The organism is Paraburkholderia nodosa DSM 21604 (assembly GCF_000519185.1).
Taxonomy (GTDB): Bacteria; Pseudomonadota; Gammaproteobacteria; order Burkholderiales; family Burkholderiaceae; genus Paraburkholderia; species Paraburkholderia nodosa.
Genome location: NZ_JAFA01000003.1, coordinates 336,162 through 392,790, shown reverse-complemented (window position 1 = coordinate 392,790; position 56,629 = coordinate 336,162). Strand labels below are relative to the sequence as shown.

Sequence of the window (56,629 nt, the reverse complement as noted above, 5' to 3'; positions counted from 1 at the left end):
GTTCATCGACTCGAGCAGCGCCGTAAACGCGCTCGGCACACCCGACATTTCGAGGCCCACGTCGAAGCCTTCGGTCATGTGCAGTTCGTTCATCACGTCGCGCAGCGACTCGCGCGCCACGTTCACGGCGCGCGTCGCGCCCATCTTGCGCGCAAGCTCGAGCCGGTAATCGTTGATATCCGTGATGACGACGTTGCGCGCCCCCACGTGCTTCGCGATCGCCACGGCCATGATGCCGATCGGCCCCGCGCCCGTAATCAGCACGTCCTCGCCCACGAGGTTGAACGAAAGCGCCGTGTGCGTGGCATTGCCGAACGGATCGAAAATCGCGGCGAGATCGTCGGAGATCTCGGGCGGAATCTTGAACGCGTTGAAGGCCGGAATCACGAGGTATTCGGCGAACGCACCTTCGCGGTTCACGCCCACGCCCGTGGTGTTGCGGCACAGGTGGCGCCGCCCCGCGCGGCAGTTGCGGCAAAAGCCGCAGGTGATATGCCCTTCGCCCGACACGCGGTCGCCGATCTGGAAGCCGCGTACCTCCTGGCCCATTTCGACGATCTCGCCCACGTATTCGTGGCCCACGTGCATCGGCACCGGGATAGTCTTCTGGGCCCAGTCGTCCCATTTCCAGATATGGATGTCCGTGCCGCAGATCGCTGTCTTGCGGATCTTGATCATCACGTCGTTATGGCCGACTTCGGGCTTCTTCACGCGCGTGAGCGTGAGTCCGGGCGCGCGTTCGAGTTTGGCGAGTGCTTTCATTTGATTCGCAATCCTTGTTAAATCACACCGAGCCGCTTGCCTACGTGCGCAAACGCTTCTACGGCGCGCCCGATCTGCGCGGACGTGTGCGCGGCGCTCATCTGCGTGCGAATGCGCGCGCGGCCTTTGGGCACGACCGGATACGAAAAGCCGATGACGTAGACGCCCTCGTGCAGCAGCGCGTCGGCCATTTTCGAGGCGACCTGGGCGTCGCCGAGCATCACCGGAATGATCGGGTGCTCGCCGGGCACGAGCGTGAAGCCGAGCGCGCTCATTTCGCGGCGGAACTGCGCGCCGTTCTCGCGCACCCGGCGGCGCAGCTGCGCGCCTTCGTCGCTTGCAATCAGTTCGAGCACCGCAAGCGTGGCGGCCGCGATGCTCGGCGTCAGCGTGTTCGAGAAAAGATAAGGGCGCGAGCGTTGGCGCAGCAAGTCGACGACTTCCTGCTTGGCCGCGATATAGCCGCCCGACGCGCCACCCAGCGCCTTGCCGAGTGTGCCGGTAATGATGTCCACGCGCTGCGGGACGCCGCAGTGCTCGGGCGTGCCGCGCCCATGCTCGCCGATGAAGCCCACCGCGTGCGAGTCGTCGACCATCACGAGCGCGTCGTAGCGGTCAGCGAGATCGCAGATGCCCTTGAGGTCGGCGATGATGCCGTCCATCGAGAACACGCCGTCGGTGGCGATCAGCTTGTAGCGTGCGCCGGCTTCGTCGGCTTCTTTCAGCCTGGTTTCGAGGTCCGCAAGATCGTTATTCTTGTAGCGGTAGCGGCGCGCCTTCGAAAGGCGCACGCCATCGATGATGCTCGCGTGATTGAGTTCGTCGCTGATGATGGCGTCTTCTTCGCCGAGCAGCGTTTCGAACAGGCCGCCGTTCGCGTCGAAACAACTGGAATAGAGAATGCAGTCTTCGGTTTGCAAAAACGTGGCGAGCGCGCTTTCGAGCTGCTTGTGCACGGTTTGCGTGCCGCAGATGAAACGCACCGACGCCATGCCGAAGCCATCGCGCTCGAGGCCGTCTTTCGCGGCGGCGATGAGCCGCGCGTCATTGGCGAGGCCGAGGTAGTTGTTCGCGCAGAAGTTGAGCACGTCGCTGCCGTCTGCGAGCCGGATGTCGGCCGACTGCGGCGTGGCGATCACGCGCTCGTTCTTGTAGAAGCCATCGGCGCGGATCTGGTCGAGCGTCGCGCGCAAGTGGTCGAGATACGGGGTACGCATGAATCGTGCTCCTCACTTCGCTGCGGCCTGCCGCAGTCTTGCTGCGACATGCCTGCGGGTTGCCTGCGGTTTGCTATAGTCGCCGTCAGCCGTTGGCGAAAATTTCCTTTATTTCGAACCCAAGTTCGATATGTCGAACGCACTCTAATCGATGAGGCCGTGAATGGCAAGCACCCGCAAACCGCGCACCGCCCCGGCGGGCACCGTTGCCGACGCACCGGCGTCGGCCGCATCCGCTGCAACCAACGTACCGGCTGCATCCGCCGTACCTGCCACCGTGCCGCCGCGCGTGGGCGAGCAGATCCAGCGGCTGCGCACCGAGCGCAAGATGACGCTCGACGACCTCTCGCGCGCCGCGGGCGTCTCAAAATCCATGCTATCGGAAATCGAGCGCGACAAGGCGAACCCGACCATTGCCGTGGCCTGGCGGCTCACGAACGCGCTGGGCGTCAAACTCGATTCGCTGTTCGCCGCCCCGAAGGCGCCCGAAGCGATCGCCGTGGCCGGGCCGCACGACATCCCGACGCTGCACGGCCACGACGCGGGTTACCAGTTGCGCGTGTGGGGGCCCATCGAGCTGGCCGGCCACTTCGAATGGTATGAGTTGACGCTCAAGCCAGGCGGGGCGCTGGTTTCGGCCGCGCACGAACCGGGCACGCGCGAGCATCTCACGGTGCTGCAGGGAAGCATCGAGGTCGAGGCGGCCGGCGCGACGCAGCGCCTGAGGGCCGCGGACACGGCGCGCTATATCGCCGATCAGCCACACGCGATCCGCAACGTCGGCAAGGGCGAGGCGCGCGCGCTGCTGGTGGTGATCCACGGCTGAAGGTCCGCCTCACCGCTCGCCCTGGCCGAACGGACGAGGCTGCGCAATTGGACTGACTACTGTATATTTATACAGTGAAAGTCCGACTGGAGCCGTCGATGTCCCTCCCCACCGAACTGCCGCGCGAGCCCGCTCTGGCGGCCTTGCGCTTTCAGGCCGCTGCGCGCGACCTCGAGCACATCGTCCGCAACATCGCGCAGCGCTATATCGCGCGGCAGGTGCCGCTCACCTGGCGCCTGCTGCATGCCATCGAGGCCGAAGCCCTGGCGGATCTCGGCTTCGCCTGCCGCCACGACGCCCTCATGCTTGGCCTCTTTCAGCGGCCGGGCGACCTCGCCTGGCCAGAAACGGACGAGACTGTCGACTTCGGACAATCCAACGCGCTGCCGGCCGTCTTCGCGTTCGCGGTCTCGGCCTACGAACGCGCCGCCCAAGGCGCGGAAGAATCGCGCCGGCAGGCAAGACGCAACGACGCTGTGCGGCGAGCGAGGGCTTGGGGTGGCTGATCGCAGGCCGGCGCGGGATCGCACGGAACAATAGCGGTGGCCAGGATCCCGCTATCGCTATAATGGTCGTGTAACGCAACTAACGGAATGATAGAGATGGCGTCCTCCACTTCCTCACGCGACCTCTTCGACCAGCAACGCCAGGACTGGCAACGCGACCCCGTCGCCGCGTTCGACGCCTGGCTCGCCTCGCAGGACTTGCGCCGTTCCTCTGCCGAGGTCTATCGCGTGCAATGGGGACGCTTTCTCGAATGGCTCGCGCTCAGGCGCAAAACGATCATGACCGTGGATACCGGCACGATCGCCGAATTCGTCGCAACCCTCGACGTGAAGAAGCCGCAACGGCTTCGCTACCTGCGGCTCATCGAGCGCGTGCTCGATCACGTGCGCGAAATCGAACTCGCCTCGACGAATCCGGCGCGCTTCATCGCCCAGGACGGCGAGGCCGCATGGCGCAACGCGCGCGAAAACGAGCCGACCGGCTTCCTTGCGCCCGCCGAGCGCGCCGCGATCGTCGGCCAGTTGTTCTCGCCGCTCGTCGAGCCATCGGCTGCGAAACGATGGCGCGAACGCCGCGACCGGGCGCTCGTCGCCATCTTTCTGGGCGGCGGATTGAAAACGGGAGACGCCATCGCGCTCACGCTCGATTGCGTGGCGATCGGCTCGGAGTGGGTCACGATCGAAGCCGCCAACCCGGCGTTTACGCGCGTCACGCGACTGACGCCATTTGCCGTCGACGTGCTTGGCGCCTGGCTCGAAGCGCGCCGCCTGGCCGGACTGCCCGGGCAGCTGGTGTTTCCGGGCTCCCCCTCGGGGCGCCCCATGCACAAGGCCACGGTGCTGCGCGCCATCGACGCATTGATGGAAGCGGCCGGCGTGGCGGAAACGCGCGCCGAGCGCGCGAGTCCGCAGACCTTGCGCAACACGTTCGCGGCTGACCTGTTCGAGCGCGGCGTGGATACCGATCAGGTAGGGCAGTGGCTCGGTTTCCTCCAACCGATCTCCGCGGGGCGGCTCCATCGCGCATGGAAAACGTGGGCGGAACGCGAGGCGTCCCCACACGTATCTACGCAAGGTGACGAGGCGTGAAACGCCACGTCGGCCGGCGATTGGGCGTTTAAGAGGCGCGTGCGCGCCTCCCGTAAAAGCTCACGTCAAGCCTGTTCGTGCGAATGCTTGCCCGCCATGAAGCGCGCGTACGCCGCAAGCTTCGACGCCCCCGTTCCCGAGGTGTGCTCACACTCCGGGCACGTGAATTCGAAACCATCGTCCACTTCGGACAATTCCGGTTCCCCTTCGTGGCAGTTAGGACAACGCGCCGGCAACGCGACGTAACCGTCGACCACGGTGCCAAGGCTCGCCAGTTCGGTTGCGCCCAGCCGGCCCTCGGCGGCGAGTGAACAAAGCAATGACGCGACCGAGGTGTCGAGTCCTTGCTGTCCGCGCAATGCCGTGACCTGGCGGGTGAGCCCGTCCACTTCGTCGGACCGTTCGCGCAGCACGGCGTCGAGCCGGTCGGCGCGGGCCTTGGCCGTCGCCAGCTGCTGGATGAAATCGAATTCCTTCTTGCTGGCATCACGCTGGGCCGCCTGCCAGGTCGACGACATCGAGCGCAACGAATCCAGTTCGACCAGCATCGGCTTGACGCGCCGTTCGGCCTCGGCGAGCGCGTCCTTGATCTGCTGTGCGTAGTGCTCGGTGCTCTTGCGCATTTCCTCGTGCAAGCCGTCGATGCGATCGCGCAACCCCGCGTTGGTGGTCTGCTCCGCCTCGACCCGTTTGCGCAGGGCGTCGTTTTCCGTCTCCAGACGCTGTACCAGCACTTCGCGGTTGCCGTGTGCCGCAACGCCCTGCGCGGACGCCGCGGCAAGCCGGCTTTCGAGCTCGCGCACCCGCTCATAGGCCGCTTCCACGCGCGCTTCGCTGCGTTGCAGCATCTCATCGGAGGCTGAACGACGGGCCTCGGCGTCCCGGGTCGCCTGCTCGGCATCGAGGCGGCCGGCTTCGAATTCCGTGCGTTCAGCCTGCAGGGCTTCGCCCGCGAGCGCGAGCGCCTCCTCGAAAAGCGCGCCCAGCAGCTCGCCGGCGCGCTCTTCCAGCGCGGGCGGAATCGCCCCGGCGCCCACACGCACTTTGGAGGTCGCGCGAATGCGTTGCCAGAAAAGCTCGATGTCCTTGGGGATGTCGCTGGCGCTCCCGGTTTGGGTCAGCTCACGGACGGCAGCCATCGAGGGCTTGATCTCAAAATCGAAGAACAAGCGTTTGCAGGCGTGTAAGGACAGTTCGTGCCTGCGTGCTCCGTTTTTGCGCAAATCCTCGATTTCTTCGCGGATTGCCTGGCGGTCCTGGTCTCGCATATTCGTCTTCTCGGCAGGGGAGTGAACGAATAATAACAAATTACGTTCTATTTGCTACGTTTTTACGGATCGAGATTGCCAGTGGTCGCGAAATGGCCCTCAAGAGGCCTTTTATCGCGTCGCGAGAGGAGATCAGCGTGGATCTTCCGTGAAACAAATCGAACTTTGTTTCATAAGCCCTTGTAAACGCGCGAATTTCTCTGCTAATTCTACTGCGATCCGTTGTTTCACGCGAGCCGCCTTGTGGACATGGCGTGGTGGTTGGTTTGGGATGTGGATATCTTGGGTAGCTCGCGGGGGGATTCTTGCTTGAGAGATATAAAAGTAAACACCCTTGATACCGGTTAAAAACGTTAACGCCATGGCAAATCCTTACCTGGCAGGGCTTTCCGGCCGAGCAGGTGAGGCTTTACGGGACCCTGGGTGAGCGCCTGCGGGACAGATGGGTGGCGGGCTTCGGGAACGCTGGTGAGCCGCTGCAGGAAAGGACGTGAGCGGGTTCGGGAGCGAGGGGATTCTTGACTTCCCGGCAAGGGTGAGGCGATACGGGAGGCCACGGCCGGGCAGATCACGCGCGGCCGGGCCCGGCTTCGATGTTACGGAAAATGCAACGGTGAGCGGATTCGGGAGCGACGATTGGCGCCATTTTTCAGCTAAATCGAGGGGCTGAAACACGTGGGGTGAGAAGAATCGGGAAAAAATGCGCATCGAAGGTGAAGTTTTTCGGGAGCCAACGCCCGAAATCGGGCGAAACGGGCGCTTTCGGGGCCCAGAGGTGAGCTTTTTCGGGAGCTTGCACGCGAGCCGTGCGGATCTGCCGACTGCTCGCAGGACGTTCCCGAGGACAATTCGCGACACAAGGTGAGAATTTTCGGGAGATTGCCGCAGTGCCGCGAAACGCGCAGCGGCCGCCCGCGCCTGGATGGCTAAGGTGAGGCTTTTCGGGAGCATTTTCTGGCATATTTCCTGCCCAAGGTGAGCAAATTCGGGAGAAAGTTGGCGTTCACTGCGCTGCAGACGCCGAGATGACGGGCTCGCGGATGATATTTCTCCCGGTTGGAATCCGGCATGGGTGAGATTATTCAGGAGGGTTTTCTCGGCAAACTCGCAGCTGGCCGAATCTCGCGTCTCGATCTGAGGTGAGGGAATGCAGGACCCGATATCGCCTGCCCCCGCCTGCGACGCATGTGGATAAGTCACGGAATCCATTGGTTTTTTCTTTTCGGCGCCACGAGCGGTGAGGACTTCCGGGAGGTGTCGTGACGGTGCAGCAAAGCCGACCCGGGATGCCAAAGGTGAGGGTTTTCAGGAGCGATTGCGGCGTGGCAGCCGCAGCGACGGCCTTCGGGAGCGGATCGATGAGTCTGGCTCGCGCGACGACAGGTGAGAATTTCCGGGATGCGTGGGGCACATATCGGCGCCCCGTCGATGATTTGGTGCTTCGATCGCCGGGTCGGGCAGCCTTGGACGCCACAATTGGGACCTTCCGATCGCTTTGTCCGGGCGGCGCGCCATGTTTTGCTGCAGTGCGATCGCATCATTGCGGATTTTTTAGCCGGCAACGGCTGGTCGCCAGGATTTTGCGACTACCCACGAACTTTTTTCACCGCGGCGTGAAAATATTTAAGGTGAGCGAATACGGGAGCCGATGGCAACCCTTGGCACTCTGCAGAAATACGGGATCCTGCCGGATCGTGCATGACGCAAAGCGCCCCGCTGGATGGGCGTCTGGCCAAAGGTGAGGCGATACGGGAAGGTGTCGCGGTGAGTGGCGTGCGCGAGATGCGCATCACCGGCAATGGTGAGGGAGGCCCTATAGACGCCTATCACCACAGACGGTATCCTTTCGCGAAATTCTCTCCTCGACCCGACGCATGGCCACGAAGCGCGTGAAAAAGACCGATGTGGTAAGCCCCAGCTCGGCGGAATTGCGCAAGGCCGTCGAGGCGATCGCGATCCAGCCGAAGAGCGGCAAGATCACCCTGCTGACCCGCAAGCTGTTCAACGTCCTGCTGGCCGTCGCCCAGCAGGCCGACGAGTCTGGCGATACCTACCGTGCGCTGCTGTCCGACATCGTCGCCAACTCGGCGTTCGATTCGAACGATACGGCGCTCGTGAAGGAGCACCTGCGCCGCATGGTGTCGGTGCAGGTCGAATGGAGCCAGGGCACGTCGAGCCAGAAGCCCGGCCGCAAGTGGGGTATCTCCACGCTGATTGCGGACGCGGAAATTCTCGAGGATCCGCAGACCCGCCGCGTCTGGGTGGAGTTCTCGTTCGCGCCGAAGATCAAGAAGAAGCTGCTGGATCCGGTCCAGTACGCGCGCCTGAGCCTGCAATTCCAGAGTCAGTTGCGCAGCAGCGCGGGGCTGGCGCTCTACGAGATTTGCGTGCGCTATCTGACCAACCCCAGCCATCTGACGATGCGCGAGACCTGGGAGTGGTGGCGCCCGATCCTTTCTGGTACCCCGGACACCGAAGCGGGCGACGAAGCCAAACGCGAATACAAGTATTTCAAGCGCGATTATCTGCGGCCCGCGATTGCCGAAGTCAACGCGGTGACGAACATCTTCGTCGAGCTGATTGAGCATCGCGAAGGGCGCCGGGTCGCCGAAATCCAGTTTCGCGTCACCGAGCGAAAACAGCCGATGCTTGCGCTCGACGAGCATCCGAATGTGTTCGACAGCACGCTCGTCGACCGCATGGTCAAGATCGGGATTCCGCTCAAGGAAGCGCAGTCGCTCTACGCCGACAGCGAGGAAAACCGCATTCGCGCCGCGTTGCAGCTGACCGAACAGCGCATGCGCAGTACGAGCCTGCCGCCGGTGCGCAGCGCTGCGGCGCTGTTCAAGGACGCGTTGAAGAAGGGCTATGCGCCGCCGGTGGAGACCGCGGCAGGCGCCACACCGGCCGTTGGCCGCAGCGCGGCGGCAGCGATCACAGCCGACGATCCGAAGGCGCGGCTGCTCGATGAATACGCGGCTTATCGGCGCAAGGAAGCGCGCTCGCTCTACGAGGAGCAGGGCGACATGGAGCGCGAACTGGCGCGTCAGTCGTTTGAGACGGATGAACTGCCGGGACTGGGCTCGCATTTGCGCGACGACTGGCGTCGTCGCGGGCTCGAATCGAAACTGGGCGATACAGCGTTTTTCGACTGGCTCGCGCGCAAGACCTGGGGCGAGCCGACCGACGGCGATCTGCTCGCGTTCACGTTGAGCCAGACGCGCGCTGCCTGAGCGTCAGGGGTGGCCGCCCCGTGCAATGCGGGGCGGTGGTGGCGAGGCCGTTTGGCCGATCGTGAGGCGTGAAACGATCTTGCTTCCATCGTCGACGGTCCGCCCAATGCATGGCAGCCGTCGACACATTTTCCAACCTTATTTCGTCTTCAGGATCTGCTCGATCTGCTGAAGAATTGCGTCGCGCCGATCTTTGGTGAGTCCCTTCAGGCGCAACTCGAGCCGGTCGTCGCCATATGACTTCAGGTCGCCGACGGCGACTCCATCCAGTTTGATCTCCAGCCGTTGCGCGTAGCGTTGCCGCCCAGCCGGTTTCGGGCTTTCCTGCGCGCTCGCCCGGCCTTTGACGATATCCGCCACCTGACGCGTGCTGAGGTCGTCGGCCACGATGCGGTTGATGAGACGCAGCGTGGCGTCGGTGCCGCGCGCGCCGTGATAGCGCCCGACCTGATAGGCCATGTTCGAGCCAAAGCGGTCCGTGCGCGCCACCATTTCCTGCATGACCGGTTCCGGCAACTTGCCGATCGCTAGCGCAACCGCCACCGTCGATTCGTCGAGGCCGAGGTGATCGGCAAGTTCGCGTTGACTCTGGAAATGCTTTTCGTCGATGAATCGCTTCCACACCACCGCGTTATCGAAAACGGTTTGCGAGTCGCGCTGGACGTTCAGGTCGTAACCGAGTTTGTAGCTCTGAATGCCGATCGGCAGGTCGACGACGATTGCCTTGACGACTTCCTTGTTCGCTTCTTTCAGTGCGCGCACGCGACGGCCGCCGTCGCTCACGTAGTAGCTGCCCGGCGTGGCGTAGTCGGGAATGACATGGATCGCCTGCTGCTGTCCTTGCTTCGCAAGATTGACTGCGAGTTCGGCGATCGATGCCTTCAGATAAAAGTGACGCGGATTGAAGGGGCTTGGCTTGATGTCCTTGAGGGGCAACTCGATGATCTGCCCCGGACGGTAGCCTTGGGCGATGCGCCAGGCACGGTATTCAACCGACTCGTGTTCGAGGCCGGGTGCGTCGTCGAGAATCGGTTCGACGGCAGGATCAAGGCCGGTCACAAGCGCAGGCTGACTCGAGCGCCCAGCTACTTCGCGCGTTTTTGGCTTGTCCTGGACGAGTCCGTCGATGGCGTTGAGGCGGTCGAGCGCAGTGCGCTTCTCGCTGCTCGTCGTATCAGGGCGAGCCTGAAAGCCTTTGGCGAATTGGGAGGGTTTCATTCAGGGTCCTTTATGCGCATAAAGTCAGGGGAGCATCGCCGCGATCTCGTCGGCGCATGCGCGCACTTCCACTGCGGCGAGGCGAGCGCCGCGGTCGTTCATTTGCAGAACTGTCTGGCCCAAGGCCATTGCCTGCTTGTACGCTTCACGTGTGGGAATCTGCGTTCTGAGCAGAGGGAAACCAAGCTCTTCGAGGGCACGCTTCAGCTCGCGGGTAAGCATGCGCTTCTCTTCGGTCTTGTTCAGCAGGAATACCGCGCGCAGATCTTCGTTCATGACCTGGGCCTGCTGGATGAGCTTCACGAGACCGACACTCGACCAGTAGTCAGCAGGGGACGACGAAGTCGGAATGACGGCGACGGTCGCGGCCAGCAACACCACGCCGGAGACCTTTTCCGTGATCGACGGCGGGCAGTCCACGACGATCACGTCATAGTCGTTGACGAACTTCTTGATCTCCCGGTGGATCTGGCCACCGGCTTCGGAGAGATTGACGACTGGGAACGGGATGCCGGTGTCACCATCGGATGACGCACTGGCCCAATGGACCAGCGTGTTTTGACCGTCGGCATCCACGACGAGAACCCGCTTCCCCTTCTCGTGAAAGGCCGCGCCGAGATGCATCGCGATCGTGCTCTTGCCGACTCCGCCCTTTTGTTGCGTGACTGCGATTATCTCTGCTGCCAATTGGTATTCTCCTTTTTGCTATTAGCTTGGGATTTTACCTGGAATGTTTTTCAGTTCAATGATTTTTGACGTAATTCGTGGCTGAATTAGCCATTCGGACAAGGTTTATGCGCATAAAGCCCGGGCGGGGGTATGGGGATACCACATAGCGGTCGCGTGCGGGATGGGATTCCGCCTCGGCGACGCCTTCGATGCGTGGTGTCGATCGGTGGCGTAACGGGCACACCGGAAGATGTCCATGCGCGCACCTCACCGCTTTATGCGCATAAAGTCCGCCTCACTCCATCGCAACGCCGTCTCGCACAAGCGCGACCCGAAGACCTCACCGCGAATCCCGCACGCGATCCCGTGGCAACAAGCCGTGCCAAGAGAGTCACGCCTCGTCGGCTGAAGCTCCCTACGCGCACCAGCGCGCCCCCCGGTAAAATCGCAGCGATTCCCCGGTCTCACTCACTGAGGCTCACCGCCCGCTCCCCTCTCGAACTTCCGACGTCATGATCACGATCTACCACAACCCCCGCTGCTCCAAGTCCCGCGCGGCTTGCGAGCTGGTCTCCACCGCGAAGGCGAACGAGCCAGTCGAGGTGATTGAATACCTGAAGCAGCCGCTCACCGTCGACCAACTGAAGACACTGCACGCGATGCTGGGCGGCCCGTTGCTCGACATGATCCGCACCGGCGAAACCGAGTACACGGAGCTCGGTCTCGATGCACCCGGCGTCACAGATGATCAGCTCTACGAAGCAATTGTGCGGCATCCGGTTCTGCTGCAGCGACCCATCGTCGTACGCGATGGCCGCGCCGTGATCGGACGCCCGACCGAAAACGTCGCGGCGCTGTTCGGTTGACATCGCCGGGATGAAGGCGTGGGGTTGCTCACGCGCCAAAAGCGAGCGAATCTCGAGCACGAGCACCCGCGTGCATGGATGAGGCGCAATCCTCGCCATGCACGCAAGAAAATTGCATCTTTGCTAACCTGCAGACGAATCCGACGCGAGGCCCGTGTTCATCGGCTCTCCGCGCAAGTTGTCCACAAGCTTATGCCCAAAATCTGTGGATAAATTCGCGTTACCCCGGGTTATCCACAACGCCTCGCCGATGCCGATATCGGGCAGGCCCGAGCGAGCGTGCGCGCATCGCCGGAATGTGCAGGCGTCTATGATGATGTTTCCTACCACTGCGCTTCGCGCGCGCTTCCGAGGAAACCGAAATGGCCTACAAGATCGCAGTTGTGGTCGGCAGTCTGCGCAAGGATTCATTCAACCGGCAACTCGCACACGCGGTGACTTCGCTGGCCCCCGCCGATTTTACTTTCGAGTATCTCGACATCGGGGTGCTGCCGCTCTACAGCCAGGAATACGACGCCGACTATCCCGAGGTGGCGCGCCGCTTCAAGCAGCAGATCGAAGCGGTCGACGCCCTGCTGTTCGTCACGCCTGAATACAACCGCTCGATTCCGGGCGGGCTGAAAAATGCGCTCGACTGGGGTTCGCGGCCGTGGGGCACGAATTCGTGGCGCGGCAAGCCGGGCGCGGTGCTCGGCACGTCGGTGGGGGCGACCGGCACCGCACTCTCGCAGCAACATCTGCGCAACGTGCTCGCCTATCTCGACGTCACGTTGCTCGGTCAGCCTGAGATGTTCATCAAGCACGACGCGAGCCGCATCAACGAGAAAGGCGAGATCGTCAACGAGGATACGCGCAAGTTCCTGCAGGGCTTCGTCGATACCTACGTGGCGTGGGTCAAGCGCCAGCTCGGCCGCTGACGCCTGATCACGATCCACGCCGCATTTGCGCGAGGGGCTTCAGTGCAACGTGCGGCGCTGCCCCGGCATGTCCTTGTGGTGTTCGGGCGTGTCTTCCTCGTACTCGAGGAATTCGTCCGGAATTTGCGGCGCGACGCCGGCTGCGGGTCGCGTCGCTTCGGGCGCGCCAGGAACGTCTACGCGATGCGCGCCCATCACCGCTCCGGCGCCGGGTGCGCTTGCCGATGTGAGCACGGTCGCCTCGGCTTCGCTCGTCGGTCGCATCGGTTCGACGGTGGGTTCGATGTTGGGATCGAGCGTCGGCTCAACGGAGCCTTGTTCGCGCGCGGCTTCAGTTTGCGCGGCACGGCGGCGCATGGCATCGGCGAATTCGGAGAGACCGAGTTCGTCGAGCGCAGAGTGCTCGCGCGCGACCGGACGGTCCGTCGCGGGCCACGCCCACGGCGTGCCGCGTAGCGCGACTTCCGTCGCGTGCTCCTCGCGCAGCGTCTCGTACGCGAGGTTGGCGTGCGCCTCGTCGCTCACGTGCACGCCGATGCGCACCGCTTCGCCCGGCGGCGGCGTCATGCCCGTCTGGGCCTCGGTGGTGCGACGCACATCGCCCGTCGACGAGAAAAAACTTCCCACGAGCCGCTCGATGCCGGCCAGCACGCCCTCTGTGCGCGCCGGCAGGTCGATGTCGCCCGCCGCGAAGCCGCGTTGCAGCAGCGCGTCCTGCGCGTGGCGTGCTTCGTCGTAGGTTTGGAAAACGCCGGTCACGGTCTGTTTCATGGCAGCCTCCTTCGCCAGATGGCGACGCCCGCTTACATCATGCGCCGATTGTGCGTGGCTCGTGCACCGGCTGGCGCATGGTGTGCGCGACGTCTAACCGCCTGATTCTGCGGGTCGTGCTGTCTGTCGCAAGCCTCGTGCCGCAAGGCGTGTCACCCGCGTCCTGTCATGCACGCGGGCTCGGGAGCGTCGCATCGTGCTCGCGCTTCGCACGCGCCTGGCGGTCCTCGCGAATCGCCTCCAGTATCTTCTCCAGCAGCGCGATATCGAACGGCTTCGACAGCACGCGCACATCGGCATTGCGCGTGCGCTCGAGCTCCTCCGCGTAGCCTGTCACGAGGATCACGGGCAGGTCCGGCTCGAGCCCCTGCAGGGCCTCGGCCAGATCGATGCCGTTCATCGTCCCCGGCATGTGGATGTCGGAAAGCACGAGGTCGAAGCGCGGCGTGGGCTCGCCCTCGGCACGCGGCGCTTCGACCCGTTCCAGCGCGCTCGCCGCGTCGCTCGCGCAGGTCACGCGGTGGCCCATCATCTGCAGGAGCGCCTCGGTGCCGGCCGCGACTTCGTCGTTGTCCTCCACGAGCAGCACGTTCAGCCCGTGGTGCACCTGGGCGCTCTCCTCGCGCGGCTCGCTCGGACGGGGCGCGGGCGGCTCGGCGAGCGAGCGCGGCAGATACAGATGCACCGTCGTGCCCGCGCCGATCGCACTGTCGATGGCGGCGAGTCCGCCGGTGCGCTCGCAGAACGCAAACACCTGCGGCAGCCCGAGGCCGGTGCCCGTGCCCTTCGACTTGGTCGTGTAGAGCGGCTCGAACGCACGCGCGAGCACGTCCGGCGGCATGCCCGTGCCGGTGTCTTCGAGGGTAACGTGCACGAAGTCGCCGTCGAGCGGGAAGCCTTCGCCGGGCCGGAAGCTGATGTTGCGCGCGCGCACCGTGAAGCGGCCGCCGTTGGGCATGGCGTCGCGCGCATTCACGGCGAGATTGATGAGCGCGAGCTCGAATTCGGCCACGTCGACGAGCACGGGCCACACGTCGTCGTCGACTTCGACGACGAGCGACACCTTCGCGCCGAGCGACGCGCGCAGCAGTTCGCGGGCCGCCGGCAGCCAGCGCCCGACGTGGATGGTCTCGTTGCGCAGCGGCTGCTTGCGCGCCACGCCGAGCAGTTGGCGCGTGAGCGACTGGCCGCTCTTGAGCGCGCGCTCGACCGCGGAGAGTTCGCGCTCGAAGCCCGCCGCGCCGCGCCGCCGCGCGATCTGCACGTTGGCGGAGACGATCATCAGCAGGTTGTTGAAGTCGTGCGCGACGCTGCCCACGAGGTTGCCGAGCGCTTCCATCTTGCGCGACTGCCGGTAGGCGGATTCGATCGAGCGGCGCATCGAGGCCTCGGCCTGCCAGCGCTCCCACGCCTCCTCTTCGGCGGCGAGGCGCCGCAGCGACAGCCAGATCACGCACCAGAGGGCAATCGACGGCGTGAACATCGAGATGATGAGCACGCTCAGGTGCCGGTACCAGGCCGTCCAGATCGCCGGCGTGCGATACGCGCAGGTCACGTAGACGGGGTACGCGCCCACGCGCCGGAACGCGAGGATCACGTTGCTGCCGAGCAGCGCAGAATGCATGCGCACGACGCCGGACTCGGTGCCGCGCAGGAGCGCGGCGCCCAGCGGCGAGTGCTGTGTGATCGCCGGGCCGTCCACGCGCGGCGGCGGATCGAAGGCGAGGATCGTGCCGTCGCTGCGCACGAGGCCGAGCGACATCGGCGAGTCGGGGCCGAGCAGGTCGCGATAGAACGAGCTGAAATAGCCGGGGCGCAGGGCGACCGAGACGAGACCCGCGAATCCGCCGGCGTCGTCGAGGCGCGCCACGCCCATGTTGAACACGGTCTCGCCGCTCACCTGGCCCTGCATCACGCGCGAGACGTGGTCGAGCACGCGGCCGTCGCGGATGCCGGTGAAGTCCTCGCGCGCGGCGATCGACATGGGCGGCGGCGGCGAATAGCGGCTGCTCGCGAGCAGGTCGCCGTCAGTCCCGAAAATCGACACCGCGGCCACCTGCGGATAACCGCCGCCGATCGCATCGAGTTTCTCGTGGATCTGCGGCTCGCTGGCGCGGATGCCGTCGTCGTTCAGGCCGCGCACGAGGTCGACTACGCGCGCATCGAGCGCCTCGTTCATGTCGAACACCTTGAGCGCGTGCTCTTCGGCCACGCGCACGGTGCGCAGCGTGGTGTCGGTGGCGTCGGCTTCGCGCGCGCGCAAGTCGTTGTACGCCATGGCGGCGACGTAGATGCACGGCAGCACGATCGCCGCGGCGAGCAGCGCGAGCAGCGTGCGTCGGCGCACCGTGAAGTCGTGGCCCGGCGCGGCCGGAAACGGCGCGTCGTCGGCAGGGGGCGGCTGGGCTATGCGTTCGTCTGGCCGCTCGGGCCGGTCAGCAATCATCGTACGGAAAAGCAGGGAAAAGGCGGCGGGGCAGTCGACATGATAAACGACCGCGATGACGCCCCGACGGCCGGCGCATCCCCGGCGCGCGGCAAGCAGGGTCCCACGAGTACGCCGCCAGGGGTTTTCCTCTCGCTGGATGCCGAATTCGCGAAAATCGGCAAAGCGCAAACGTACCACAAAGGGATAATCGACGTTCTTTATTTAGGGGGTGGATCATTTATTTCTAGAAATCAGCCGAAATGAGTCGATTTTGTTCGTTGATTGATTAACGGCGAGTTGCATTTGATTCAATTTGATTCGAGAATCGCGGACACGATAAATAACGCATTCGCATGAACGCCATGCCCGCCGTCACGGCGCATGGCCATGCTACGGGGTGGCTGCAGGCATGCAGACGAGGGCCTTCACGACCGGCGCACGGGTTGCCGGTATCCATTGGGCAGCGGCGCGGCCATGCGCTTTGCGTCGGCGCGCCAATGCGCGGGCCCGTTCATGCGTTATGCATTATTCGGCCGGTTCGCAATTTTCTTTGAAGTTTCCCCTAAAGTAATTGCCCGTGCCGCCGTTAATCCGTCGAAACGCACTCCGTCCAACGCACACTCATTCAGCATATCCATGTCCTTGCCCATCGTGATCGCCGATGACTCGCTGTTAGCCCGCAAGGTGCTCACGAAGGCGCTGCCCGAGGACTGGGACGTGGCGATTTCGTACGCATCGAACGGACACGAAGCGCTTGCCCATTACCGCGCCGGTCGCGCGGCTGTGATGTTTCTCGACCTCACGATGCCCGACCTGACGGGCTTCCAGGTCCTCGAAGCGTTGCAGCACGAAGACCTCAATACGTTCGTGATCGTCGTTTCTGCGGACGTCCAGCCTCGTGCCCGCGAGCGCGTGCAGGCACTCGGCGCGGCGGCATTCGTCGCAAAGCCGGTAACCCAGGAGGCGCTGCTGCCCATCCTGAAGGAGTACGGGTTGTATGCCTGATCGAGTGTTCACGGAACTCCAGCGCGACGCGTTGCAGGAGATCGCCAATCTCGGCATGGGGCAGGCTGCGACGCGACTGTCGGGGCTGCTCAATGCCTTCATCGAGCTGTCGGTGCCGCGCGTGCGCGTGGTCGCCGTCTCCGAGGCCGCGGAGGCGCTGCGCGAGATGACCGGTATCGACGGCCCGGTTGCGGCCGTGCGCCAGGGCTTTCGCTCGGAGATCAAGGGCGAGGCGCTGGTGATCTGCCGTAGCGGCGAGATCGCCGAGCTTGGCAGCCTGGTCGGCGGACCTTACGCCACGATCGGCGACGATGCCCTCACCGAGGAAGAGCTGATGTTCGACGTCGCCAACGCGCTCACGGGCGCGTGCGTGTCGTCGATGCTCGACCAGCTCGGACGCATGCCGGTGTTTTCGCAGCCCGGCCTGCTCGGCGAGGCGATCATGCTCGACGAGGTGTTCCAGCCGGGCCTGCTCGCCTGGGACGTCGCGCTGCTCGTCGAAGTCAATTTCGCGCTGGAAGACCAGCGCTTTCGTGCCCACCTCGTCATGCTGATGGCCGAGGAGTCGATCCATGTCGTGAGCCGGGCCATCGACGCGTTGTTACATAGCCTATGAACGAGCCAGCCGGGTTGCCAACACTAGCGGACCTCGTGGTCGAACGGGTGGGTTTCGGCATATTCGTAGTCGATCGCGACATGAACGTGCTGAGCTGGAACCGCTTTATGCAGGATCACAGCGGCGTGACCGCCGAGGACGTGATCGGCCACTCCATCTTCGAACGCTTCCCCGACCTGCCGCGCGCGTGGCTCACGCGCAAGGTGGAAAGCGTGTTCCAGCTGGGCAGCTTCGCGTTCAGCTCGTGGGAGCAGCGCCCGTATCTGTTCCAGTTCGACCATGACCGGCCGATCACGGGCGGTGTGGACTACATGCAGCAGGACTGCACCTTCATGCCGCTCATGCGCGGGCGTGACGTGATCGCCGTGTGCGTGACCATCTCGGATGTCACGCACGTGAGCGTCATGCAGCGCGAGCGCGAGGACGCTGTGGCCAAGCTGCGCGAATACGCCGACCGCGACGGCCTCACCGGCATCGCGAACCGGCGCTTTTTCGAAACGCGTCTCGCCGACGAATTCCTGCGCTGGCAGCGCTATGGCGGCGAGCTGTCGATGCTGCTGTTCGACCTCGACCACTTCAAGCGCATCAACGACGAGTTCGGCCACGTGGCCGGCGACACGGTGCTGCGCTCGATGGCGCAACGCGTGTCGGGCGTGGTGCGCAAGCAGGATGTGTTCGGACGCTTCGGCGGCGAGGAATTCGCGCTGCTCCTGCCGTGCACGCCGCTCGACGACGCGCTCTACGTCGCGGAGAAGATCCGCCGCACGATCGGTGACGAGCCGATCGAGGTGCAGGGCGTGATCGTGCCCGTGACGGCCAGCGTCGGCGCCGCCACCGCGCGCACGGGCGCGCCCGACTACGAGGGCATGATCAACGAGGCGGACGCCGCCCTCTACACGGCGAAGCGCCAGGGGCGCAACCGCTCGGTCGCGCTCGCCTGACCCCTGCCGGGGCGCAGGCCGCCCCCGCCTCGATCCGTCTCATCGCCCCATGCCCGGGGCTGTGCCCCTGTCTCCACTGCGGCCGCCCTCGGCGGTCCCCCTGGGCGGCCCCCCTCGGCGGGCCCCCCTAAAGGTTGATATACTTTTGCCCGTTTCCGGCCTTGCGCGCCTCCTGGCGAGCAATTTTAGGGTCGGGTGCCTCGCGCGTGTCCGCGCGCGCGGGCGACCCGCGGCAATGCGGGCCCGAATAGAGTCGAACGCCCGGTGAGGGCGCCCCCCAGCGGAGATCGTCTTGGCTGTTTCCAATCTCGTCGTGGACGATACACAACAAACCGACGCTGCCGCCGCTTCGTCGGGCAGCTCGTTTTATCTGGCGATGCGGATCCTGCCTCCCGCGCAGCGCGACGCCATGTATCAGGTCTACGCCTTCTGCCGCGCTGTCGACGACATCGCGGACAGCGACCTGCCGCGCGCCGAGCGCGCGGCGGGGCTCGACCAATGGCGCGCCGACATCGACGCGTGCTATGCCGGCACGCCGCGCGCCTCGCTCGCGGCGCTCACGCGCCACATCCATACGTTCGGGCTGCAGCGCGAAGATTTTCACGCGATGATCGACGGCATGGCCATGGACGCCGCCGAGGACATCTGCGCCCCCGACGAGGACACGCTCGACCTGTACTGCGACCGCGTGGCGAGTGCCGCAGGCCGGCTGTCGGTGAGAATTTTCGGGATGCTGGAGGAGCCGGGCCGCTTGTTGTCGCACCATCTGGGGCGCGCGCTGCAGCTCACCAACATCCTGCGCGACATCGACGAAGACGCGGACATCAACCGCTGCTATCTGCCGCGCGAGCTGCTCGCGCGCGAAGGCATCGCGGCGGGCAATCCGCACACGATCGCCGCCGACCCGTCGCTGCCGCGTGTGTGCGAGACGCTCGTGCAGCGCGCCCGCGCGCACTTCGCTCAGGCCGACGCGATCATGGACGCCGCGCCGCGCGCGCAGGTGAAGGCGCCGCGCATCATGTCGGGCGTCTACCGCGTGCTGCTCGAGCGCACCGTGGATCGCGGCTTCGACCTGCCGCGCACGAAAGTCAGCAAGCCGCGCGCACGGCTCATGTGGATCGTCGCGCGTTACGCGCTGTTCTGATGCCTCGGCTAGTCCACGTCATCGGCGCTGGGCTTGCGGGCCTCGCGACGGCTGTGCGGCTTCAGCGGCGCGGCGTGCAGGTGGCGCTCTACGAGGCCGCCGGCCAGGCAGGTGGACGCTGCCGCTCGTACTACGACCGCACGCTTTCGGCGACGCTCGACACGGGCAATCATCTGGTGCTGGCGGGACATGCGCGCACGCTCGAGTACGTGCGCACGATCGGCGCCGGCGACGCGCTCGCCGGCCCCACCGAGCCGGGCTTCGCGTTCATGGATATCGCCGCGCGCTCGCGCTGGACGGTGCGCTTCTCGCGTTCGCGCATGCCGTTCTGGATCGGCGACTCGCGCTCGCGCGTGCCGGGTACGCGCGCCGCGGACTATCTGGGGCTGCTGCCGCTCCTGTTCGCCAAGCCGGGCCGCACGATGGCGCAGACCATGCGCTGCGAAGGCGTGCTGTGGGACCGGCTGCTGCACCCGTTCTTTCTCACCGCGCTCAATGTCGAGCCGCGCGTGGGCAGCGCGGAGCTGGCGGGGGCGATGCTGCGCGAGTCGCTCACGGCGGGCGGCGAGTCGTTCCGGCCGCTGGCGGCGCGCGGGGGCCTTTCCAGCGCGTTCGTCGATCCGGCCTTGCGCATGCTTCAGCACGGCGGCGCGGCGATTCGCCTCGACTCGCCGCTCCGGGAGATCGTGTACGACGACGCGGCGGGCCGCGTCGTCGCACTCGATTTTCCAGACGGGCGTATCACGCTCGCGCCCGACGAGGCGGTGGTGCTGGCCGTGCCGGGGGCTGCCGCCGCGGCGCTCGTGCCGGCGCTGCAGGCGCCGCAGCGTCACAATGCGATCGTCACGGTGCACTACGCGGTGACGGCGCCGCCGGGCCTCGTGACGCCGATGGCGCTCGTCAACGGCACGGCCCACTGGCTGTGCACGGCCGAAGGGCGGCTCTCGGCGACGATCCACGACGCGCACGAAGTGCTCGATCTCGATCCCGAGGAAATCGCGCGCCGCGTATGGGCCGACGTGGCCGAGGCGGCCTCGCTGCCGCTCGAGCCGCTGCCCGCCTGGCGCGTGTGCGCCGATGCGCGCGCGACCTTCGCCGCGGTGCCCGACGAGGAATGGCGCCGCCCCGCGACGCGCACGCGCTGGAACAATCTGATGCTTGCAGGCGACTGGACGGCTACCGGTCTGCCCGCGACGATCGAAGGAGCGATCCGCTCGGGCCGCAAGGCCGCCGAGCTGCTCCTGACCGAAAATTTGGAACGTAGATGAACGATTTATCCCAGGACATGCTCGGCGTCGCCACGCCGGGCGTGGCGATGCCCACTCCCACGTTTGCCGGCGAGCCGGCCGCGGCGGTCGCCGCACCGCTCGCGACGCTGGACGCCGCCGTCGCGCGCGCGACCGACGCGATCCTCGCCGACCAGCGCGCCGATGGCCATTGGGTCTACGAACTCGAAGCGGACGCCACGATCCCGGCCGAATACGTGCTGCTCGTGCATTACCTGGGCGAAACCGCGAACCTCGAGCTCGAACAGAAGATCGCGCGCTACCTGCGCCGCATCCAGCTGCCGGACGGCGGCTGGCCGCTCTTCACCGACGGCGCGATGGATGTGAGCGCGAGCGTGAAGGCTTACTTCGCACTCAAGATGATCGGCGACGCCGAAGACGCCGAGCACATGGTGCGCGCGCGAGAGGCGATTCTCGCGGCGGGCGGCGCGGAGCAGGTCAACGTGTTCACGCGCATCCTGCTCGCGCTGTTTGGCGTGGTGACGTGGTACGCAGTCCCGATCATGCCCGTCGAGATCACGTTGCTGCCGCAGTGGTTCCCGTTCCATCTGTCGAAGGTGTCGTACTGGGCGCGCACGGTGATCGTGCCGCTGCTCGTGCTGGGCGCGAAGCGTCCGGTGGCGCGCAACCCGCGTGGCGTGCGCATCGACGAGCTGTTCCGCGGCGCGCCGGTCAGCGTGGGCCTGAACGCCCGCTCCCCGCATCAGAGCAAGGGCTGGTTCGGTTTCTTCCGCGCCGTGGACGGCGTGCTGCGCGTGACCGATCCGCTCTTTCCGACCTACCTGCGCCAGCGCGCGATCGACGCCGCAGTGGCGTTCGTGGACGAGCGCCTGAACGGCGAGGACGGCCTGGGCGCGATTTTCCCCGCCATGGCCAACGCCGTGATGATGTACGACGTGCTGGGCTATCCCGCCGATCATCCGCATCGCGCGATCGCGCGCCAGTCGCTCGAAAAGCTGGTGACGGTTCATACGGAGGAAGCGTACGTCCAGCCTTGCCTCTCGCCCGTGTGGGACACGTCGCTGGCGGCGCATGCCCTGCTGGAGACCGGCGAGGCCCGTGCCGAGGATGCCGCGCGCCGCGGCCTCGAATGGCTGCGTCCGCTGCAGATTCTCGACGTGCGCGGCGACTGGATCTCGCGCCGTGAGGCGGTGCGCCCCGGCGGCTGGGCGTTCCAGTACGCCAACCCGCACTACCCCGACGTCGACGACACGGCCGTGGTCGTGGCCGCGATGGATCGCATGGACAAGCTCGACAACACGAGGGCCTATGACGCCCCGATCGAGCGCGCGCGCGAATGGGTGGTCGGCATGCAGAGCAGCAACGGCGGCTGGGGCGCGTTCGAGCCGGAGAACACGCAGTACTACCTGAACAACATCCCGTTCTCGGACCATGGCGCACTGCTCGATCCGCCGACCGCCGACGTCTCGGGCCGCTGCCTTTCGATGCTCGCGCAGCTCGGCGAACTGCCGGCCGCGAGCGAGCACGCGCGCCGGGCATACAACTACCTGCTCGAAGAGCAGGAAGCCGATGGCAGCTGGTACGGCCGCTGGGGCATGAACTACATCTACGGCACGTGGACGGCGCTGTGCGCCCTCAACGCGGCCGGCCTCGGTCACGACGACCCGCGCATGAAGCGCGCGGTGCAATGGCTCGTGCAGATCCAGAACGACGACGGCGGCTGGGGCGAAGACGGCGCGAGCTACAAGCTCGAATACCGCGGCTACGAGCGCGCCACGAGCACCGCTTCGCAAACGGCCTGGGCGCTGCTCGGCCTGATGGCCGTGGGCGCGGTCGATCATCCGGCGGTGGCACGCGGCATCGAGTATCTGCAGACAACGCAGCAGGAACACGGTCTCTGGGACGAAACGCGCTTCACGGCCACGGGTTTTCCGCGTGTGTTCTATCTGCGCTACCACGGCTATCGCAAGTTCTTCCCGCTGTGGGCGCTTGCGCGCTACCGCAACCTCAAGCGCGCGGGCGTGACGCGCGTCACGGTCGGTCTGTGAGCGCGGCGGCGGGTATCAAGGCGCGCGCCCTGCCCGTGATCGCAGTGACGGGAATGGCCTTCGAGGCGAGCATTGCCGCGGGCAAAGGCCAGGACGGCGTGCGCGCCGTCTATGCCGCGCGCGCCGATCTGCTGCAGAGCGCGCTCGCGGCGGCGCTCAAGGACGGCGCGGCGGGCATCGTCAGCTTCGGCACGGCGGGCGGTCTTGCGCCGGATCTCGAGCCGGGCACCCTGGTGATCGCGCAAGCGATCGAAGGGCCGTTCGGGCGCGTCGCTACCGACGCCGCCTGGAGCGCACGCATGGCCGACGTGCTGATGGCCTCGCCGCTCGCCTCAAAAACCCGGCGCGGCGTGGAGGCAGCCGTTGCCGCGCCGCTCACCGGCGCGGCGGACAAGGCAGCGCTGTTCAGCGCGTGCGGGGCGCTCGCCGTCGACATGGAATCGCATCTGGCCGCCGCCGCGGCGGCCGCGCATGGCGTGCCGTTCGCGGTGTGCCGCGCGATCGTCGATCCCGCGTGGCGCAGCCTGCCGAAAGCGGCCATGGCCGGCTTGCGCGACGACGGCACGACGGCGGTGCTCCCGGTCCTGCGCGAGCTGGCGCGCGACCCGGCGCAACTGGGCGGCCTGCTGCGCGTGGCGGCGGACGCGAAATCGGCACGCCAGTCGCTGAGTGCCGCACGGCAGGTGCTGACGGCCACCGGCGCCTTTTTCCCCAAATGATTCTGGCGGGTTATTGAAATACCTAGGGTAAACCCCTATCTCTGGTAACATCTCAGTGTTAACCCTAGGTTCGTATTGGCGAGCTGGGGACGAATCACATTTCGGGGAGTTACCAGCCATGAATTTTCATACTCGCAAGTGGGTCAAGCCTGAAGACCTGAATCCGAACGGCACGCTGTTCGGCGGCAGCCTGCTGCGCTGGATCGACGAAGAAGCGGCGATCTACGCGATCTGCCAGCTCGACAACCAGCGTGTGGTGACCAAGTTCATGTCGGAGATCAACTTCGTGAGCTCGGCGCGTCAGGGCGACATCATCGAACTCGGCATAACGGCCACCGACTTCGGCCGGACGTCGGTCACGCTGCGCGCCGAAGTGCGCAACAAGATCACGCGCAAGAGCATCCTGACGATCGAAAAGATGGTGTTCGTGAACCTCGGCGCGGACGGCACGCCGGCCCCGCACGGCCGCGAACGCATCCGCTACGCCGACGAAGCCTACGAGCGCTATCGCCAGACCGTGCAGACGACGGCGGACGCCACGGCGCTCGCGGCGGCGAACGAAGCGGAGCGCCAGGCCGAGAGCGAGGACGCTTCGGTGCATTGAGCGGCGCGCACGGCAGGATAAAAAAACCCGGCAACCTTTCCAGGTTGCCGGGTTTTTTTGCGTTCAGACGCCGCCGGCCCGCAAACGGGGGGGCGCTATGTTGCTTTCAGGGCGCCGACGCAGGCTTCGCTGGCACCGCCGTCCCGCCCGAAGCCGCGACAGGCGCCGATGCCGTCGCCGGTGCGGAAGCGGCCGCCGCTGCCGCGACACCCGCCGTGCCGGCCGCCGCAGCCGCACCCGGACCCGCGCCCGCCGCGGCCGCACCCGTCGCCGCCGCGCCGCTCGCAGCAGCCCCGGTAGCGCCCGCCGCGCTCCCCTCGCCCGGATCCTCGTAATTCGGCAGACCATTGTTCGAAGCGCCGGGGGCGGCCGCGCCACCCGCGCCGCCGGCACCGCCCGACTCGCCTGGGTCCTCGTAATTGGGGGCCCCGTTCTCGTTCGGTGTCTCGTCGCCGCCCGGTTCGCCGTAGTTGGGCAGCGGCGCATTGTTGCCACGCGAGCCGCGAATCAGCGATTCGCGCTGCTGGCGATAGGCGTCGCGCACGAACGAATACGGGTCGAGCGCGGCCTGCTTGAGGAGGTCGGTTGCGCCGAGCAGGTCCGCGCGCGCGCTGATGAACTGCGCGAGATACATCGGGTTGCGCACCGCCGGCTCGAAGTAGTTGATAACGTTGAACTTCACGTCCACGGCCATGCCGATGCCGTCGCGCACCGAACTGGGCCCGAACAGCGGCAGCACGAGATACGGGCCGGCCGGCATGCCGTAGTGGCCCATCGTGAGGCCGAAGTCCTGATGATGCTTGGGCAGCCCGGCCGCCGTCGCGAAGTCGATCAAGCCGCCCAGACCGAAGGTCGTGTTCATCGCGATGCGCATCAGATCCTCGACGGCGTCGGTGATCTTCAGCTGCAGCACGTTGTTCGCAAAGTTGTCGACGTCTCCGATGTTCGAGAAGAAGTTCGTGATCGCCTGGCGCAGCGGCTGCGGCGTCACCTTTTGGTAGCCCTTGGCGACCGGCTGCGCGATGTAGGTGTCGAGTTTGTCGTTGAACGTGAAAATTGCGCGATTCGCGGGCTCGAACGGATCGCCCGGTTTGCGGTCGGGGCCCGTGGCGCAACCCGACGTCACGAGGAGCGCCAGGCCCGCCGCCGCCATGGTGAGCGCGGCTTGATTCTTCTTCATTGGTCGATCCCCTGAGTTTCCGATCTCTGGCGCTTTGCGCGCGGCTTGCCCATCAGCACCGGCTGGAACACCACGGCGCCTATCAGCGTACAAAACAAGGACAGTGCGAGCAGCTTGCCCATGCTCGACGTGCCCGGATGATGCGATAGCCACAGACTTCCGAACGCCGTGGCCGTGGTCGCGGCGGAAAAAAGCACCGCGTGTGTGAGGCTCGAATGCAGGAGGCCGGTTTGCCCCGCGCGCCAGGCCATCACGAAGTAGATTTTGAACGCGACGCCGACGCCGAGCATCAGGGGAAGCGCGATGATGTTGGCGAAATTTAGCTGAATTCCGAAGACGACGCACAGTTCGAGCGTGACGAGCGCCGATACCAGCAGAGGAATGAGCGTGCGCAGCACGTCGCCGAAATTGCGCAGCGTGATCCAGAGCAGCGCCGTGATGAGCAGCACCGACCACCCCGCTGCCTGGAAGAACGCGAGGATGATCACGTTCGCCGAGTGCAGGATCGAGATCGGGCCGCCGATCGCGTTCGGCTCCGCCGCCTTCACCGCGTGTGCGAAGCGCGCGAGCATCACGTCGTCGTTGGAATCGACGCCCGGCGGCACGCGCGGCGCGATGTCCACGATTGCCTGGCCGGTCGGCGCCACCCAGTCGCGTGCCATCTCGGGCGGCAGGTTTTCACGCGTGATTTCCGAGGGCTGCAACAGGCGCGCGAGCTGCGCAAAGGCGAGCTTGAGCGTGAGGCTGAAAGCGGTTTCCGCGCGGTCGCGCGTGGCCGGGCTCGCGTTCGCGAGCTTCGCGAGCGAGTCGGACAGATGCTGCGCCTCGGCCGCGCCCGGCCCCGGATGGTCGCTTGCGGCGAGCGAGAGCTGGTTGGCCGCGCGCTTGAGCGTCTGCACACGCACTTCGTCGGTCACGGGCGAGGACGGCTGCTGCGTGAGCGCGGGCAGAAGCTGCTGCGCGGCGCTCGAGATCAGCATGAGCTTTTGCTGCTGATCGTCGGGAATCAGCGAACTGAGCGTGGTGGCTCGCGCCACGTCCGGCAGCTTCGAGAGCCGCGCGGCGATCTTGTCGGCTTCTTCGAGCGACGGCGCGAGCACGCTCACGTCGTTGATCGAGATGACCGGCGAGTTCTTGAGTGCGAGCAGCGTCGCCATCGACTCGGTATGCGGATCCTTAAGATGCAGCGGATTGAAGTCGAAGCGCAGATGCAGCAGCAAGGGCGTCGCGCCCACCACGATGATGAGCGTGGTGATCAGCACCGGCTTGCGATGCTCGGCGAGCCATTTGTCGACGGGCGCGAGGAACGCGAAGCCCGGCGAGGCGCGCTCGCCCCTGGGATTGAACACGCGGATGAGCGCCGGCAGCACCGTCATGTTGCAGACGTACGCTACGAACATGCCCACGCCCGCGATCTGCCCGAGCTCCGAGAGGCCCTTGTAGGCGGTCGGCAGGAACGAAAAGAAACTTTCGGCCACGGCGATGGCCGCGAGCGTGAGCGGCACGCCGATGGTGCGCGCCGTCTTGAGAAGCGCGGCGTCGAGCCGCTCGTCCTGAAAGCGCTCCTCGCGATACTTCACGCCGAACTGCACGCCGAAATCGACGCCTAGCCCCACGAACAGCACCATGAACGCGACCGAGAGCATGTTGAACGAGCCGATCATCATGAGGCCGAGCGCGGCCGTGATGACGAGACCGATCACGAGCGTGATGAGCGTTGCGCCGATCAGCTTGCCCGAGCGCAGCGCGAGCCACAGGATGACGAGCACGACGACGAGCGTGATCACGCCGTTGAGCGCGGCGCCGTCCTGCACCGAGGCGAACTCGTCGTCGGCGAGCGGCTGTTCGCCCGTGAGGCGCACGCGCGCGCCGAATTCGCTGTCGAGATGAAGCGAGGCGGCGGTCGCGCGGATCGCCTCCGACGCGTTCGCGCCCGCCTTGAGCGCGGCGAAATTGAGCACCGGCTGCACGGTGATGAACGCGAAGGCGGGCTTCGTGGCCGAGTCCTTGTCGACGAGCGCGCGCCACGAGAACGCCGCGGGCTTGCCAGCGAGCACCTCGTCGACCACGGTGGCGGCGCTGCCAAGCAGATTCGCCATTTGCGGCAACTTGATCTGGCCGATCGTGAGCGGCAGTTGCAGCGTGGTCGTGAGCGTGCCGGCCAGACCCGCGAGACTCGGGTCCTTCGCGAGCTGGTTCACGAGCGGGCGCGCCTGCACGAGCTGGCCCGTGGTCGAGAGCACGGTGGCCGTGGACGGAAAGAGCAGGCCGTTGTGCTGGAAGAACGGGCCGCCCGCAGGCTGTGAGACGGCGCTGAATTCGCGCGAGTCGGCCTTGAGCGCTTGCGCGAGCTTGTCGGCGGCGGCGTCGGCGAGCTCGGGCGCGTCGGCTTCGACGACCACGAGCAGCGAGCTCGCGCGCTGCGGGAACGCCTTGTCCTTGGCTTCGCTCAACGCGGCCCATTGGGCTGTGTTCTCGACGAGACCGCTGACGTCGGTATTGATCTTGAAATGCTTCACGACGTACACGCCGGAGAGCACGGCAAGCACGATCGCGAGTGTGATCACCCACGCCGCGCGGCGCACCGACCAGGCGACGAGGCTAATGATGAATGGCTTCAGCATACAGGCGAGGGGGCCCTGTCAATTAGGTTCTTTGACGCGAAACGCACAAGTATACCGGCCCCGCCCGTCCCGGCGCGGGTCATGCACACCTGGGCTCAGGCGGCGCCCCGGCAGCGCATCTGCCAAAGCCGTTATACTGGCTCAGCCGGCGGCGCGACGGTTACGTGATTGCACTTGCACTTAACCGCACGCACTGAGTCGCACTGTACCGGCGCCTGAATTTCACTGTTCCAGAAGAGCGTATGAAACGTTACCTGACCGCATTTTTCGTCGCCGCCTGTTTCACGGGCGCTTCGGGCGCCGCGTTCGCGCAGACCACGCCGGACGCCATCGTCAAGGCCGCCGTGGAAGGCACCGTCAAGGCGATGCAGGCCGACCCGCAGTCACGCGGCGGTGACATGAGCAAGATCACCCAGGTGGTCGAGACCCATTTCGTTCCCGCCACCGACTTCAAACGCACCACGCGGATCGCCGTTGGCAAACCCTGGGCGACGGCTACGCCCGAACAGCAGCAGAAGCTGTATGAGCAATTTCAACTCCTGCTCGTAAAGACCTACGCCTCGTCGCTCTCGCAACTTCGCGATACCCAGGTGACCTTCAAGTTCGCCCCCTCGAACACGGGTGGGGGCGCGAAAGACACCGTGGTGCAGTCGCATGTGATCAGCAACGGCGGCGACGACGCCATCGACTACCGTCTCACGCAAACGCCCAACGGCTGGAAGATTTACGACATCAACATGATGGGTGCGTGGCTGATCCAGGTCTACCAGACGCAATTCGCCGACCAGATCGCCAAGGGCGGCATCGACGGCCTCATCAAGTTCCTCGTCGACCACAACGCGCGCAGCTGATCGTCGTTCAGTGGTTGCACACGCACTGTGACTTTGCGGGCGCTCCGGGTAAGCCGGAGCGCCCGTTTCACTTTCTGCGGTGCTCCACCGCGAACTTGATCAACTCCGCCTGGCCTTCGATCTCCAGCTTGCGCTTGAGGTTGAGCCGGTGCGTTTCCACCGTGCGCACCGAAAGCCCCTCGCGCTGCGCGATCTGCTTGCTCGAGAGTCCTTGCGCGAGCGCGTCGAGAATGTCGCGCTCGCGCGGCGTGAGACGCTCGACGGGCGTGCTGCGCACCGACGCCTGGATCATGCGCGCACTCAAGCCCGCGCTGAAATACGTGCGCCCGGCCAGCACCGCCTCGATCGCGCGGATGATCTCGGTGGCCGGCGAGTCCTTGAGCACATAGCCGCTCGCGCCCGCGCGCACCGCCTCGGTCACATATTCGACGTTGTCGTGCATCGACAGCATCAACACGCGGATGGCCGGAAAGCGCTCGTGGAAAATGCCCGCGAGCGCGATGCCGTTCACGCCGGCCATACCCACGTCCATCAGCACGAGATCGGGTTCGAGCGACGCGGCGAGCGCGATGGCCTCGTCGGCGTTGCCCGCTTCGCCTGCCACCTCGAAACCCGGCACGGCTTCGAGCCGTGCGCGCAGGCCGTCGCGCACGAGCGGATGGTCGTCCACGAGGACGAGGCGCGCGGGCCTGGCACCGGGGCTGGTCGAATCGTTCACGTTTGCATTCGTCATCGTCATGTCGGCGTTCCTGATACAGCGGCGGCTCTGGATGCTGCATTGGACGCCGCATTCGACGCAACAGGCACCCACGCGGTGACGAGCGTATGGCCAGGCTGCGAGGTGATGTCGAGGCGGCCGCCCAGCGCCTCCAGGCGCTCGCGCATGTTGCGCAGGCCCAGACCCGCGCGCGGGTCAGCCAGCGCGTGCGCCACGTCGAAGCCGCGGCCGTTGTCGGCAATGCCGAGTGTCACGCCGCTCGCGGCGACCTCGAGCGTGAGCGCGGCGCGCGCTGCTTGCGCGTGCCGCACGATGTTGGTGAGCGCTTCCTGCGCAATGCGAAAGAGCACGGTGTTGACGGCGTCCGGCAGCGCGGGCACCGGCGCCTTGCGGCTCGCCGGCTTCGGCGCGGTTTGCGTGAAGGCGATCTCGATGCCCGTCTGCTCGGCCATCTCGCGCGTGAGCTGCTCCAGCGCGGCGGCGAGGCCCAGGTCGTCGAGCATCGAGGGGCGCAGGGCGTGCGAGATGCTGCGCACTTCGCGCAGCGTGTCGGAAAGCCGCGAGAGGCCGGTGGCGAGCGACGCTTCGGCGGCAGGCACGCGCGTTTCGCCGCGCTCGAAGCGAGCCAGCGCCGACTCCAGCAGCAGCTTCACCGAAACGAGCATCTGGCTGATGCCGTCGTGCAGTTCGCGCGAGAGCCGCGCCCGCTCCTGCTCCTGCGACTCGACCACCTGCTGCGCGAGGCGTTTGAGTTTGGCATCGGTGCTGCGGTGCTCGCTCACGTTGAGCACGAGCGCACCGAGCGCGATCACGAGCACGCCCGCGAGTGCGATCACGCCGAGCCACTGAATGGTGTGCTCGATATTCGCGGAGGCGCGCTCGTCGATGTGCGCGAGCGTCGAATCGACGTCGTCGAGATAGATACCGGTGCCGATCATCCAGCCCCAGCGCGGCAGCGGCACGACATAGCCGAGCTTGGGTGCGAGCTTGCCCGTGGACGGCCGGTGCCACATATAGCGCACGTAGCCGCCGCCGCGCTGGGCTGCGGCAATCAGTTGCTGGATCGTGAGCGCGCCCTGCGGGTCGCGCAGGTTCCAGAGATCCTGGCCGACGAGCGCGGGCTCGCGCGGATGCATGAGCGTGCGTCCGTGCATGTCGTAGACGAAGAAGTAGCCGTCGGGGCCGAAGTCCATCTTCTGCAGCACGGCTAGCGCGGCCAGCTGGCGGTCGGCTTCGCTCTCGAGCGCGGGCAACGCGGCGCTGGCGTTTTCCTCGGGCGCGTAGAGCGGCGCGATGGCGCTCGTGGCCAGCTCCACGTAATGGCGCAGCTCGATCTCCTTGCTCGACAGATAGGCGCTCTGCATGGTCGCGTGCTGCGTTTGCGCGAGCTGCGTGGCCTGCTGGCGCACGCCGATCCCGATGCCGGCAATGGCGGCGAGGAACGGCACGACCGCGAGCAGGAAGATTTTCGTCTTCAGGCGGCGGTCGGCGAAGAAAAATGGGGCGGGCATGACGGTGTTCGGAAGCTGAGTCTACAAGCATAACCGGGCGCGCGCGGCGCAGGCGCCAAATTCACTCGCCGCGCAAGAGGGTGCCCTTGCGCGGTGGGACGATTGTCGTTGCGTGCGCAACGAACTGTTGCCTTCCCTACGTAGTTCTACGTAGCGCGCTTACGTAGTTGTCCGGTTGTGGCTGACGGTCTGAAAGCGAATACTACCGCCCACGACATGGCGCAATGCGTCATGCATGCGCCGCCCTCGCCACGATGCTGTGGACGGCGCGCGAGGGTCCGGTTCCGATGCCGGACACAAAGCTAAAAACACAATGGAGACACCGCATGAATCGGACATCCAGTTTTGTCGTCTGGACGCTGGTCGCGCTGCTTGGCGCGTTCGCGTTCGGCACCATCGCGCTCGCGCACGGCGAGCGCATCAGCGCACTGTGGATTGTGATCTGCGCCGTGTGCGTCTATCTGATCGCGTATCGTTTCTATAGCCGCTTCATCGCGAGCACGGTTCTGCAGCTGGACGGCCTGCGCATGACGCCGGCCGTGCGCCACAACGACGGGCTCGACTTCGTGCCCACCAACAAATACGTGCTGTTCGGCCATCACTTCGCGGCGATTGCGGGCGCGGGTCCGCTCGTGGGCCCGGTGCTGGCCGCGCAGATGGGCTACATGCCCGGCATGCTCTGGATTCTCGCGGGCGTGGTGTTTGCGGGCGCCGTGCAGGACTTCGTGGTGCTGTTCCTCTCCACGCGCCGCGACGGCCGCTCGCTGGGCGACCTCGTGAAGATGGAGCTCGGCCCGGTGCCCGGCGTGATCGCGCTGTTCGGCACCTTCCTCATCATGATCATCATTCTCGCGGTGCTCGCGCTGATCGTGGTGAAGGCGCTCACGAACTCGCCGTGGGGCACGTTCACGGTGGCCGCGACGATTCCCATCGCGATCTTCATGGGCCTGTACGTGCGCTACATCCGCCCGGGCAAGATCGGGGAAATCTCGATCATCGGTTTCGTCCTGCTGATGGCTTCCATCGCCTTCGGCCAGCACGTGCACGATTCGCCCACGCTGGCAGCCTGGTTCACGTTCACGGGCACGCAGCTCACCTGGATCCTGATCGGCTATGGCTTTGTCGCTTCGGTGCTGCCGGTGTGGCTGCTGCTCGCGCCGCGCGACTACCTCTCGACGTTCCTCAAGATCGGCACGATTCTCGCGCTCGCGATCGGCATTCTGATTGTCGCGCCGGAACTGAAGATGCCGGCCTTCACGAAGTTCATCGACGGCACGGGCCCGGTCTGGTCGGGCAACCTGTTCCCGTTCCTCTTCATCACGATCGCGTGCGGCTCGGTGTCGGGCTTCCATGCGCTGATCTCGTCGGGCACGACGCCCAAGCTGCTCGATAACGAAACCAACGCGCGCTTCATCGGTTACGGCGCGATGCTGATGGAATCGTTCGTCGCGATCATGGCGCTCGTGGCCGCCTCGGTGATCGAGCCGGGCGTGTACTTCGCGATGAACGCGCCGCTCGCCGTGCTTGGCACGACGCCGGACGCCGTCGCCCAAACCGTGGGTCACTGGGGCTTCGTGCTCACGCCGGAGATGCTCACGCACACCGCGCAGGCCGTGGGCGAAACGACCATCGTCGCGCGCGCAGGCGGCGCGCCGACCCTGGCCGTGGGCATGGCGCAGATCCTGCACCAGGTGGTGGGCGGCGAGGCGATGATGGCGTTCTGGTATCACTTCGCTATCTTGTTCGAAGCGCTCTTCATCCTGACCGCCGTCGACGCGGGCACGCGCGCGGGCCGTTTCATGCTGCAAGATTTGCTCGGCACATTCCACCCGTCGCTCAAGCGCACGGAATCGCTGCCCGCAAACCTGATCGCCACGGGCTTGTGCGTGGCCGCATGGGGCTACTTCCTCTATCAAGGCGTGGTCGATCCGCTTGGCGGCATCAATACGCTGTGGCCGCTCTTCGGCATCTCGAACCAGATGCTCGCCGGTATCGCGCTCATGCTCGCCACCGTCGTGCTCTTCAAGATGAAGCGCGAGAAGTTCGCATGGGTCACGGCACTTCCCACGGTGTGGCTCCTCATCTGCACGCTCACGGCGGGCTGGCAAAAGATTTTCGACAGCAACCCGAAGGTGAGCTTCGTCGCGCACGCACAGAAGCTCTCGGCGGCGATCGCGGATGGCAAGATCGTCGCGCCCGCGAAGTCGCTCGAGCAGATGCAGCGCATGGTCTTCAACGACTACGTCGATGCCGCGCTCTCGGGCCTGTTCATCTTCGTCGTGGTGAGCATCGTCGTATATGGCCTGATCGCGATTGCGCGTGCGCGCCGCATCGACCGTCCGACCGTGCAGGAAACGCCGTATCAGGCGATGCCGGCTGGCGGCGCGGCGGCCGTGACGAATCGCGTGCATTGAATCGACGTTACTGAACGGAGCACATCATGTTCTCGGGACTTCGCGACAACGTACAGACAGCCGGGCGCTATCTCGGCCAGGCCATGCGCTTGATGGTCGGTTTGCCGGACTACGAGGGCTACGTCGCGCATGCGCGCGAGACGCATCCCGACCGCCCGGTCATGACCTACGAGGAGTTTTTCCGCGAGCGGCAAAACGCCCGCTATGGGTCGGGTGCAGGGAAGTGCTGCTAACGCGCGACTGAGCGGATACGTTCAGCACGAGGCGCGACGGCGAAGGCCGTCGCGCCTTTTTTACGCCTGTAATCTTCGCGGCTCGGCGTTCGCTCAAAAAGCACTCAATTCTTGCAGTGCGGCTGCCGTTAACTTTGACGAAGTTCCACACCAGTTCGACGCATGACGCCGCGCGCGGCGGCGCGCACGGATTCGAATCGTCGGGAATCAGACTACGCGTTTGCCGCGTGGTCAGCACCGCATCTTCAACCGTTGCACCGTAAGGTGTACGAATCAAAGAATCTTTCATGATCTTGCATCGAATCGGCGCAGCCTGGCTGGCCGCCGCTCTCACCGCGACGGTTACGCCCGTTTGCGAAGCGCAATACACCACCGACTGGATTGCGAACACCTATGGCACCAACGCGACGCACGTGGGCAATGTGGCCCGCTCGATGTGGGTCGCGCCCGAAGGCATCATCTACACGTCGTCGATGTGGGATGAAAACGAAGGCGGCGTGGCGATCTACCAGAACGGCCAGAGCCTCGGCTCGATCGGCGGGCATGGCGACTTCCAGGGCGGCGCGATCACGGGCAACGCGACTTCGCTGTTCGTCGCGATGCAGTACAACGCCACGTATGGCAGCGGCAACGTCGGGCGCTACAACCGCACGAGCGGCGCGCGCGACCTGTTGATCGCCGTGAGCGCCGATACAACCGAAAAGCTCGCCGATGTCATCACCGGACTCGCGACCTCCGGCTCGCTGCTCTACGTGAGCGATTTCCCAGGCAACCGCGTGCGCGTGTACACCACGGACGGCGTCTGGCAACGCGATATCGGCGTGGCGGGCCCGGGCGCGCTGACGCTCGACGCGGGCGGCAACCTCTGGGTCGCCCAGAAGAGCGCGGGCGCCGTGCTCGAATTCAGCGCCGGTGGCCAGCTCCTGAACACGATCCAGCTGGCGTCCTCGGCGCGGCCGTCGTCGCTGTATTTCGATTCGCAGACCTCGCAGTTGATGATCGGCGACTCGGGTCCCGACATGAACATCAAGACCTTCAGCGTAGCGGGCACGCCGTCGCAAACCGGCACGTTCGGCGTGCTGGGCGGCTATCTCGACACGACCACGGGCATCAAGGGGCAGGTGGGCGACAAGCGCTTTACGCGCGTGGTCGGCATCGGCAAGGATTCCGCGGGCACGCTGTACGTGCTGAACAATCCGTGGGGCGGCTCGTGGGACCTCGGCCGCAACGGCGGCACCGATCTGCAGGCTTACGACGGCACCGGCACGCTGCGCTGGAAGCTTCAGTCGCTCAATTTCGAAGGCAATGCGGCACCGGATCCGGGCACCGATGGCGCGCTGTTCTACGGCGGCATGAACCTCTATTCGGGCACGGCCGGCGGCACCTTCGTGGCCAACACCATCGACCCCATCACGTATCCGTCCGACCCGCGCATCAATCTCGCCGACACCGCGCGCGGCGAGCATTTCGCGCAGGTGGCGAGCGTGGGTGGCCAGCGCATTCTCGTGGCGGCCGGCCAGAACCCCGATACGTTCTACTTCTTCCACTTCAATGCGGCGAGCGGCTATATCGCCATTCCGGACTACACGCTGCCGGGATCGGCGTTCAATACGACGGCCCCGGTGCGCAACGGCTTTTGTCTCGACAGCAAGGGCGACCTGTGGGTCGGCCTCGACAAGACCAACGTCATTTCCCACTACCCGCTGACCGGCTTCGACTCGACCGGCAAGCCGCTCTGGGGCGCCGCGATCACCACGCCGATTCCCGCCACGATCTCGCGGCTCACCCGCATCGTCTATCTGCCCGAAAGCGACACGATGATACTCACGGGTGAGGACGCGAGCATTGCCGACTGGACGGCGGTCGGCACGCGCGTCGAGGTGTATCACGGCTGGCTCGCCGGCAATACGAGCGCACCGAATCCGGTGATCACGCTCACGAGTGCGAATCCCAAATCGATTGCGGCCGCTGGAAACTATCTGTTCGTGGGCTACGTGCACACCGTGCCGAACATCGATGCGTTCAACCTCACCACGGGCGCGATCGACACGACGCTCATCAACAGCAACTCGAACGCGGTGTACGTGGGCAACGACGTGGATTCGATGTACGGCCTGCGCGCGTATCGGCGCTCGACGGGCGAGTATGTCGTGACGAAGGACAACTACAACGCTTCTAGCGCGGTGGTGTACCGGTGGACGCCGGCGGCGGCGAGCACGACCACGGCGAATGCAACGGTGTCGCCGTTCAGCGCGAAGTGAGGAATGAGATGTGCTGAAGCTACGGGTGTCAAAACTTGTCCTGGAAGACATCATGGGCGAGCGTATCAGTGCACTGAAGTCGCGCGGCGCGTGGATTGCCACGTAAGGCAGGTGCGCCGTGCACTTGCCAGGGGCGCGCTTGTACGTGGCGCGGATGGACTGATCAACGCTTCACTGGTCGGCTCGGCGTGGCGTAAGCCGAACCGGCGCACGCTGGCGAAAGCGCTCACTGAGCCGGGTTCAACGGATACACTCGGCCATGCCGCGCACGAAGTTGAGAAGCTCCGCCAGGCTGCGAAGCGTATCGCTGAATCGTCGCCGGACCTGCTCACGCTCCCGGACGCAATCGCCTGGAAGGAAAGCTATCTTGCCCTGCTGCGCCAGCTTGAATACGAGCAACGTTCTGGCAGGCTGATCGAACTGGCGTTCGCGGAAGATGTTGTGTTCCAGCTTTTCCGCGAGCAACGCAACGCGTGGATTCGCTGGCTGTCGAAGGTCGCGCCGTTCATCGCCGCCGCGTTCGACGCTGATGTTGACGAGGTGGCCGCGCTACTCGCTGAACATGTCTCTCAACAGCTTCGCGAACTCGGCGAGCTGGTGCCGGACTTTAGCGAGGGCTGACGCACCGGGGCGCGTGACTTCAACCGAATCGCATCGCGGTCGAGGCGCGGCGGCACTACGCGCGCAATCGGCGCTCAAAGAAAAGGCACGCTGCTCGTTGCCGCTCGGTCGAGGTGACAAATACTGTCAACAAATTCAGCCTTGTCCCATTGCTTCCGATTTCCTGTGCGCGCTAGTGTTGGCTAGGGTCATCCACACCAAACAAACAGGAACGCGAATCTGCAATGATTATCAGCCCGCCTTTTCTGCCGCAACTGGACCCGTCAAAGCTGGACGCCGCTAAACCGGACCCGATGATGGATGCAGTTGATGAATTTGAACTCTTTCATGGCATCTACCCGATAGCCTTCGACCGACGCTGGCATTGCGGAGTGCATCTAGGCCCCGATTTCCACGGGCCGGTTTATGCTATCGCGGACGGTGAGGTGGTCGCATACCGTGTTTGCCAGCACGCTATTGACGATGGCGACAGCAATGCAGGGTTCGTGTTGCTAAAGCATTCGACTGAGACGGGCGATGGTCGTGCGCTCACGTTCTATTCGCTCTATATGCACCTTCTGCCGCTCGCTGAGTATCAGTCGTTTGGCTATGACGGAAAGCGCGTGCCAGAATTCCTGCGTATGCCGACCGGCAGGGTCTCGAAGGGGCAAATCGAGCCCGCGACGGCGGGCAGCGGAAAAAAGATCCGACGTAAGGACAACCTGGGCTTTCTCGGACGGTATCAAGGCCTGACGTATCTGCACTTCGAAATTTTCATGACGGCGAGGGATTTCGACGCATACTTCGGCCGCACGCAACTCGGCATTAACGCGCCTACGACGCCGACTACATCCGATTGCTGGGGACATACCTATTTCGCCATTCCCGCTGGTCAGCAGTTCTATAAGCAACCGCCCGGAACAGGCGCAGACAATAAGCTGAATGGCATCGAGTTCAAGCCCGGACAAACGGACACGAATAATCTTCCATTGGTTGTAGAGACATATTTCAACAAGGGCGCGAAATATACCAATGTGTGGAGCGTCGCTGACAACGGCGCGCGAATGCTGCTAACCCCGCAGCCTATCGAGGAAATGGACTATGAGTACGACCTGTATCGACGCGCTACAGCTCTCTATGTTAACGGTCCAAGCGATGGATATGAGATGCTGCGTTTCGGGCGCTGCCTTTCCTCGACCGCAGTCCAGCCAACGTGGGTAAGCGTGACCTACGCTAGCAATAAGCAGGGCTACATCAATATCAGCAACGGCAACGTCAAAAAACTGTCCGACGCGGATTTCCCGTTCTTCATGAGTTGGCAAAAGATCACCGAAGGCAACACGCCGTTTAGCAGTGACGGGTTATGCGATATCGACGTGTTGAAGAGGTTGGTCAAGGACGCATTGGATAAACAGCACGCTCCGTCGGGAACAGAAACGACCGAAAGCCAGAAGGCAGACGCGCTTTCAGGCTACGTGAAGGGCAACGATCTGGTACGCCAGCAACTGCGCGGTTTCATTTGCAATGCGCCCAGCGAATGGGATAGTACACACAACGAGCAACGCTATGTCAGGTTACTCGATGAAGGCGGATTCTATCACCGCAACAAACCCGGCTATGAAAGGTTTCTTAAGTTCCTTACGGAAATTCAGTTTTGGGACAAGACCGGACTGCCCGCTGGACAAAATCTCTGGTTCTTCCATCCTCTCGCGTTCATTCGGCATTTCAGGAAATGCGGGTGGCTGAGTAAAGACGAAACTGCACGCTGCATTCGTCGAACTATCAGAGACAAAGGAAGGGAAGTCGTCGAGATAACCCACGCCACGATGATTAATCGGCTCACTAATGCTACTGCAAAAAGGCCGGAAAACTTAAATCTGGCTTTCCACGAAACAACGAGAAAGTATGGAATATCAGCGAGCAACCTGCGCCTTGCTCACTTATTCGGGCAATTGACGGCAGAAACGGGCCGGTTGGAATTCATGGTCGAGGGGGATGGCGGCAACTCTACATACTTCATGAAGTATGAGCCTAACCAGCCGCAAGGCATCTTGCTTGGCAACACTGCCGAAGGTGACGGAGCTAGATTCAAAGGGCGTGGGCTGATTCAGCTGACCGGGCGGCCAAATTACACAGACTATGGCACATTTCGTCAAAAAACGTTTACTACCGATGACGCAGCCGAACTAATTCGAACTGATGCACATTACACATGCGATGCATCAGGGTGGTATTGGATATCCAAACAACGATTGAAAACAATCTTGGACGCTGCCACCCACAAGAGAAAAACCGTTGCGCTAGGAAAGCAGTCAATCAACTATTGGGCTGACCAAGGGTTTGAACAAGAGGCAGTTTTGCAAGTTACAAAATGCATAAACCCAGCTGGGTTACATCTCGATTGGCGGACCCAAGGCTTTCTTTGCGCATTCTATCAACTCAATGATGATACGGATCCCAATAACGACTTTAAGCCCGTGGAGTAGTAAGCAGATGAACAAGATTTTGATGGCGGGACTTTTTGCGTTCTTTGGCTGGATGACTATCAGCAGCGCTTACGCAGTCGAAGGACAAAGTGTAGCCAAGGAAAATTGTCACGTCTCGTTCACGGCTCCTGCTTTTCTAGAGTACGTTGAAATCCCTGACGACATATATCTCGGGAATACGGTCTGCCATCTCCCGTTTACGTTTACTGGACCGCTCAAGTGGAAACACGGCGATACGCCGGGATTGCTGGAGGAATGGCGAGCGTTGACGGATTTTTCAGTCACCATCGAGCGCCTTCCATTGACAGAGGCCTTGAAAAAGATTGAAGCACCTGACGGAGGCGCGCAGTCCGGTCGCTTTACACTAATATCAAAAAAACAAACGAAACTCTCTTCGGGCGATCTATACACATTAACTTTCAATGCAACGAAACCAATGAAAAGTACGAGAAGTCTTGAAACTAACGCGCTGACTATCTTTGTGCTTGGAGACGGGAAATACTCGGCTACGTTCTATGCATATCCTTGGGGGAAAGACCCCAAACGGCTAATGAGGCAGCGCGCCTATCAGGACCTATTCTCATCGTTTAGCTTCTTGCCTGAGTGTCAAGCAAAAGACAATCAACCATGAAAATGGCATCGCCTTGTTGCCATTGACGAGCCTCGCAGCTGTGCATGGCAGCGGATGTCTCCAATTGACGCGGGCTCAACTCGATTGGCCGCTATTTGCATACGTGGGCTGCCCACGCTTCCATCATCAGGCGGCGCAATTCCTGCAAGGCCAGATGGACGTATTCCAGACGCAGATTCATGGTGTCTCTCGGGTTCCAGGGCATGAACGGTTCCAGACGATTCACTCGCCCGAAGTGTTACCCATGTCCCCGCACACCTGTTACCCATGTCTCCGGTCCATACACCACTGCAAAGAAAAGTAGGTGCCGCCTCGCACAGGGGCAACGCTTGCACACCGACGCGAAAACAAGCAAACCACCAAACCACAAAAAACAAAAAAGGGCGCGACGGCACAAAACCGTCACACCCTTTTCCACCATCCGCGCGAAGCGGAAAACACCGCTTTAGCTAGCCGCGACCGTAACCGGCTTCTTGGTCTTGGCCGAGTTCTTGATCTCTTCGAGCTTGATCTCGACGTGACGCGAGAACACGTACTCAGCCGGACGCGCGCCTTCCAGCGGGATGTCCTTCGCGAACGCGCCCGTCGTGCGCGGGCCCGAGAGGGCGATGCGCGCGGCCTTGAGCGGATGTGCGACGGTGTCCATCACGGCGGTGGCTTCGAAGCCGCAGTGGACCATGCAGTCCGCGCACTTCTCGTACTTGCCCGTGCCGTACTTGTCCCAGTCGGTCGTTTCCATCAGTTCCTTGAAGGTCTTCACGTAACCTTCGCCGACCAGATAGCACGGCTTTTGCCAGCCGAACACCGTGCGCGCCGGGTTGCCCCACGGCGTGCACTGGTAGCTCTGGTTGCCGGCCAGGAAGTCGAGGAACAGGCTCGACTGGCTGAACGACCACTTCTTGCCGTTGTTGCCGCGCTTGAAGATCTCGCGGAACAGGTTCTTGGTCTTGTCGCGGTTCAGGAAGTGCTGCTGGTCCGGGGCGCGCTCATACGCATAGCCCGGCGACACCGTGATGCCGTCCACGCCGATCTCGCCGACCGTGTCGAAGAACTTCGCCACGCGCTCGGGCACGGCGTCGTTGAACAGCGTGCAGTTGATGTTCACGCGGAAGCCGCGGCGCTTGGCTTCCTTGATGGCCGCGACGGCCTTGTCGTACACGCCTTCCTGCGAGACCGAGTGGTCGTGCGCTTCACGGTCGCCGTCAAGGTGCACCGACCAGACGAAGTACGGGTTCGGCTGGTAGTCGTCCATCTTCTTTTCCATGAGCAGCGCGTTCGTGCAGAGATACACGAACTTCTTGCGCGCCATGATGCCCTTGACGATCTGCGGCATTTCCTTGTGCAGGAGCGGCTCGCCGCCTGCGATGGAAACGACCGGCGCGCCGCACTCATCGACGGCTTCGAGACATTCTTCCAGCGACAGGCGCTGGTTCAGGATCGGATCCGGATAGTCGATCTTGCCGCAGCCATTGCAGGCGAGATTGCAGCGGAACAGCGGCTCGAGCATGAGCGCGAGCGGATAGCGTTTGTTGCCGCTGAAATGCTGGCGGAAGATATATGAACCAACGCGGACTTTTTGTAGCAGCGGAATAGACAAAACGTGTCCTCCTTAAACTTCGCGCGCGACGAGCGGTTGCAAGAGCTTCGACGGCAGCTTGAATTCGACTTTTTCTTCACGGCCCGCCATCGTCGACACCTCGACAGGCCCCAACGCGCGCAGCGCGTCAATGACGTTCTCAACCATTTCTTCAGGCGCCGATGCGCCGGCCGTGATGCCGACCGTTTGCACATTGGCGAACCACTCGGCCTTCACTTCCGAGCCGTCGGCGACGAGATAGCTCGGCACACCCGTTTCGCTGCCGATCTCGCGCAGACGATTCGAGTTCGAACTGTTCGTCGCGCCAACGACGAGCAGAACGTCCACCTGATCAGACAGTTCGCGCACCGCTGCCTGGCGGTTCTGCGTCGCGTAGCAGATGTCGCGCGTGTCCGGACCGACGATGTCGGAGAACCGCGCGAGCAGCGCGTCGATGATGCCGCGCGTGTCGTCCACCGAAAGCGTGGTTTGCGTCACATACGCGAGCGGTGCATCGAGCGGCAGATCGAGCTTCGAAACATCGGCTTCGCTCTGCACGAGCAGCACGGTGCCGGGAATCTGGCCGATCGTACCTTCCACTTCAGGGTGACCGGCATGGCCGATCAGGATCAGCGTGCGGCCCGCCGCGACGTACTGGCGGCCCTGCACATGAACCTTCGTGACGAGCGGGCAGGTGGCGTCGAGCACGTCGAGGTCGCGTTCCTCGGCGGCGCGTTCCACGGTCTTGGCCACGCCGTGGGCGCTGAAAATCGCCACGGCGCCTTCCGGCACTTCGTCGAGCTCTTCCACGAAACGCGCGCCCTTGTTGCGCAGGTTTTCGACCACGTGACGGTTGTGGACGATTTCATGGCGCACGTAGACGGGCGCGCCGTGTTTCTGCAGTGCGCGATCGACGATTTCGATAGCGCGGACAACCCCCGCGCAAAAGCCGCGGGGTTGGGCAAGGATCACTCGCATAGGGTGGCGAACTCCGACTGCCGCACAAGGCGAGCAAGTCGGTAAAAATGACCTGATCGCCGGCGGCTGTCTATTATTAAAGATGCAAAAATCCGCCAAAGCGGTGACGGAGTCAAAACCAGACGCGCATTTTAACCCCTTCGCCTTTCGTTTGCTGTGTGGACCACTCGCGGGTGCGGCGTGCGCGCGACGGCGCAGCCCGGTCAGCGCCCCAATTTATCTCGAAAAGCCCGCTGCGTGGCGCTCCCACGGCCTGCGCAACGCGCGCCGCGCACGCTGCGCAGCATGGCGCCCGAAGCCGGCGTCCGGGCGTTGCGCGGTGCAACATACTCCGGGAACCCTTAAAATATAGCGTCTTGCGGGTCGCCTGGATGGCACCCGGGGATACGACCCCATTCTGGACGCCTTGATGGAACCCGACCACTACGACGATTTTCCGGTAGCGCGCGTATTGCTGCCGAAGGCGCTGCGCGCGCCTGTCGGCGTGATCTACCACGTCGCGCGCACGCTCGACGACATCGCGGACGAAGGCGACTGGAGCCCGGAGCAACGCCACACGCGTCTCGCCGATTTTCGCGAAGGCCTGAACGCCGTGGCCGAAGGCCGGCCCGCGCGCGTGCACCCCATGCTGTTCGCGCAGCTCGCGGAGGTGGTGCGCGAGTGCCGCCTGCCGCTCGCGCCGTTTTACGACCTCGTCGCGGCGTTCGATCAGGATATCGACACGACGCGCTATGCCGACCGCTTCGAGCTGCTGGACTTTTGCCGGCGCTCGGCGAACCCGGTCGGCCATCTGATGCTGCATCTGATCCACGCAGCAACGCCCGAGAATCTGGCCGATTCCGACGCGATCTGCACCGCCTTGCAGCTCGTCACCTTCTTGCAGGACGTGAGCGCCGACTGGGCGCGCGGCCGCATTTACCTGCCGCTCGCCGACCGCGAACGCTTTGGCGTGACCGAAGCGCAGATCGCCGCGGGCAGGGTGGACGACGCCTGGCGCGCGCTGATGGCGCACGAGGTGGCGCGCGCGCGGGCGCTGATGGTAAGCGGCGCGCCGCTCGCGCTGCGCGTGCCGGGGCGCTTCGGCCTCGAGCTGTGCAGCGTCGTGCATGGCGGACTGCGCGTGCTCGAAATCATCGAGCGCAGCGGCTACGATGTGTTTCGCGCGCGGCCCGCGCTGCGCGCACCCGACTGGGCCGTGGTGCTTCTGCGCACGGCGGCCATGTGGCTGTCGCGCCGCGTGGGCGTGCGCGCCCCTTCGATCGAGAGTAACAACGCATGACTACGACCATTCTGTTTGCCGTCTCCTGTCTCTCGCTGCTGATCTGGCTCGTGCTGCTGTTCGGGCGCGGCGGCTTCTGGCGCGCGCGCTCGGCCGAGCCGCTGCCGATCGTCGAGCCCGCGGCCGGCTGGCCTGCCGCATGTGCCGTGGTGCCGGCGCGCAACGAGGCCGACGCGATCGGCGAGGCCGTTAGCTCGCTGCTCCAGCAGGACTACGGCGGCGAGTTTCACGTGATCGTGATCGACGACCACAGCACCGACGGCACCGCTCAAGCCGCGCGCGCCGCCGCGCTCGCGCTGCAGTGCCCGGAAAAGCTCAGCGTGATTACGGCCAAGCCGCTGCCGGCGGGCTGGTCGGGCAAGGTGTGGGCGCAGTCGCAGGGCATCGAGGCGGTGCGCACGCTCAAGCTGCCCGCCGACTACCTGCTCCTTACCGACGCCGACATCGGCCATCCGCCCGAAGCGCTCGCGCAGCTCGTGGTGCGCGCGCAGGCCGAAGGCCGCGACCTCGTCTCGCTGATGGTGCGGCTGCGCTGCGATTCCTTCTGGGAAAAGGCGCTGATCCCGGCGTTCGTGTTCTTCTTCGCGAAGCTCTATCCGTTCTCGTGGGTTAACAACCCGAAAAACCGCACGGCGGCCGCGGCCGGCGGCTGCATGCTGGTGCGCCGCCAGGCGCTCGAAGAGGCGGGCGGCATCGAGTCGATCCGCGCCGAGCTGATCGACGACTGCAGCCTGGCCGCGCGCATCAAGCATCGCGGCGAAGGGCATCACCCGATCCGGCTCGACGTTGCCGCGAAGAGCGTGTCGCTGCGCCCGTACGATTCGTGGAAAGACATCTGGAACATGATCGCGCGCACGGCCTTCACGCAGCTGCATTACTCGGCGTGGCAGCTGGCGGGCACGCTGCTCGGCATGACGGTCATCTATCTCGCGCCTCCCGTGGTCGCGCTCGTGCTCGGGCCGCAGGGCTGGCCCGCGTGGATCGCCTGGGCGCTGATGTGCTGCGCCTACGCGCCCATGCTCGCCTACTACCGGCGCTCGCCGCTGTGGGCGCCGTTCCTGCCGCTCGTCGCGCTGTTCTACGTGGGCGCGACGTTCGCTTCGGCGTGGCGCTTCTGGCGCGGCAAGGGCGGTCAGTGGAAGGCGCGCGTGCAGGCGCCGGTGCAGGGGCGTTGAGGCGCTCGTAACCAGGCGCCGCGAATGGATAAAGCCGTCGGTTTCGACGGCTTTTCTATTTTGATGGTGTCCGCTCGCGCGTTAGCGCTGCGTGAGCAGCATGTACATCTGCACGACGATGTCGGGCGAGAACGTGAACGGCACCCAGCCGTGGCCCGTGTGCCGCAGCACCAGCAGGCGGTCGCCGCTCGATTGTTTCTGCACGGCCATCATCGGATTCTTCGTCGATGCGAAACGCCAGCCTTGCGGAATGCCGGGCGGCGGTTCGGGCTGCATCGAAGCGCGTGCGTTCGCCAGCTCCTCGATCATCTGGCCGACTTGCAGCGCGTTGAGCGTCACCGTCTGGCCGCCGATCGTCAGCGTGATCTCGTTTTGCGACGGGCGCGCCACGTGCAATTCGGGCTGCGCAGACGCAGCGTTGGCCGCCTCGGCAGCGGGTTCGATGGCTTCGGCAGTGTCGGTCACGGTTGCATTGGCGGCTTCAACGGGTTCTGCGGCAGCGGCGGCAACGGCACCATCCGCGGCCGTCTCGACGGCAACGGATTGCGGCTGCTCAGCGACGGCATGCTCCGCTTCGCTGCTTGCAACGGGAGATTCCTGCTGGGGAACTGCGGCGGCGCGTTCGTCGGCGCGCGGTGCGTGCGCGGCGGCGGCGGCCTGAAGGAGCTGATCGACGCCCGCTTCGAGCACGCCAATCTGGTCTTGAAGGTTCATGCGAGCTTCTCAGGTAAGACCCGCGATTTTAACCGTAGCTCGCGTGCATTGCCCTTCAGGCGTTGTATGCATGTCGCAAGAAAAGTTGTAACAGTTTCCTCAGTTTCGCTCATTTGGCGTTCAGATAGCCGGCCTCGCGGAACCACGCGAGCGCGTCTTTCAGGCCCTCGCGATACGGCCGCGCGCGATAACCCAGTTCGCGTTCCGCCTTCGCCGACGTGAAATACATCTTGTTTTTCGACATCTTGAGCGCATCGACGGTCACGAACGGCTCGCGCTTCGTGAAGCGCGCCACGGCTTCCGCGCCCATCGCGAGCGGGTAGAGCGGCCAGCGCGGCAACGCGATCGTGGGCGGCTTGCGGCCTACCATGCCGGCGATGTCGGTGAGCATCTGCTGCAGCGGCAGATTCTCGCCGCCGAGGATGTAGCGCTCGCCAATGCGCCCGCGTTCCAGCGCGAGGAAGTGGCCGTTCGCCACGTCGTCCACGTGCGCGAGGTTCAGGCCGGTGTCGACGAACGCGGGAATCTTGCCGGTGGCCGCTTCGACGATGATGCGGCCCGTGGGCGTGGGCTTTACGTCGCGCGGGCCGATCGGCGTGGACGGATTGACGATCACGGCGGGCAGGCCGTCGCGCTCGATCATGCGTTCCACGGCGCGCTCGGAAAGCACCTTGCTGCGCTTGTACACGCCAATGGCCTGTTCGGGTGTAAGCGGCGAGGTTTCGTCGGCGGAGTTGCCCGAACTCGTGACCTTGAGCGTGGCCACGCTGCTCGTGTAGACGATGCGCTCCACGCCCGCGTCGAGCGCCGCGCGCATGGTGGCTTCGGCGCCTTCGAGGTTGGCGCGCTCGATTTCGTGCGGATCGGGCGCCCACAGGCGGTAGTCGGCGGCTACGTGGAAGAGATAGCGTACGCCGTCGAGCGCACGGCGCATGGAGGCGGCGTCGCGCATGTCGCCGGTGACGATTTCGGCGTCGAGCGCTTCGAGGTTCGTGCGCGGGCTCGTCGCGCGCACCAGCACGCGCACGGCATAACCCTTTTCCTGCGCAATACGGGCGACGGCCGAGCCGACGAAGCCGGATGCGCCGGTGATCAGCACGAGATCGCGGTTGGCTCGGGAGGGGGCGGTCATTGCAGGGTCGTTTCCATGTTCGGTGTCGGCGCGGCGGCGTGGCACGGATTGTACGTGGCGCGGGCCCGGCGCGTGTGCGCGTTGGCGTCTACAATGCCGACCGTAAAGGATGCATGGAGAAACGAACAATGAGCGAACCGGATCTGGATACGCGCCTCGAAACGTACCATGTGCGCGTGCGCGGGACGGTGCAGGGCGTGGGTTTTCGTCATGCGACGGTGCGCCAGGCGCACGCGTTGCGCATTCGCGGCTACGTCGCGAACATGGAGGACGGCTCGGTCGAAGCCGTGATCCAGGGCACGGCGAACCAGGTGGACCGTATGCTTTCGTGGCTGCGCCACGGGCCGCCGGCCGCGCGCGTCAGTTCGGTGGAAAGCGAGGAGCGCGTCACCGAAAAACGTTACGAACGCTTCGAGCAGCATTAAACATCGCCCGATAAAAAAGCGGTGCGCCAGGCATCTGGCGCACCGCTTTTTCGTTTCGGACGCCGCTTACTTCACGGCCAGCAGGCTCTCCGCGAATCCCCATTCCTTTTCGACCCACTGACGCATGCATTCGAAGCCCGCATCGGCGGCGATCGCCGGAATTTCGTCGGCGTGATACTTGTGGCTGCTCTCGGTCCAGATCGTCTCGCCTGCGCCGATCTCGACGGTGAGATTGGCCGAGTGCACCTCGGCGTGCACGTCGCGCTTCGCGCGCAGATGCATCTCGATGCTGCGCACGTCGGGATTGAAGCGCGCGACGTGCTCGAAGTCGTGCAGGTCGAAGTCGGCGTCCAGCTCGCGGTTGATGCGCGACAGCAGGTTCAGGTTGAACGCGGCCGTGGCGCCGATGGCGTCGTCGTAGGCGGCGATCAGCGTGTCCACGGGTTTCACGAGGTCGGTGCCGAGCAGCAGCGTGTCGCCGGGGCGCAGCATCGCGCGGATGTCACGCAGGAAGCGCGTGGCCGCGAGGCGCGCGAAGTTGCCGATCGTGCTGCCGAGAAAGAGCACGAGCAGTTGCTCGCCCTCTTTGCGCTGGCGGCTCACTTCGGACAGTCCGGCGAGATAGTCGCGCTCGTAGCCGACGATCGAAATGCGCTCGATGTCGGCCAGCTCGCGCCGGCACAGCTGCAGCGCCGTGCGCGAAATCTCGATCGGGCAGTACGACGTCGGGCGCTTGCGGCAAAGCGCTTCGAGAATGCGGCGCGTCTTGCGGCCGCTGCCGCTGCCGAGTTCGGCGACTTTCACGTCGGAGGGCAGCGCCTCGACGATCTCGGACGCGTAGCGCGTGAGCAAGCGCTCTTCGCTGCGCGTGACGCCGTATTCGGGCAGCACGGTGATGACCTCGAAGAGGGCCGAGCCGACTTCGTCATACAGATACTTCGACGGCAGTTCCTTTTGCGGCGAGCGCGTCAAACCTGCGCGCACTTCGGCGGCAAATGTGCTGGCGGCGGGGGAAAGGGCAAATGCGCTGGCGGGGTCGGCAACGGCGGGGCGGGGCGCAGAAAGTGGCATGCGGGCTCCAGGGGGCGTTTGGCGTTGGGGACGGCGTCGTGAATCGAGGCGGCGGGCGTTGGCGTGGCGCTCCGGAATCAGCCCGGCGCAGCTCCAGCGGCCCCGGTGAAATCTCGCTCGTCGAAGCGGATTCCAGCCGCGAATTCCAGCCAGTCAAGGCGACGGCGGGCTGGCGGGGCAAGACTTACGTTCTAGTCCATCGTTGTGCGATCTGCCGGACAAAATTGCTTGGCCCGCACCAGGCCGGCGAGCGCGCACGGCGTGTGCCCGCCTTGTCCGGCGTGGCTTTGCGCCGCCTGGCGGCGTTAAAACGCGACTAGAATGCGGTCTCGCCGACGGTTTCGCCGGCCTGCACCTTATTCAATATCCAATTCACATGACAACGTTTTTACCCGCGCGCGCGAAATCTACGCGCCGCGCCGCTCGCGATCTCTGCGTTATCGCTTTCCGTCCGCGCGCATCCCGATGAACCAGTACGAACCGAGGCGCGGCATTGCGCTTTCCGTGGGCGCTTCGGCGCTGTTCGCGCTGATGTCGGCCTATACGCTCCTGCTCGCGCCGCTCGGCGGCCTCGATATTTTCGCGTGGCGCGTGATCTGGACCGCGCCCGGCGCGCTGGCCCTGCTGGTGCTGCGCAAGCGCGCGCCGCAGTTGCGCGCGCTCGTCGCGCGCATGGTGAAGGAGCCGCGCACCGCGCTCGCCCTGGTGGCGAGCGCCGCGCTGCTGGGCTCGCAGCTGTGGGTGTTTCTGTGGGCGCCGCTGCACGGGCGCATGCTGGAGGTGTCGCTCGGCTATTTCCTGCTGCCGCTCATCATGGTGCTGGTGGGGCGCTTTTACTATCACGAGCGCCTCGAACCGCTGCAATGGCTCGCCGTGGCGTGCGCCGCTGTGGGCGTGGCGCACGAGTTGTGGGCGACGCACGCGTTCTCGTGGCCCACGCTGCTCGTCGCGTTCGGCTATCCGCCGTATTTCGTGCTGCGCCGCAAGATTCACGCGGATTCGCTCGTCACCTTCGCCGTGGAAATGCTGCTGCTCGTGCCGGTGGCGGTGATCGAAGTGCGCGCGGGCGGCTCGCTCGCGCTGCTCGATGCGCACAAGTTCCTCGCCTTCGTGCTGCTGCCCGGACTCGGCGTGCTCAGCACCGTCGCGCTCGCCTCATACCTGAAGGCGAGCCGGCTTCTGCCGATGGCGCTCTTCGGCATCCTCGGCTATGTCGAGCCGGTGCTGCTCGTGATCGTTTCGGTCACGCTGCTGGGAGAGCACCTGGGCGTGCGCCAGCTCGGGACTTACGTGCCGATCTGGCTCGCCGTCGCGCTCACGGCAGTGCACGCGGCGCGGCTCATACGGTTCGAGCGCTGAGGACCGTTCAACGGCGGATTACTGCCGCGCTTCCCGGGCGCGCGGCGGATTGATGCGCGTCGGTCCCACCTTCGCCTCGATCGCCGCGCGCAGTTCCGGGCGCCAGCCGATGCTGAACAGCGCTTCGGCGAGCACGAAGAGCGGGCCGATCATGAGGCCGATGAGATCGTCGACGAAGGCCGGCTTGCGATGCTCCCACGCGATATGCCCGACGAACTGGAAGATCCAGCCGACCACGAACAGCGCCACGCCGCCGCCCAGCCACGCGGCGGTGCCTTGCTGCGCGAGCCAGGCGCCGAAGGCCACGCACGCGACGCAGACGAGCGCCATCATGAGGCCGAGCGGCACGTCCAGCACCAGGTAGTAGAGCGTCGCGGCGCCGAACAGGAGCCACGCGGGCGAGACGGGAACCGGCAGCCCGAGCGCGACCACCGGGCGCGAAAGCAGCACCGCAAGCGCGAGCACGATGAGCGGAATGCCGATGAAATGGGTGCCGATGTTGCGCGCGTCGCGGTGATAAGCCGCGTACTGGGTGAGTTGCTCGGTCAGGTTTCTCATGGGTGTCTCTGTGTCTCCAAAATCATTATGATCGTCGGGCTGACGAGCGCAAACCTTCGGCTAGCCGACAATTGCGCCGCATTGTGACTCGCCTGGCCCCGCTCACCCTGTCCCGATGACCTCACGTCCCATCCCGCCTGTCACCGCCAGTCCGCCGTCCGCCGCCGCGCTCGAGCGCAGCGCGTGGTTTCGCGGCGCGCCCGAACCGTTGCGCGACGCGCTGCGCGCGGCGGGGCGCGTGCGCACGCTGCAGGCGGGCGAGCGCCTCTTCATGCGCGGCGACGCCGACGACGGTCTCTACTGCGTGCTGGAAGGCGCGGTGCGCGTGGGGGCGGCGAGCGTCGCGGGCCGCGAGGCGCTGCTCGCCGTGGTCGGGCCGGCGCACTGGTTCGGCGAGATCGCGCTCTTCGACGGCGGCGCGCGCACGCACGACGCCTACGCCGAGCGCGACTCCACGCTCTTTCACGTGCCGCGCGCGGCGCTCGTGGCGCTGCTCGACGCAACGCCGGCATACTGGCACGCCTTTGGCCTGCTGCTCGCGCAGAAGCTGCGTCTCGCGTTCGACGCGATCGAGGAAACCGCGCTGCTGGGCGCTTCCGCGCGCGTGGCGCGCCGGTTGCTGCTGCTCTCGAACGAGTACGGCGAGGCGGCCGCCGCGCAAAGCGGGCAGCGCGCGCGCCGCGTGATCAACGTGCCGCAGGAGGATCTCGCGCTGATGCTCGCGCTCTCGCGGCAAACGGTGAACCAGATCCTGCGCCAGTTCGAGCGCGAGGGATGGCTTGCGTTGCGCTACGGCGAAATCGAGATCGTCGATGCCGCGGGTCTGGCGTCAAACGCGCAATGACGCTAAGGCCTCGGCATCCATGCACGTCCATATCGATACATGTTGACGAATTACGTCAACATTGCGCAGCGCGCCTGGGCCGCGTTGCAGCCGGATCGCGTTTGCGCCGACAATGACGCCCGTTCGGCGCGCCCAGCCGCGTCGCTTTTCCCTTCCACGTCAGGCTCATATCGCTTCATGAACGACCGCGTCGTCGCCGCATTCGACTTTGATGGCACCATCACCACGTCCGACAGCTTTCGCGCGTTCATGCTCGACGCCGCCGGCCCCGCCCGCTTCACCGCCGCCGCGCTGCGCTGCCTGCCTGCGCTCATCGGCGTCCCGCTCGGCTGGTCGCCGCGCGGGCCGACCAAGGCGCGCTTCCTGTACGCCGCGCTGGGGCCCGTGCGCCGCGAGGCGCTCGAAGCGGCCGCGCAGCGCTTCGTCGAGCGCCGTCTCCCCGCACTGTTGCGCCCCGACATGCTCGCGCGCGTGGCCGAACACCAGGCGCTCGGGCATGAGGTCGTGCTGGTGAGCGCGTCGCCGTCGATCTATCTGCGCATGTGGGCAAAGACAGTCGGCATCGGCACCGTGCTTTCGAGCGAGCTCGAATGGCGCGATGGCATATACACGGGCCATCTGGCGGGCAACAACTGCTGGGGGCCGGAAAAGGTCGCGCGGCTGCGCGCGTGGTGGGGGACGAACGCGCCCGCCACGCTCTACGCTTATGGCGACAGCCGCGGCGACAAGGAAATGGCCGAGCTGGCGCAGTATGCGTGGATACGCGGCGAGTCGGCGCTGCCGCCGCTCGCGGCGGCGGGCGGCTTCGGCGCGGCGTGAATGGTTCGACGCGCTGCAGCGGCGCGAGATCGACGCTAACCTACGGCAACTAACTGCACCCAGGAGAGGAGACAGCCCCAATGAACGGACAATGGACCCAGGTGAAGTCGCACGACGGCGGCGAATTCCGCGCCTACACGGCGCTGCCGCCCGAGGGCAGCGGCCCCGGCCTCGTGTTGCTGCAGGAGATCTTCGGCGTGAACGGCTATATGCGCGCGCTCGCCGACCGCTACGCCGAAGAAGGCTACGTCGTGATGGTGCCGGACCTGTTCTGGCGTCTGGAGCCGAACGTCGATCTCGGCTACGAAGGCGCCGACGCGCAGAAGGCGTTCTCGCTCTATGAGCGCTTCGACGTCGATCTCGCGATGCAGGACGTGGCGCAAACGCTCGCCGCGCTGCGCGGGCACGCGCAGCATCGCGGCAAGGTCGGCGTGGTGGGTTTCTGCCTGGGCGGCAAGCTGGCGTACCTGAGCGCGACACGCACCGATGTCGATTGCGCGATCGGTTATTACGCCGTGGGCCTCGAAAACCATCTGGACGAAGCCTCGCGCATCACGTGTCCGTTGATGCTGCACTTCGGCGCCGACGACGCCCACTGCGACGCCGCCACGCGCGAGCGCATTGCGCAGGCGCTGGCAGGCAAGCCTGGCGTCGAGCTGTATACGTATCCGGGTTGCGATCACGCGTTCGCTTCGTCTTCGCGCAAGACATACGACAAGCCCGCCACGATGATGGCCTACTCGCGCACGCTCGCCATGCTGCGCCGGGTGCTCGGCCCGATCTACGACTTCAACGCGCTGTGGGAAGAGCACTGCTATCACGAGTTCGTGGCGCGCAACCCGAGCGACGTGATGCCGACCATGGTCGCGCAGCCCTACGTCAACCACATTCCCACGATGACGGGCGGCGTAGGCCACGACGAGCTCAAGCGCTTCTACACGCACCATTTCGTGCATTCGAACCCGGAGGACACGCGCCTGATCCCGATCTCGCGCACGATCGGCTCGGACCGCGTGGTGGACGAGTTCATCTTCTGCTGCACGCATGACCGCGAGATCGACTGGCTGCTCCCGGGCCTCGCGCCCACGGGCAAATACTTCGAAGTGCCGATGCTCGCCGTGATCTGCTTTCGCGGCAACAAGCTCTACAACGAGCACATCTATTGGGACCAGGCTTCGGTGCTCGCGCAGATCGGCGCGATCGATCCCACCGGCCTGCCGATTGCGGGCGCGCAGAGCGCGAAGAAGCTGCTCGACGAAACGCTGCCCTCGAACACGCTCATGGCGCGCGCCTGGAGCGAGAGCGAAGGCAAGCCGTTCTAACGCGCACGTTTCGCGCGCGCCTGATCAGTTGAACGGATTGTCGACGACGCCGGGCTTCTGGTCCGGCTCGTCGGCGACCTTCGCGGGCAGGTGCGGGTCGGCCTGCAGTTTCTTCACGACGTCATCGAGCGCCGCCTTCAGCGCCAGCGCGGCGGCGAGCCCGCGCTTGTCGCGCGTGAGTTCCAGCGTGCCGGCGAGCGTCACGCGCGTCGTGCCGTTCGTGAGCGTGAGCGCGTCGCCTTGTACGTTAAGCACGTCGTTGTCGTTTGCGTATGCGTCGAACACCGTTTGATCCTCCTTTTGCGTGACGGGGGCGCGCCTACCAGCCCCATTTGCTCACGGCAAAGCCGCGGCCATTGAACGAGACTTTTTCCTTTGCCGCGACATTCGCCGGAATGCCCGGGAACGCAATGCCGCTCTGCGCTTCGAGATCGCGTACCGAGCGCACGTCGTAGCGATCGACAGCCGTATTGTCCGCGACGATTGCGAACGCGAGCTGCTGCGAAGGCACGTACACGACCTTGAAGATCTGCGTGGGCACGAGCACGCGCGCCGCGCCGATCGTCTGGAGCTGTGCGCCCGTGAAGAGTGGGCCAGTCACGACATACGCTTCGCCATACTTCGACGCGAGCTTGCGCACGGCGGTTTCGATATGGGCCCAAAGGCGCTGGTTGTTGTCGCGATTCTGCGGAACCATGTTGGCGAGTGAAAACGATTCCGCCATGGCCTGTGCGTTCCAGCGGTTGCCCGCGGGGCTCATGTGGCCTCGGTCGAAGCCGCTGCGCTTGTAGTCGGCGAGCGTCGCGCCTTCGCCTTCGGGCAGGCGGTCGTCTTCGAAGAAGCGGTTCGTGCGCGTCATGTCCTTCGCGGCTTCGAGGTGATCGCGCGTGAGATGCTCGGCGGACCACAGCGGCCCGTGCGTGACGCCCGAATGCAGCACGACAAAATCCGAATAGCAGAGCATGCGCGTTTTCGGCGCCATGCGCTGATTCGTGAGCGTCGGGAACTGGCCGTCGGGCACGAATTGCGAACAGGCCGGTGCGGCGATTGCATGGCTCGCGGCGGCGAGCAGCAGGGAGGCAACAAGCGAGGCAAACAGCTTCTTCATCGAAAGGACAGGCTGGACTGGGGTGGGATCAAGCGGGCTGAAAGTATAGCGGGCACATGGCGGCGCGTGGAGGCGGGAGAAAAACGCGGCGCAAAAAAACGCGCGCCCGCTCAAGGGCGGGCGCAAGCGAGAGGTGACGCACAAACAGAGGCAATGAGCGCGGCAGCGTTGCGTTGCTGCGCGAGGAGCGAGGCGGCAAATGATGCCGCCTGCATTCAATCGGTCAAGTCATCAACAACGACTCAGCCTGCAAAAAGCGAATGCTCGGCGCGGACCATCTGGCGGTCCACGGCCTGGAGGCGCCATTGGCCTTCCATCGGCGAGTGCGAGGTTTCGCACGACCATGTCGCGTCGCCGTGTGCGGAACTGATTTCCTGGCGGCGGTTCACGTGCAGGCCGCGTAGCGTGCACAGCGGCTCGTTTTCGAGCGGTGCGCACAGCGATGTGACACCATTCGTGTCGCGCAATTCACCCCATTCTGGCAGGTCGATCCCTTCGTGAGACTCGCGGGACCAGCGTTGCTGGTCGGTGTCGAGCCAGAGCACTGCATAGTCGTGATTGACGGTCGGATCGGAACCGTTGATCAAGATCGTAAGTCGCATGGCATCTCCGCAAAATTGATCGGGCGCGTCGGCAATTTCCAAGTCTAGGACGACTCCGCGCGCGCGCAAAGTGAAGAGTGCAGGACAGATGGTCGCGTGCATGGCGCGTGCCTGCAGCGGCCCTGTTTGCGCTCGTTTCTGCCCGCGTAAACCCGGCTACGCTATCGCCGGGATTGAAATTCACAATTGGGAACGCAAACGCCACAACCTAGATTAATAGTGCGGCGAACTCGCCCACGCATGCTGCATTGCACGAAGGCGAATGGCGTCGCGTCCCCACATTTCAGGTCGAACGATGGAGGCACAGATGGCACAGCTAAAGGGCTCGAAGACGGAACAGAACCTCAAGGATGCATTTGCCGGCGAATCACAGGCCAACCGCCGTTATCTGTATTTCGCAGCCAAGGCCGACGTAGAAGGACAAAACGATGTCGCGGCGCTGTTTCGCTCGACCGCTGAAGGCGAAACCGGCCACGCGCACGGCCACCTCGAATATCTGGAAGCGGTAGGCGACCCGGCAACCGGGCTGCCGTTCGGCACCTCGCGTCAGAATCTGCAGGCGGCCATTGCGGGCGAAACGCACGAATACACCGACATGTACCCCGGCATGGCCAAGGTTGCGCGCGACGAAGGCTTCGACGAAATCGCGAACTGGTTCGAGACACTGGCCAAGGCGGAGCGCAGCCACGCCAACCGCTATACGAAGGCGCTGGACGTGCTGGCGGATTGAGGCGGATTGAGCGTCGCCGCGTGCCTGACGGCAGGCACCCATGACGCGCGCGCTTTTTGTTTCGCGTGCCGGGCAAGCACCGGCGCGCGTTCGCGCGCGCCCACCTAGCCGCGTATTTGGCTGATAAATAAAAGAAGGAGACGTCATGCCCCACAAGGAAGGCAGTCTCGAAGCGCCCACCCGCCATCCGCTCGACTGGCGCTCCGACGCTTTTTACGACCAGGCCAAGCTCGACACGGAACTCGCGCGGGTGTTCGATATCTGTGCGGGCTGCCGGCGCTGCGTGTCGCTGTGCGGCGCGTTTCCCACGCTGTTCGATCTCGTCGATGAAACCGATAGCGGCGAAGCGCACGACGTCGACAAGGCGTCGTTCGACAAGGTCGTCGACCAGTGCTATCTGTGCGATCTCTGCTACATGACGAAGTGCCCCTACGTGCCGCCGCATCCGTGGAATGTGGATTTTCCGCATTTGATGCTGCGCGCCAAGGCCGTTCACTATCGCAAGGGCGAAGTGAAGCTGCGCGACCGCGTGCTCTCGAATACCGACGCGCTCGGCCAGATCGCCGGTATTCCCGTCGTCACGCAAACAGTCAACGCCATCAATCACACGAAGGCGATGCGCGGCGCGATGGAAGACATGCTGGGCGTCGATCGCAAGGCGTGGCTGCCCGACTTCGCCACGCACAAGTTTCGTAACGCTGCAAAACGCGCGGCCTCGAGCGAGGTGCGCGACGGCGAACGCACGCCGGGCAAGGTCGCCATTTACGCGACCTGCTACGTGAACTTCAACGAGCCCGGCATCGGCCACGATCTGCTCGCGGTGCTCGACCACAACGAGATTCCCTACGAGCTGGTGAAGAGCGAATGGTGCTGCGGCATGCCGCTGCTGGAGCAGGGTAATCTGGAGGGCGTGGCGCACAAGCAGTCGCAGAACATGCCGATGCTCGCGCGTTACGCGCGCGAAGGTTATGCGCTGATCGGCGCGGTGCCGAGCTGCGTGCTCATGTACAAGCACGAACTGCCGCTGATGTTCCCCGACGACGCCAACACGAAAGCCGTAAGCGACGCTTTCTGGGACCCGTTCGAGTATCTCGTGGCGCGTCATCGCGACGGCCTGCTCAAGACCGATTTCCGTGCGCCGCTTGGCAACGTGTCGTATCACGTGCCGTGTCATGCGCGCGTGCAGAACATCGGCCGCAAGACGTTCGACCTGCTTTCGCTCGTGCCCGAAACGAAAGTGACCGTGGTCGAGCGCTGTTCGGGCCACGCGGGCACGTTCGGCGTGAAGAAGGAATTCCACGCCATGTCGATGAAGATCGGCACGCCTGTGTTCA

General features: G+C 64.7%; 50 protein-coding genes (2 of these 50 only partly in view). 30 read left to right on the top strand and 20 right to left on the bottom strand.

The window, feature by feature from the left end:
• On the bottom strand, positions 1-762 hold the 5' portion of the coding sequence (gene tdh, locus A3CW_RS0106335) for an L-threonine 3-dehydrogenase (protein ID WP_028202809.1). Its footprint begins 270 nt before the window's first position; 762 of the gene's 1,032 nt are visible here — the first part of the coding sequence; it begins with the start codon at positions 760-762; the stop codon falls past the left edge of the window.
• Between the two features lie 17 nt (positions 763-779).
• Positions 780-1,979 (bottom strand): glycine C-acetyltransferase, encoded by a 1,200-nt coding sequence (locus A3CW_RS0106330; protein WP_028202808.1) that lies wholly within the window; start codon positions 1,977-1,979, stop codon positions 780-782.
• A gap of 163 nt (positions 1,980-2,142) precedes the next feature.
• On the opposite strand from A3CW_RS0106330, the gene A3CW_RS0106325 reads away from it, so the two are divergent.
• The 3 genes from A3CW_RS0106325 to A3CW_RS45440 all read left to right on the top strand — a co-directional run bounded on the left by A3CW_RS0106325 (position 2,143) and on the right by A3CW_RS45440 (position 4,400).
• Complete coding sequence (locus A3CW_RS0106325) at positions 2,143-2,805, top strand: helix-turn-helix domain-containing protein (RefSeq protein WP_028202807.1); 663 nt, start codon at positions 2,143-2,145, stop codon at positions 2,803-2,805.
• 98 nt (positions 2,806-2,903) lie between these two features.
• Entirely contained in the window at positions 2,904-3,311 is a 408-nt protein-coding gene (locus A3CW_RS0106320) for a DUF2471 family protein (RefSeq protein ID WP_028202806.1), read from the top strand.
• A gap of 96 nt (positions 3,312-3,407) precedes the next feature.
• Positions 3,408-4,400, top strand: coding sequence for a tyrosine-type recombinase/integrase (locus tag A3CW_RS45440; RefSeq protein WP_245623546.1), 993 nt, complete (start codon positions 3,408-3,410; stop codon positions 4,398-4,400).
• A 65-nt stretch (positions 4,401-4,465) separates the two neighbouring features.
• On the opposite strand, the gene A3CW_RS0106310 is transcribed toward A3CW_RS45440, so the two are convergent.
• Positions 4,466-5,668, bottom strand: coding sequence for a DNA-binding protein (locus A3CW_RS0106310; RefSeq protein ID WP_028202805.1), 1,203 nt, complete (start codon positions 5,666-5,668; stop codon positions 4,466-4,468).
• Between the two features lie 1,874 nt (positions 5,669-7,542).
• Here A3CW_RS0106310 and A3CW_RS0106305 point away from each other — a divergent pair.
• Positions 7,543-8,901, top strand: a complete 1,359-nt coding sequence (locus A3CW_RS0106305; protein ID WP_028202804.1) for a replication initiation protein — start codon at positions 7,543-7,545, stop codon at positions 8,899-8,901.
• A 138-nt stretch (positions 8,902-9,039) separates the two neighbouring features.
• On the opposite strand, the gene A3CW_RS0106300 is transcribed toward A3CW_RS0106305, so the two are convergent.
• Positions 9,040-10,119, bottom strand: a complete 1,080-nt coding sequence (locus A3CW_RS0106300) for a ParB/RepB/Spo0J family partition protein (RefSeq protein WP_028202803.1) — start codon at positions 10,117-10,119, stop codon at positions 9,040-9,042.
• Positions 10,120-10,143: 24 nt separating this feature from the next.
• Positions 10,144-10,806 (bottom strand): ParA family partition ATPase, encoded by a 663-nt coding sequence (gene parA, locus A3CW_RS0106295; protein ID WP_028202802.1) that lies wholly within the window; start codon positions 10,804-10,806, stop codon positions 10,144-10,146.
• 494 nt (positions 10,807-11,300) lie between these two features.
• Here parA and arsC point away from each other — a divergent pair, with 494 nt between their 5' ends.
• Both arsC and A3CW_RS0106285 read left to right on the top strand, forming a co-directional pair.
• The gene (gene arsC, locus A3CW_RS0106290; RefSeq protein ID WP_028202801.1) at positions 11,301-11,654 is read left to right on the top strand and encodes an arsenate reductase (glutaredoxin); all 354 of its coding nucleotides are present in this window, start codon (positions 11,301-11,303) and stop codon (positions 11,652-11,654) included.
• A gap of 362 nt (positions 11,655-12,016) precedes the next feature.
• Entirely contained in the window at positions 12,017-12,571 is a 555-nt protein-coding gene (locus A3CW_RS0106285; protein WP_028202800.1) for an NADPH-dependent FMN reductase, read from the top strand.
• Positions 12,572-12,610: 39 nt separating this feature from the next.
• On the opposite strand, the gene A3CW_RS0106280 is transcribed toward A3CW_RS0106285, so the two are convergent.
• The gene (locus tag A3CW_RS0106280; protein ID WP_028202799.1) at positions 12,611-13,342 is read right to left on the bottom strand and encodes a hypothetical protein; all 732 of its coding nucleotides are present in this window, start codon (positions 13,340-13,342) and stop codon (positions 12,611-12,613) included.
• A gap of 166 nt (positions 13,343-13,508) precedes the next feature.
• A complete protein-coding gene (locus A3CW_RS45435; RefSeq protein WP_051481259.1) occupies positions 13,509-15,788 on the bottom strand; it encodes a hybrid sensor histidine kinase/response regulator in 2,280 nt (759 codons plus the stop codon).
• A gap of 618 nt (positions 15,789-16,406) precedes the next feature.
• Here A3CW_RS45435 and A3CW_RS0106270 point away from each other — a divergent pair.
• The 8 genes from A3CW_RS0106270 (at position 16,407) to A3CW_RS0106235 (ending at position 24,094) form a co-directional block, all read left to right on the top strand.
• Positions 16,407-16,775 (top strand): response regulator, encoded by a 369-nt coding sequence (locus A3CW_RS0106270; RefSeq protein ID WP_028202798.1) that lies wholly within the window; start codon positions 16,407-16,409, stop codon positions 16,773-16,775.
• A complete protein-coding gene (locus tag A3CW_RS0106265; RefSeq protein WP_028202797.1) occupies positions 16,768-17,391 on the top strand; it encodes a chemotaxis protein CheC in 624 nt (207 codons plus the stop codon). The genes A3CW_RS0106270 and A3CW_RS0106265 overlap by 8 nt, the downstream gene beginning before the upstream one ends.
• Positions 17,388-18,332 (top strand): sensor domain-containing diguanylate cyclase, encoded by a 945-nt coding sequence (locus A3CW_RS0106260; protein WP_028202796.1) that lies wholly within the window; start codon positions 17,388-17,390, stop codon positions 18,330-18,332. Before A3CW_RS0106265 ends, A3CW_RS0106260 begins: the two co-directional genes overlap by 4 nt.
• Positions 18,333-18,624: 292 nt before the next feature.
• Positions 18,625-19,476, top strand: coding sequence for a presqualene diphosphate synthase HpnD (hpnD, locus tag A3CW_RS0106255; protein ID WP_028202795.1), 852 nt, complete (start codon positions 18,625-18,627; stop codon positions 19,474-19,476).
• Entirely contained in the window at positions 19,476-20,744 is a 1,269-nt protein-coding gene (gene hpnE, locus A3CW_RS0106250) for a hydroxysqualene dehydroxylase HpnE (protein WP_028202794.1), read from the top strand. The genes hpnD and hpnE overlap by 1 nt, the downstream gene beginning before the upstream one ends.
• Positions 20,741-22,771: a squalene--hopene cyclase gene (gene shc, locus A3CW_RS0106245; protein WP_028202793.1), complete on the top strand. Its 2,031-nt coding sequence runs from the start codon at positions 20,741-20,743 to the stop codon at positions 22,769-22,771. The genes hpnE and shc overlap by 4 nt, the downstream gene beginning before the upstream one ends.
• Before the next feature lie 53 nt (positions 22,772-22,824).
• Positions 22,825-23,490, top strand: a complete 666-nt coding sequence (locus A3CW_RS0106240; protein ID WP_245623554.1) for a phosphorylase — start codon at positions 22,825-22,827, stop codon at positions 23,488-23,490.
• A 118-nt stretch (positions 23,491-23,608) separates the two neighbouring features.
• Positions 23,609-24,094, top strand: coding sequence for an acyl-CoA thioesterase (locus A3CW_RS0106235; RefSeq protein WP_028202791.1), 486 nt, complete (start codon positions 23,609-23,611; stop codon positions 24,092-24,094).
• A gap of 106 nt (positions 24,095-24,200) precedes the next feature.
• On the opposite strand, the gene A3CW_RS0106230 is transcribed toward A3CW_RS0106235, so the two are convergent.
• Positions 24,201-25,274 carry an MlaA family lipoprotein gene (locus A3CW_RS0106230; protein ID WP_028202790.1) on the bottom strand — a complete coding sequence of 358 codons (1,074 nt, stop codon included), beginning with the start codon at positions 25,272-25,274 and terminating at the stop codon, positions 24,201-24,203.
• On the bottom strand, positions 25,271-27,898 hold the full coding sequence (hpnN, locus tag A3CW_RS0106225) for a hopanoid transporter HpnN (protein WP_028202789.1): 2,628 nt from the start codon (positions 27,896-27,898) through the stop codon (positions 25,271-25,273). Before hpnN ends, A3CW_RS0106230 begins: the two co-directional genes overlap by 4 nt.
• 242 nt (positions 27,899-28,140) lie before the next feature.
• Between hpnN and A3CW_RS0106220 the strand changes: the two genes are divergently transcribed.
• Positions 28,141-28,749, top strand: coding sequence for an MlaC/ttg2D family ABC transporter substrate-binding protein (locus tag A3CW_RS0106220; protein WP_028202788.1), 609 nt, complete (start codon positions 28,141-28,143; stop codon positions 28,747-28,749).
• 67 nt (positions 28,750-28,816) lie between these two features.
• Here A3CW_RS0106220 and A3CW_RS0106215 read toward each other — a convergent pair whose 3' ends face one another.
• Together A3CW_RS0106215 and A3CW_RS0106210 are read right to left on the bottom strand one after the other, a co-directional pair.
• Positions 28,817-29,482 (bottom strand): response regulator, encoded by a 666-nt coding sequence (locus tag A3CW_RS0106215; protein WP_035512466.1) that lies wholly within the window; start codon positions 29,480-29,482, stop codon positions 28,817-28,819.
• A 2-nt stretch (positions 29,483-29,484) separates the two neighbouring features.
• Positions 29,485-30,978 carry a cache domain-containing protein gene (locus A3CW_RS0106210; RefSeq protein WP_028202786.1) on the bottom strand — a complete coding sequence of 498 codons (1,494 nt, stop codon included), beginning with the start codon at positions 30,976-30,978 and terminating at the stop codon, positions 29,485-29,487.
• A 326-nt stretch (positions 30,979-31,304) separates the two neighbouring features.
• Here A3CW_RS0106210 and A3CW_RS0106205 point away from each other — a divergent pair, with 326 nt between their 5' ends.
• From A3CW_RS0106205 to A3CW_RS52250, 6 genes are all read left to right on the top strand, one after another.
• The gene (locus A3CW_RS0106205) at positions 31,305-33,392 is read left to right on the top strand and encodes a carbon starvation CstA family protein (protein ID WP_028202785.1); all 2,088 of its coding nucleotides are present in this window, start codon (positions 31,305-31,307) and stop codon (positions 33,390-33,392) included.
• 26 nt (positions 33,393-33,418) lie between these two features.
• Positions 33,419-33,625 carry a YbdD/YjiX family protein gene (locus A3CW_RS0106200; RefSeq protein WP_028202784.1) on the top strand — a complete coding sequence of 69 codons (207 nt, stop codon included), beginning with the start codon at positions 33,419-33,421 and terminating at the stop codon, positions 33,623-33,625.
• Between the two features lie 287 nt (positions 33,626-33,912).
• A complete protein-coding gene (locus A3CW_RS0106195) occupies positions 33,913-35,886 on the top strand; it encodes an SMP-30/gluconolactonase/LRE family protein (protein WP_028202783.1) in 1,974 nt (657 codons plus the stop codon).
• Positions 35,887-35,997: 111 nt separating this feature from the next.
• The gene (locus A3CW_RS45430) at positions 35,998-36,507 is read left to right on the top strand and encodes a hypothetical protein (protein WP_051481257.1); all 510 of its coding nucleotides are present in this window, start codon (positions 35,998-36,000) and stop codon (positions 36,505-36,507) included.
• Between the two features lie 224 nt (positions 36,508-36,731).
• Positions 36,732-38,972, top strand: a complete 2,241-nt coding sequence (locus A3CW_RS0106180; RefSeq protein WP_028202782.1) for a M23 family metallopeptidase — start codon at positions 36,732-36,734, stop codon at positions 38,970-38,972.
• Positions 38,973-38,979: 7 nt separating this feature from the next.
• Entirely contained in the window at positions 38,980-39,603 is a 624-nt protein-coding gene (locus A3CW_RS52250) for a hypothetical protein (protein WP_154677868.1), read from the top strand.
• Between the two features lie 445 nt (positions 39,604-40,048).
• Here A3CW_RS52250 and hpnH read toward each other — a convergent pair whose 3' ends face one another.
• Both hpnH and ispH read right to left on the bottom strand, forming a co-directional pair.
• Positions 40,049-41,200, bottom strand: coding sequence for an adenosyl-hopene transferase HpnH (gene hpnH, locus A3CW_RS0106170; RefSeq protein ID WP_028202781.1), 1,152 nt, complete (start codon positions 41,198-41,200; stop codon positions 40,049-40,051).
• Positions 41,201-41,212: 12 nt separating this feature from the next.
• Positions 41,213-42,157, bottom strand: coding sequence for a 4-hydroxy-3-methylbut-2-enyl diphosphate reductase (gene ispH, locus A3CW_RS0106165; RefSeq protein WP_028202780.1), 945 nt, complete (start codon positions 42,155-42,157; stop codon positions 41,213-41,215).
• Between the two features lie 409 nt (positions 42,158-42,566).
• Between ispH and hpnC the strand changes: the two genes are divergently transcribed.
• Positions 42,567-43,436: a squalene synthase HpnC gene (gene hpnC / locus A3CW_RS0106160; RefSeq protein ID WP_028202779.1), complete on the top strand. Its 870-nt coding sequence runs from the start codon at positions 42,567-42,569 to the stop codon at positions 43,434-43,436.
• Positions 43,433-44,611: a glycosyltransferase gene (locus A3CW_RS0106155; protein ID WP_028202778.1), complete on the top strand. Its 1,179-nt coding sequence runs from the start codon at positions 43,433-43,435 to the stop codon at positions 44,609-44,611. The genes hpnC and A3CW_RS0106155 overlap by 4 nt, the downstream gene beginning before the upstream one ends.
• An 81-nt stretch (positions 44,612-44,692) precedes the next feature.
• Here the strand turns inward: A3CW_RS0106155 and A3CW_RS0106150 are convergent, their stop codons facing one another.
• Positions 44,693-45,325, bottom strand: coding sequence for a hypothetical protein (locus A3CW_RS0106150; protein WP_028202777.1), 633 nt, complete (start codon positions 45,323-45,325; stop codon positions 44,693-44,695).
• 109 nt (positions 45,326-45,434) lie between these two features.
• Positions 45,435-46,457, bottom strand: coding sequence for a hopanoid-associated sugar epimerase (gene hpnA / locus A3CW_RS0106145; RefSeq protein WP_028202776.1), 1,023 nt, complete (start codon positions 46,455-46,457; stop codon positions 45,435-45,437).
• A 128-nt stretch (positions 46,458-46,585) separates the two neighbouring features.
• Between hpnA and A3CW_RS0106140 the strand changes: the two genes are divergently transcribed.
• Positions 46,586-46,882: an acylphosphatase gene (locus tag A3CW_RS0106140; protein ID WP_028202775.1), complete on the top strand. Its 297-nt coding sequence runs from the start codon at positions 46,586-46,588 to the stop codon at positions 46,880-46,882.
• A gap of 66 nt (positions 46,883-46,948) precedes the next feature.
• Here A3CW_RS0106140 and egtD read toward each other — a convergent pair whose 3' ends face one another.
• Positions 46,949-47,953: an L-histidine N(alpha)-methyltransferase gene (gene egtD, locus A3CW_RS45425; RefSeq protein ID WP_051481256.1), complete on the bottom strand. Its 1,005-nt coding sequence runs from the start codon at positions 47,951-47,953 to the stop codon at positions 46,949-46,951.
• A gap of 465 nt (positions 47,954-48,418) precedes the next feature.
• Between egtD and rarD the strand changes: the two genes are divergently transcribed.
• Positions 48,419-49,312 carry an EamA family transporter RarD gene (gene rarD, locus A3CW_RS0106130; protein ID WP_028202774.1) on the top strand — a complete coding sequence of 298 codons (894 nt, stop codon included), beginning with the start codon at positions 48,419-48,421 and terminating at the stop codon, positions 49,310-49,312.
• A gap of 18 nt (positions 49,313-49,330) precedes the next feature.
• On the opposite strand, the gene A3CW_RS0106125 is transcribed toward rarD, so the two are convergent.
• A complete protein-coding gene (locus A3CW_RS0106125) occupies positions 49,331-49,870 on the bottom strand; it encodes an Mpo1 family 2-hydroxy fatty acid dioxygenase (protein WP_028202773.1) in 540 nt (179 codons plus the stop codon).
• A gap of 115 nt (positions 49,871-49,985) precedes the next feature.
• Here A3CW_RS0106125 and A3CW_RS0106120 point away from each other — a divergent pair, with 115 nt between their 5' ends.
• From A3CW_RS0106120 to A3CW_RS0106110, 3 genes are all read left to right on the top strand, one after another.
• On the top strand, positions 49,986-50,714 hold the full coding sequence (locus tag A3CW_RS0106120) for a Crp/Fnr family transcriptional regulator (RefSeq protein WP_028202772.1): 729 nt from the start codon (positions 49,986-49,988) through the stop codon (positions 50,712-50,714).
• Positions 50,715-50,891: 177 nt separating this feature from the next.
• Positions 50,892-51,533, top strand: a complete 642-nt coding sequence (locus A3CW_RS0106115) for an HAD family hydrolase (protein WP_028202771.1) — start codon at positions 50,892-50,894, stop codon at positions 51,531-51,533.
• A gap of 80 nt (positions 51,534-51,613) precedes the next feature.
• Positions 51,614-52,855, top strand: coding sequence for a dienelactone hydrolase family protein (locus A3CW_RS0106110; protein ID WP_028202770.1), 1,242 nt, complete (start codon positions 51,614-51,616; stop codon positions 52,853-52,855).
• Positions 52,856-52,879: 24 nt separating this feature from the next.
• Here A3CW_RS0106110 and A3CW_RS0106105 read toward each other — a convergent pair whose 3' ends face one another.
• The 3 genes from A3CW_RS0106105 to A3CW_RS0106095 all read right to left on the bottom strand — a co-directional run bounded on the left by A3CW_RS0106105 (position 52,880) and on the right by A3CW_RS0106095 (position 54,565).
• Positions 52,880-53,140 carry a hypothetical protein gene (locus A3CW_RS0106105; RefSeq protein ID WP_028202769.1) on the bottom strand — a complete coding sequence of 87 codons (261 nt, stop codon included), beginning with the start codon at positions 53,138-53,140 and terminating at the stop codon, positions 52,880-52,882.
• A gap of 34 nt (positions 53,141-53,174) precedes the next feature.
• Complete coding sequence (locus tag A3CW_RS45420; RefSeq protein ID WP_035512410.1) at positions 53,175-53,963, bottom strand: DNA/RNA non-specific endonuclease; 789 nt, start codon at positions 53,961-53,963, stop codon at positions 53,175-53,177.
• 242 nt (positions 53,964-54,205) lie between these two features.
• Entirely contained in the window at positions 54,206-54,565 is a 360-nt protein-coding gene (locus A3CW_RS0106095) for a DUF3564 domain-containing protein (RefSeq protein WP_028202768.1), read from the bottom strand.
• A 307-nt stretch (positions 54,566-54,872) separates the two neighbouring features.
• Here A3CW_RS0106095 and A3CW_RS0106090 point away from each other — a divergent pair, with 307 nt between their 5' ends.
• Together A3CW_RS0106090 and A3CW_RS0106085 are read left to right on the top strand one after the other, a co-directional pair.
• Positions 54,873-55,295, top strand: coding sequence for a rubrerythrin family protein (locus tag A3CW_RS0106090; RefSeq protein ID WP_028202767.1), 423 nt, complete (start codon positions 54,873-54,875; stop codon positions 55,293-55,295).
• Between the two features lie 145 nt (positions 55,296-55,440).
• Positions 55,441-56,629, top strand: the 5' portion of a protein-coding gene (locus tag A3CW_RS0106085) for a heterodisulfide reductase-related iron-sulfur binding cluster (RefSeq protein ID WP_028202766.1). It continues 164 nt past the right edge of the window; the window shows 1,189 of its 1,353 coding nt (coding positions 1-1,189); its start codon is at positions 55,441-55,443; the stop codon falls past the right edge of the window.

What these genes read in the sequence shown, in the direction of transcription:
- hpnN (WP_028202789.1), bottom strand. Translation starts at nt 27,898, where the DNA reads ATGCTGAAGCCATTCATCATTAGCCTCGTCGCCTGGTCGGTGCGCCGC.
- A3CW_RS0106260 (WP_028202796.1), top strand. Translation starts at nt 17,388, where the DNA reads ATGAACGAGCCAGCCGGGTTGCCAACACTAGCGGACCTCGTGGTCGAA.
- A3CW_RS0106090 (WP_028202767.1), top strand. Translation starts at nt 54,873, where the DNA reads ATGGCACAGCTAAAGGGCTCGAAGACGGAACAGAACCTCAAGGATGCA.
- A3CW_RS0106155 (WP_028202778.1), top strand. Translation starts at nt 43,433, where the DNA reads ATGACTACGACCATTCTGTTTGCCGTCTCCTGTCTCTCGCTGCTGATC.
- A3CW_RS0106240 (WP_245623554.1), top strand. Translation starts at nt 22,825, where the DNA reads ATGGCCTTCGAGGCGAGCATTGCCGCGGGCAAAGGCCAGGACGGCGTG.
- A3CW_RS0106215 (WP_035512466.1), bottom strand. Translation starts at nt 29,482, where the DNA reads ATGACGAATGCAAACGTGAACGATTCGACCAGCCCCGGTGCCAGGCCC.
- A3CW_RS0106140 (WP_028202775.1), top strand. Translation starts at nt 46,586, where the DNA reads ATGAGCGAACCGGATCTGGATACGCGCCTCGAAACGTACCATGTGCGC.
- A3CW_RS0106320 (WP_028202806.1), top strand. Translation starts at nt 2,904, where the DNA reads ATGTCCCTCCCCACCGAACTGCCGCGCGAGCCCGCTCTGGCGGCCTTG.
- rarD (WP_028202774.1), top strand. Translation starts at nt 48,419, where the DNA reads ATGAACCAGTACGAACCGAGGCGCGGCATTGCGCTTTCCGTGGGCGCT.
- A3CW_RS0106180 (WP_028202782.1), top strand. Translation starts at nt 36,732, where the DNA reads ATGATTATCAGCCCGCCTTTTCTGCCGCAACTGGACCCGTCAAAGCTG.
- egtD (WP_051481256.1), bottom strand. Translation starts at nt 47,953, where the DNA reads ATGCCACTTTCTGCGCCCCGCCCCGCCGTTGCCGACCCCGCCAGCGCA.
- A3CW_RS0106220 (WP_028202788.1), top strand. Translation starts at nt 28,141, where the DNA reads ATGAAACGTTACCTGACCGCATTTTTCGTCGCCGCCTGTTTCACGGGC.
- A3CW_RS0106110 (WP_028202770.1), top strand. Translation starts at nt 51,614, where the DNA reads ATGAACGGACAATGGACCCAGGTGAAGTCGCACGACGGCGGCGAATTC.
- A3CW_RS0106265 (WP_028202797.1), top strand. Translation starts at nt 16,768, where the DNA reads ATGCCTGATCGAGTGTTCACGGAACTCCAGCGCGACGCGTTGCAGGAG.
- A3CW_RS0106095 (WP_028202768.1), bottom strand. Translation starts at nt 54,565, where the DNA reads ATGCGACTTACGATCTTGATCAACGGTTCCGATCCGACCGTCAATCAC.
- A3CW_RS0106195 (WP_028202783.1), top strand. Translation starts at nt 33,913, where the DNA reads ATGATCTTGCATCGAATCGGCGCAGCCTGGCTGGCCGCCGCTCTCACC.
- A3CW_RS0106200 (WP_028202784.1), top strand. Translation starts at nt 33,419, where the DNA reads ATGTTCTCGGGACTTCGCGACAACGTACAGACAGCCGGGCGCTATCTC.
- A3CW_RS0106235 (WP_028202791.1), top strand. Translation starts at nt 23,609, where the DNA reads ATGAATTTTCATACTCGCAAGTGGGTCAAGCCTGAAGACCTGAATCCG.
- A3CW_RS0106205 (WP_028202785.1), top strand. Translation starts at nt 31,305, where the DNA reads ATGAATCGGACATCCAGTTTTGTCGTCTGGACGCTGGTCGCGCTGCTT.
- A3CW_RS0106305 (WP_028202804.1), top strand. Translation starts at nt 7,543, where the DNA reads ATGGCCACGAAGCGCGTGAAAAAGACCGATGTGGTAAGCCCCAGCTCG.
- A3CW_RS0106120 (WP_028202772.1), top strand. Translation starts at nt 49,986, where the DNA reads ATGACCTCACGTCCCATCCCGCCTGTCACCGCCAGTCCGCCGTCCGCC.
- shc (WP_028202793.1), top strand. Translation starts at nt 20,741, where the DNA reads ATGAACGATTTATCCCAGGACATGCTCGGCGTCGCCACGCCGGGCGTG.
- A3CW_RS45440 (WP_245623546.1), top strand. Translation starts at nt 3,408, where the DNA reads ATGGCGTCCTCCACTTCCTCACGCGACCTCTTCGACCAGCAACGCCAG.
- A3CW_RS0106285 (WP_028202800.1), top strand. Translation starts at nt 12,017, where the DNA reads ATGGCCTACAAGATCGCAGTTGTGGTCGGCAGTCTGCGCAAGGATTCA.
- arsC (WP_028202801.1), top strand. Translation starts at nt 11,301, where the DNA reads ATGATCACGATCTACCACAACCCCCGCTGCTCCAAGTCCCGCGCGGCT.
- A3CW_RS0106125 (WP_028202773.1), bottom strand. Translation starts at nt 49,870, where the DNA reads ATGAGAAACCTGACCGAGCAACTCACCCAGTACGCGGCTTATCACCGC.
- A3CW_RS0106325 (WP_028202807.1), top strand. Translation starts at nt 2,143, where the DNA reads ATGGCAAGCACCCGCAAACCGCGCACCGCCCCGGCGGGCACCGTTGCC.
- A3CW_RS0106300 (WP_028202803.1), bottom strand. Translation starts at nt 10,119, where the DNA reads ATGAAACCCTCCCAATTCGCCAAAGGCTTTCAGGCTCGCCCTGATACG.
- hpnC (WP_028202779.1), top strand. Translation starts at nt 42,567, where the DNA reads ATGGAACCCGACCACTACGACGATTTTCCGGTAGCGCGCGTATTGCTG.
- A3CW_RS45435 (WP_051481259.1), bottom strand. Translation starts at nt 15,788, where the DNA reads ATGATTGCTGACCGGCCCGAGCGGCCAGACGAACGCATAGCCCAGCCG.
- hpnE (WP_028202794.1), top strand. Translation starts at nt 19,476, where the DNA reads ATGCCTCGGCTAGTCCACGTCATCGGCGCTGGGCTTGCGGGCCTCGCG.
- A3CW_RS0106230 (WP_028202790.1), bottom strand. Translation starts at nt 25,274, where the DNA reads ATGAAGAAGAATCAAGCCGCGCTCACCATGGCGGCGGCGGGCCTGGCG.
- A3CW_RS0106150 (WP_028202777.1), bottom strand. Translation starts at nt 45,325, where the DNA reads ATGAACCTTCAAGACCAGATTGGCGTGCTCGAAGCGGGCGTCGATCAG.
- A3CW_RS45420 (WP_035512410.1), bottom strand. Translation starts at nt 53,963, where the DNA reads ATGAAGAAGCTGTTTGCCTCGCTTGTTGCCTCCCTGCTGCTCGCCGCC.
- A3CW_RS52250 (WP_154677868.1), top strand. Translation starts at nt 38,980, where the DNA reads ATGAACAAGATTTTGATGGCGGGACTTTTTGCGTTCTTTGGCTGGATG.
- A3CW_RS0106280 (WP_028202799.1), bottom strand. Translation starts at nt 13,342, where the DNA reads ATGAAACAGACCGTGACCGGCGTTTTCCAAACCTACGACGAAGCACGC.
- A3CW_RS0106210 (WP_028202786.1), bottom strand. Translation starts at nt 30,978, where the DNA reads ATGCCCGCCCCATTTTTCTTCGCCGACCGCCGCCTGAAGACGAAAATC.
- A3CW_RS0106330 (WP_028202808.1), bottom strand. Translation starts at nt 1,979, where the DNA reads ATGCGTACCCCGTATCTCGACCACTTGCGCGCGACGCTCGACCAGATC.
- hpnA (WP_028202776.1), bottom strand. Translation starts at nt 46,457, where the DNA reads ATGACCGCCCCCTCCCGAGCCAACCGCGATCTCGTGCTGATCACCGGC.
- A3CW_RS0106310 (WP_028202805.1), bottom strand. Translation starts at nt 5,668, where the DNA reads ATGCGAGACCAGGACCGCCAGGCAATCCGCGAAGAAATCGAGGATTTG.
- A3CW_RS0106115 (WP_028202771.1), top strand. Translation starts at nt 50,892, where the DNA reads ATGAACGACCGCGTCGTCGCCGCATTCGACTTTGATGGCACCATCACC.
- A3CW_RS0106270 (WP_028202798.1), top strand. Translation starts at nt 16,407, where the DNA reads ATGTCCTTGCCCATCGTGATCGCCGATGACTCGCTGTTAGCCCGCAAG.
- ispH (WP_028202780.1), bottom strand. Translation starts at nt 42,157, where the DNA reads ATGCGAGTGATCCTTGCCCAACCCCGCGGCTTTTGCGCGGGGGTTGTC.